Genomic DNA, 54669 nt, shown 5'->3' with positions numbered 1-54669 from the left:
CCAACTGCTGCATTTGTTATTGTATATTGGATATCAAAAGTTTTATTTTTCGTGACTGTCGAAGTAGGGCTAGTTATATCAACCGTACAAAAATTACCTTCTGACGCACAATTGTTCGAAATGTAAATTGATGAGCCTGATTGACTACCACTCACATTACTAAACCTTTCAACACCACCCGATGGAGAGCATATCTCATAGGCAGGGTTAGTAGAGGTTAAGAGCTCATTTAGCTCGTGACGAATCTCACCCGTCCACGCACCAGAAGTATAAACATCACACTGGTATTGATCGCTTGTATTGATACATATTGGTGTTGTACCCGATTGCAATTCATCACAACTTCCATCAGCCAAAACATAACATGAAGTAATTAAGCCACTAGGAAATTGGCTAGTAACTGAATTAATGGCTTCAAAATCTGACAACCCAGAGGCTAGAGCAGCTGAAGCCCCACCGATTACAGATCCAGAGATACTTATCCTGGAAGCCGATACGGAAGACTCACCGATAGATATCATTTGATCAGGGCAATTAGTTGAGCCGTCTATATCCAAACAAACAAAATCTCCCTTGTTTCCAATCAAGTTACTAAAAGCCGCTCCGCTTACATTTGCAAAAAGACTATTATAGTCTGTAGTACTGACAGCTAAAGACGATGCAGTAGATGCACTTTCAGTGCTTTCTGCAATAACAAAATCATGCCCTCCAACCCTATAAGGAATAGTTGATCCGTACCCATAAATATCGCCAGCCTCAAGACCTCTTGATACTAAAACTAAATTACCATCAGCATCTAATAACGCACCACCGTCACCAAAAGCAATAGCATATCCACGATAAAGTCTTTGATTATTAAGAGCCCAAATAGGTTCTCTATCATATATGGTTGATGCATCGCATTCAGAAGCACTATAACCCGCACTTCCGTCATCACAATTAGGGTCACCGACAACAACAGGTGACGTACTTTCACCTATAAAAACCGGAATATTTCCATACCACCCACCGCCAAAGAAACATGTATATTCAACAAAAGATCCATTTACTGATGACACCAGCGGACCTTTCGGACAAACGCCCGTATCTGACGGTTTAATGACCAGGCTCATGTCGCTAGGCAGCACACCCGATGAGTTTAGGGCATAAACTACGCCGCGAACTTCGGCAAAACCTGCTGAGTCAGTAGTTACTAGCAGCTCTTTATAAGATGTCGTGCCATCATCATTGAGCACTGAACCTAATAAGCGAATTTCGTTAGAACCCGCGGCTTGGGACACAATCACATCTTGTAGAGATAATCCCGCTGGCAAAACACCCCCAGGAGCATCGTCACCATATTCAGCATTACCAGTGGGAGGTCTAATATTCGATCCTATACCACTCAAATCAACATCAGATATAGAACCGTTTATTACAGTTGAATCGAACACATCAGAAGCCACAATCGTTGCCAGACTAACCTTGTTTTCCGATTCGCAATCAGGCTGTCCCCATGAAACATTCACAGTGCCTTGTAAAGAGCCAGTAGCATTACTAACCAACTCTCCATCAATATAGAAAGTATCAGTATCGCTATGGTAAATTTCACAGCCTTCGGACGACGGCCATGCCCAAGACGAAGATCCAATTGATGCCAGTTCAACCTGACCAGCAAACTGCCTTAATTTATCTAATCTAGATTGAGCTATACGAATCGCTTCAGACTTAGACTTAGTGTCTGTCGATTCTGAAAGAAGAGATGATGAAAAAAGTGCTATCCCAAGCAGGCCTACAGTTGAAACAACAAGCGCTATTATCGCTTCAATTAAAATGAAGCCTTTGACCGACATGTTAAATTGCGACATTACCAATCTCTCCAACTTCCCGATAAAACAGCAGCCGTTTCACTATCCCCTAGGTTACCGGTGTAGCTGGAATCAAATTCAATATTAATGCCTCCGTTACCCATATCTACTTTGCCATACACTATGAGCGAACCTTTAAATTTTGGCTCCTCAAACGAGCCGCCATTACCATTGAATTTATCAACATTACCAGTAACAAAAACTAAACCGGTTATGTCTGGCGGGTTACCAGCCGACCAATCATCATCAATAATTATTATTCTCTGTCCACCAAGAACTGTACTACTTGGTATGCTCACACCTGTGGTACCGACTCCACTTGTATTGCGCAAACAAACAACACTACCTGCTTTTTCAATCGCTTCTTGAAAGTCGGAATACCCATTAAAGGTACTGGAATCATTCTGATCTATAAAATTGTCTTCGCCTCCACAGAAACTCACCGCATCCTGCCCAAGAAACGCATCTTGAAAACCTTCTTTGCTGAGAGTGCTCAATGCTGGGTCGTTTTCTATTAAATCACTTCCTCTAACATTCTTATTAGATGACTCAATAAATGTATCAGCAACAGTTGGATGGGGTACATAAGAACTCCAACTGCCACCTCCTGAGGTATCAATATCAACACTACCTCCAGTCCAAACTGTAAAATTACCTCTATTGTTTTTAACTGTGAAATTACCCGACATAGTTGTCCCCCCAGCAGCGACAATTGGTACTTTAGGAGGATCAAGCTTTTGAAACGTAATAATTGAACGAACAGTCCTTTCAACTGTCATATCATCACTAAAACCTGTAGCAATAAGAATTAGATTTTCCCCATCTCGCTGCCCCCAATATTCCCAAGTAGCCCCTAAAGAACTGACAGCACCAGATACTTTAGCTGTAACAAGAGGTAAAGAGTTCAAAGTTCTATAAGCTATAACACCCTCTGAAAAACCAGACTGCGCTGCCTCAAACGCAGCAATTGCACGCTGCTCACTAGCAACAACCTGCTTCTCACTAACCACGGATGAAGAGACCGTAAAGACCGCAAGCGTTGTAATTATCAGCAGCACAACAACCGCAACAAGTGTGGCTATGCCCTGCTCTCTCTTATAATTTCCTAAGCCGCTAGAAATCATCTCTATTCCTCTAATACATTGTTGGGAATAAGAATTGAAACAGTTTTGGAGGAGCTAACCTGCCCCGAAGGATCCGCAGCTGAAACAGTTAGTTCAACCGTACGTGTATAAATAGTGACACCATCTGTTGCAGAAGAGACAGATAAGTTAACTCTCATACCTGCTATAGATACTGCGTCGGGGTTACTGAATGACTCCCAATTCACGGAGTCCGGTGGATCGTTACAATCACCCACAGAATTGGTTTTAACGTAGATAGCATTGTCTACTTTTCTAAAGCCTTTCCGATCACCTTCTACTTCATCACTACCCGAGTCATCATCCCCTCCATCATATGCGTAGAGAATGCATTGCTTATCTCCAGAAACAGAAAGCCCTGCAGTACTAGACGTTTGATAAAAGCTTGCACTTCCAGCCGATGAGTAACCGTGCCTTCTAATTTCTCCGCTTATAGAATCTACCAATATTCCTAATTCTCGATTCAATCTTGTTGCTGCAAGAGTCGTCTCAGCTACAGTGACAACTTGTAGGTATAGAAACAGAGCACCGGACAACACTATCAAACCAACAACCATACCGATCATTAGCTCTATGAGTGTGTAGCCCTTTTGGTTAACCAAGTTTTTATTCATATGAACCCACCGTGATCATATGATGTTCCGAAACGTAAATGTTTTTTTTAAAATCACCACTTGGACTAGTGAATTCTATCGCGCTACTTACCGATCTGATGTCCGGCATGAAAAAACCAATTGCAGCTGAGGCAACGTCTACCTCTACCCCTTCATACTTGGATTGATCCACGTATAAACTAGATTTATCACAGGCATTTGAACTAGCGGCTTGAGAACTTATATAGACACACCAGTTGCCCGCATCGGTTACTAGATTGGCATAACGATCAGCGTTATTTGAAACAGCTTCGCGCTTAGCTAATACGATCTGACTGTATACGGCTTCAACGGCACTATTTAGACGAGCTTTATCTACATGGTCCTGGTAAGAAGGTATAGCAATAGCAGCAATGATTCCTATAATTGCCACCGTCACCATCATCTCTACCATAGTGACGCCCCTCTGCAGAAAATAGCGATTCATCATCTACCCCAGCACTCTGAATCTGCATAATTAACGCCATCAAATGTATCAATGGAACCATCTCTATCCACAGCAAAGGTTCCGCAAGATAGATCTGAAAAAACGGGCTCAGCTTTAACTACAAATGAATCGGACGAATTACTAACAACAGATAACGTATAGTAATGATCATTTGAATCTAAGATTGCGCTTCCCCATAATTCAGTCGAAGTAGCGAACTCCGTGTTGTTTGCACGATACTTTTCTTGATCAATTCTTGCTTGAGCAAGGGAATTCATAGCATCAGACCTTTTCGCCTGCAGTACATAATCCTGATAAGCCGGATAAGCGATAGCCGCAAGAATTCCGATAATCGTCACTACGATCATCAATTCAATCAGAGTAAAGCCTTTTTGGTGACGCATTGAATCCCTCCGTTACATTCATTAAATATAGCAGAGGAACAGAAAATGGAGGGGGTTTTACTGAATATTCAGAACCTGAACTTCGAAAAGAATCGTTTTTCCTGCAAGAGGGTGATTGAAGTCAACTTCCACGCGCTCGTCATCAAACTCAACGATGACACCGGGCAGTTCACCACCGGGCTCTTGGAATGAGATGACTAAGCCTGGCTCTAGCTCCATATCTTTGAAGTCTGAGCGTTTCATGGTTTGGATGTTGCTTGGGTTGTGCTGACCAAAGCCGCGTTCTGGATCGATGGTTAGATCGAGATGATCGCCTACTTTAAGCCCCGTCAAAGCGGCTTCAAAGCCTTCTGGGATATTACCATCACCCACTTCAAATTCGACCGGAGCGCCTTCGAAGTTAGAGTCTACGATCTGTCCATCGGTGAGTTTGATCGCGAAGTGCATGGTCACTTTACGGCCCTGTTCAATGGTGAATTCGCTCATCTATTTACTCCGGTCTTTTGATAAAAATAGTGCATCAACAATCAATGCGATGGCGCCGAGAGTGATACCCACATCGGCGATATTAAAGGCTGGGAAGTACCAACCTGCATAGTGAAAGGATAGAAAATCCACCACATAACCGTGAACAATACGGTCAAAAAGATTGCCCAGAGCACCGCCTAAAATAGCGGCATAACCAAAGGCCTGTATCTTTTGCTGTGGCTCCGTTTGGCGTAGCCAGTGAACAATCAACCCACTCACGACAACCGCAATGGCCACAAATAGCCAGCGCTGCCACCCTGCTTCACTGGCTAAAAAGCTAAAGGCTGCGCCAGTATTATGCAGTAACCTTAGATCGAAGATGGGAAGAATAGAGATCGGCAGGTTGTAGCTCAGCATACTGGATGCCAACGCTTTACTGCCAAGATCAAGCACCACAATGGCTAGGCTGAGCCATAGCCACTGCATTGCCGAAGGGTTACGCGTAGTGACGCTGCTCACCTTCGCCCTCTACGTTATCGACACAACGTGTACACAACTCTGGGTGATCGGCGTTTTGACCGACATCTTCACGGTGGTGCCAACAACGAGCACACTTCGCCTCTTCCGAAGCCTTAACCGCAACTTTCAGGCCGTCAACCGCTGTTTCACGAGCGTCTGCTCCATTCGCTAGCGGCTCAATGCTGGCAGTCGATGTGATCAAAACGAAGCGAAGCTCATCACCTAGGCGATTCAAATCGGCTGTGATCTGCTCATCAGCATAGAGTGTCACTTCAGCGGCTAACGAAGCTTTAACTAGCTTCTCGTTACGCGCCTCTTCCAAACACTTGTTAACCGCCTGTTTAACCTGCAGCACACGCTCCCAGTACTCACGACCAAAGGCATCGTCTGCAGTCATCTCAAACAAGCCCTCGTACCAGGTCGTTAGCATGGCACTTTCAGGGTTGTTACCTGGTAGTACTTCGATGATCTCATCAGCGGTGAAGCTCAAGATCGGTGCAATCCAGCGAACCAGCGCCTGCGCAATGTGGTACAGAGCCGTCTGACATGAACGACGCGCCAAGCTATCTGGCTTAGTCGTGTACTGACGATCTTTAATGATGTCTAGGTAGAAGCCACCCAGCTCTTGTGCACAGAAGTTGTGAACTTGCTGGTAGACATCCAAGAAACGGTAGCTGTTGTAAGCATCGATCACACGCTGTTGCAGACGGTAAGCAGAATCGACTGCCCAACGATCCAGCGCCAGCATCTCTTCTGGTTTTACGCTGTGCGCTTCTGGATCAAAGCCGTTTAGGTTCGCCAGTAGGAAGCGCGATGTATTTCGGATACGACGGTAGCTGTCTGCCGTACGCTGAAGAATCTGATCCGAAACAGCCATATCACCCGAGTAGTCTGTAGAGGCAACCCACAGGCGAAGAATATCCGCACCTAGCTTGTCATTCACCTGCTGTGGTGCAATGACGTTACCCAGTGACTTAGACATCTTGTAGCCCTTCTCATCAACGGTAAAGCCGTGAGTCAGAACCTGCTTGTACGGTGCACAACCGTTAATCGCGATCGATGTTTTCAGTGACGACTGGAACCAACCACGGTGCTGATCCGACCCTTCTAGGTACATGTCAGCCGGGAAGTGCAGGCTCTCTTTGGTACGCAGAACTGAGTGGTGCGTAACACCCGAGTCGAACCAAACATCCATGGTGTCGGTCACTTTATCGTAATCTGCTGCTTCTTCACCCAACAGCTCTGCTGGATCTAGATCAAACCATGCATCGATACCGGTCTCTTCGATACGCTGCGCAACCTGCTCGATCAACTCAGTCGTGCGTGGGTGAAGTTCACCTGTCTGCTTGTGAGTGAATAGCGTAATCGGCGTACCCCAGGTACGTTGACGTGATACACACCAATCTGGGCTCTGGCCAACCATCGCTTCGATACGCGTCTGCCCCCAATCTGGGAACCACTGCACCCCTTTGATCGCATCCATCGCGTCCGCTTTCAGGTTCTCTTTCTCCATAGAGATGAACCACTGCGGCGTTGCACGGTAGATCAGTGGCGTTTTGGTACGCCAGCAGTGTGGGTAACTGTGTTGGAAACGTTTTAGGTGCACCAACTTACCTTCACGCTCTAGGGCTTCTGTCACTGGTGCATCCGCTTTGTAGACATGGATGCCAGCAAACTCACCTGCCGCGTCAGTGTAAACACCATCGGCTTGAACAAGGTTGAGAGTTTTAAGGTCGTAGCGATTACCAACAATGAAATCGTCCATACCATGATCAGGCGCCGTGTGAACCGCACCGGTACCTGCATCGGTTGTAACGTGATCACCCAAGATGACGGGCACTTCACGATCAAACACAGGGTGTTCAAGTTTAAGTAGCTCCAGCGCCGCACCATTCACGCGACCCAACACTTCATACTTATCAACACCCCAGCGCTCCATGATTGACTCAACCATCGACTCAGCTAGAACCTGGTAATCAACACCGCTCTCAAGGTGAACTTCAACCAGGGCATACTCCAACTCACCGTTAACCGATACCGCTTGGTTAGCAGGAATTGTCCAAGGTGTGGTTGTCCAGATGACCAGCGAAACCTTCTGTTTGTCGGTACCGAACAGTGCATTCACTTTGGCTTGATCGACAAAGGTGAAGCGCACATCGATTGCGGTAGAGGTTTTGTCTTGGTACTCAACCTCAGTCTCAGCCAAAGCTGATTTACCGACCACACTCCAGTAGACCGGTTTGTAACCTTTCACTAGATGGCCACGTTCTGCAATTTTGCCCAGTGCACGAACGGTATTCGCTTCGGTTTTGAAATTCATCGTTAGGTAAGGGTCATCCCAATCACCCTGAATACCTAAACGAATAAAGTCCTCTTTCTGACCGGCGATCTGCTCAGTCGCATAGGAGCGACACTTAGCACGGAAATCCGCGTAAGAGACCTTCTCGCCCGCTTTACCGATCAGTGTCTCAACCTTGTGCTCGATCGGTAGACCGTGACAGTCCCAACCTGGCGTGTAAGGCGAGTCAAAACCACTGAGAGTTTTGGATTTGATGATCATATCTTTGATGATCTTATTCACCGCGTGACCAATGTGAATGCTGCCGTTAGCGTAAGGAGGGCCATCGTGCAGAATAAATTTTGGTCGACCTGCGCTCACTTCACGAATTCGTGCGTAAAGATCCATCTCTTTCCATTTAGCAAGACGCTTAGGTTCAGCAGATGGCAGGTTACCGCGCATTGGGAACGCAGTTTCCGGCAGGTTTAGAGTCGGTTTGTAATCGGTCATCAATCCAGTCCCAGTTTAGGTATTTGCGGCAGCGAACCAAGCGCGCGCTGCAGCGATATCTTTTGCGATCTGTTCTCGCAAAGCATCCAATCCATCAAAGCGTTGCTCTGAACGCATTGGATGTAAAAATTCAACACTGAGCAGCTCACCATAGAGCTGCCCCGAAAAATCTAGCAGGTGCACTTCCAACACAGGACGCACACCATTAAGTGTCGGCCGACTGCCAACATTGCAAATCGCGTTATAGGCCTTACCCGCCAAGTGCGCCCTTACCGTGTAGACACCCCGCATAGGGCAGGCGTATTTATGCATGCGCACATTGGCTGTCGGAAAGCCGAGCTCACGACCCACTTTTTGCCCATGTTGCACACGGCCGGTGACGCGATAGCGACGCCCTAACAAACGAGCAGCTAAGGATAAGTTGTTAGCGGTAAGCGTTTCACGAACACGTGAACTGCTGACTCGCTCATCCTCTAAAATCAGTGTCGGTGTGTCAGCGACGGTAAATCCATGTGATTCACCTGCAGCCTTAAGCAGTGCGTAATCGCCACAGCGATCACAACCAAAACGAAAATCGTCACCCACCACAAAGTGCTTTACATCCAAGCCCTTCAGCAGCAGCTCATCAATAAACGCCTCAGCTGACAGTGAACGTAAACGCTCGTTGAAACTAAGACAAAGCACGCGATCAACCCCTTCAGCTTCTAACAGGCGAAGCTTCTCGCCGAAACGCGTTAGGCGAGGTGGCGCAGACTCTGGCGAAAAAAACTCACGTGGTTGCGGTTCAAACACAATCACAACAGAGGGCAACCCCAGTTGTTGCGCTTTTTCTCGCACACCTGACAGTATCATCTGATGGCCTAGGTGAACGCCGTCAAAGTTACCGATCGTCGCAACGCAGCCGCGATGATGATCGCGTAAATTGTGAAGCCCTCGAATCAGTTCCATTGCGTTATCAGTTTCACCCAAGCATCAGACAAATAATAAACGCGCGATTATAGCGCATGCAGGCCCCTCTAATTAAGACCTAAAGCGCTATGTTTGAAGGAATTTGTTGGCTTTAGCCACGCAAATGACGAATTCTGACACCGGAAAGGATCAAAGCGATGCAATAAACCAGAACAGCACCGGCCACGAGTAGGAACATCCACTCGACTCTCTGCCATAGACTAGCCGATAACCAGTCGGCAGCAGCCGGTGCAAACAGCAGAATAACCGCCGCCATCAATGCATTAGCAAACAACAACTGCATCGACCATCTTAACCAGCCAGCTTGCCACTTAAAGACACCCTGTTTAATTAAGCCATGCAACAGCCAGCCAGCATTCATGAAGGCCGACAGCGCGGTTGCTAAAGCAAGCCCTGCATGCGCCAGAGGGAAGATAAGAATCAAGTTAAACACCATATTCGCCACCATCGCTTTAACAGCGATTTTGACGGGGGTTTTGGTATCTTGGCGAGAGAAGTAGCCCGGCGCCAGCACCTTAATCAGCATAAATGCGAGCAGACCTAAGCCATAAGCACGAAGACTCATGGCGGCCATGCTGACATCTCGATCGGTCATCTCACCGTAGTGGAACAGCGTCGTTAGGAGGGGTTCCGCCAACAAAATCAGTGCGACAGCCGAAGGAATGCCAATCAAAAGCACCATGCGCACGGCCCAATCCAACATTTTGGCGAACTCTTCCCCTGACTTTTCAGCGTGCTTACGAGAGAGACTTGGCAGAATCACCGTCGCAATCGCGATACCAAACACACCCAACGGTAGCTCTGCCAGACGATCTGAGTAGTAGAGCCAAGAAACACTGCCCGTCTGCAAGAACGAGGCAAGCACGGTATCCAGTAGCAAGTTAATTTGTGCAACCGACACACCAAACAGAGCGGGCAGCATCAGCTTCAAGATGCGCCGAACCCCTTCATCCTTCCAACCGGCTTGCGGTACCGGCAATAGACGTAGTCGCGCTAAAAACGGCAACTGGAACAGCAATTGGACGGTACCGGCCATCAACACACCCCAGGCCAGCGCCATAATGGGCGGATCAAACAGGGGGCTGAGGTAGACCGCTGAACCGATTAGACAGACATTCAGCAATACGGGGGTAAACGCGGGCACCGCAAATCGCTCATAGGAGTTCAGAATGGCACCACAAAATGCGGTTAGGGATATCAGCATCAGATAGGGGAAGGTAATGCGCAGCATGTCAGCCGCAAGACCAAAGCTCTCGGAGCCTGACATATAGAACCCAGGCGCAAACAGCATCGCCAATAGTGGCGACCCCAGACTGCCCACCAGCGTGACCAGCAACAACACAGAACCCAAGCTGCCTGCTGTGCGATTTACGAGAAATTGAACCGCAGTTAGATCACGTTGCGATCGATACTCAGAGAGCACCGGTACGAAAGCCTGAGCAAAAGCCCCTTCAGCAAAAAGACGTCGTAAAAAGTTAGGAATTTTGAATGCGACAAAAAAAGCGTCGGATGCACCACTGGCACCGAAGTAACCCGCGACCACCACATCACGAATTAATCCCAGCACTCGCGAGATCATCGTCATAATGCCAACCACAGCACTTGAGCGCAGCAGACCGCCGCCAGATGTCGCTTTTTGACTCAACTTTTAACCTCAAAGTGCTGAATTAATCCGTCGATTATCGCCTACCCAAGAAGAAGGTCAACTAAAAGTGCATTTCTTCTGTGTTTAATGCTTGACAGACGGCAACGATATCGGAATAATTTCGCATCCAATTTTGAGAGACACTTGTCTCGTTTGTTTAACTCAAATTTAAGGAGCTCAGCTGTGGCAAATTCCGCAGGATCTCGTAAACGTGCTCGCCAGGCGGAAAAGCGTCGTCAACATAACGCTAGCCTGCGCTCCATGGTACGTACTTACATCAAGAAAGTACTAAAAGAAGTTGCTGGTGGTGACCAAGCTGCTGCTAACGAAGCATTCAAAGTTGCTCAGCCTATCCTAGATAGCTCAGTAAACAAAGGAATCTTCAAGAAGAGCGCTGTTGCACGCACTAAGAGCCGCCTAAACGCACGCATCAAAGCGATGGCTGCATAAGCGACTACTTAAAAGCTTTTCTAAAAACCCGCTACTTAGCGGGTTTTTTGTTGCCTGCAACCTGGAAGATGCTGACAGAGTCCATACCGGTGACTGGCTTTAGCCTGTCATCCGCTGGTAGACCTTACTGCCAATCTGGAAAACACCGATAAAGCAGATGACAGGCTGAAGCCAGTCACTGGTGCTCTTAGATAAACTCTAATAAATACCAATCGCGGCCTTTCAAGACCGCTCCAACAGTGCCTGATTCTAATCTCGTGCCAGTCGTCCACGTCCGATCGAGACGTGAGTACGATGATTTTTCACGGTTAAGAGTTCAATCGGCTGAGGCCCGGATGGCCGAAGTCTGCAACGGAGGCAGGAGCCGACTTAGTGCCATGGAAGGCATGTATTCCGTTAATGCAGGAGCAATTAACGGTTTGCAGTGTCCTATTGGACTTCAGTGAAAAATCATTGAACGGAGCGTGCCGCAGGCCGAGTGAGCGTGGTCAGTTTGATCCACAGGATGTGGTGAATACCGAAAGTGCAGGAGCACACTTTGGGTGCTGCTTACTTTTTGCTGACCAAAAAGTAAGGCTGGTCGCCTTTAGGCGAGTAGAAAGCTTTTGATCTAGATTTAAAATGATCGCGACCTCTGCGAGATCGCTCCTACAAGATAAAAATCGTGGCCTTTTCAAGACCGCTCCAACGATTTAGGCCAACGCCATATTATCGCGATGGACTAGCTCTGGATCAGTGATGTGACCGATAAGGGATTCGATCTCTTGGCTGGCGTGACCTTTGATACGGTCCGCCTCATCGAAGGCGTAGTTAACCAAGCCGCGTGCGATAACCTCACCGCCAGTATCGACCAGCTCGACCATCTCACCGCGTGAGAAATCACCCTCTACTTTGACAACGCCCGCAGGCAGCAGTGATTTGCCACCCGTTTTAAGCGCTTTAACCGCGCCAGCATCCAATACTAGACGACCACGCGCCTGTAGATGCCCAGCGATCCAGTGCTTACGCGCAGCTTGGCGACCGTGATCAGGTACTAACAACGTACCAATCTCTTCACCCGAGAAGATTCTTAACAACGCACTCTCTTCACGACCGCTAGCAATAACCGTTACAGCACCTGAACGAGCCGCAAGTCGAGCAGCACGCACTTTGGTTGCCATACCACCACGACCCAACTTACCACCGCCACCGGCGATCTGAAGGAAGTGATCATCTTCGGCACGACCTTCGGCGATTAATTCAGCATTAGGGTTAGAGCGAGGATCCGCAGTGAACAGCCCTTTCTGATCCGTCAGTAGAATGAGCGCATCAGCTTCAATCGCATTAGCCACCAACGCACCGAGCGTATCGTTATCACCAAACTGAATCTCACTGGTCACAACCGTGTCATTCTCATTAACGATGGCTACAACGCCCAGATCGATTAGAGAGCGCAACGTCGAACGTGCGTTTAGATAACGCTTACGGTTAGAGAGGTCATCATGCGTCAGAAGAACCTGAGCGGTATGAAGGTTGTGTTGCTGAAAGCTGGATTCATACGCTTGCACCAAACCCATCTGACCGACAGCGGCGGCGGCTTGCAGTTTATACATCTCGCTTGGACGTTCTGACCAGCCCAAACGATTCATCCCCTCGGCTACAGCACCCGAAGAGACAAGAACCACTTCAACACCCTGCTGCACCAGTTTAGCGATCTGCTCAACCCAGCCAACAATCGCTTGCTGATCTAGACCTTTACCATCATCCGTCAGCAGCGCACTGCCGATTTTGACGACCCAACGACCCTTTTCTGTTAACCGTTGACGTGATGCAGACATGTTACTTTACGTACTCCACTTCAACATCGTAATCGTCATCATCGAAGTCATCCCAATCATCAGCTTCGCCCGCTTCACGACGCGCACGCATTTCGGCACGCATACGCTCAAGATTTTCACGCGCTTCACGGTCAATCTGCATACGCAGCTCACGCTCTGCATCCACCAATTCTGGATTCTCTGCAAGCGCCTCTTTCTTCTCATCAAGATAGTCTTGCAACTGATGGACCAAAAGATCAGTGCCTTGCTTGTTGATAGCAGAGATACGGAATACCGGACCATCCCATTCCAACGCATCGATCACTGACTGACAACGCTCTTCAAGCTCCTCTTCTGGCACCATGTCGATCTTATTCAGCAACAACCAGCGAGGCTGATCAGCCAAGGTAGGCGAGAACTTATTCAGCTCATTAACTGCAGTGACCGCTGCTTCAGCAGGTGTCACCTCGTCCCAAGGCGCCATATCAACCAGGTGCAACAGTACACGGTTACGCGCCAAGTGTTTTAGGAAGCGAATACCAAGACCGGCACCCTCTGCGGCACCCTCAATGATTCCAGGGATATCGGCAACGACGAAGCTGCGGTGCGCTTCGGTTCGAACAACACCCAAGTTAGGTACCAAGGTAGTAAATGGGTAATTAGCCACTTTAGGCTTAGCGGCTGAGATCGAACGAATCAGCGTCGATTTACCGGCATTTGGCAGACCAAGAAGGCCGACATCAGCCAGGACACGCAACTCCAGACGAACGTTACGCAACTCACCCTCGGAACCTTTAGTCGTTTGACGAGGTGCACGGTTCACACTGCTTTTAAAACGCGTATTACCCAAACCGTGCCAACCGCCCTGAGCGATCTTTTCAACCTGACCGACAGCCGTCAGATCCGCCAACACCTCATCGGTATCCACATCCACAATGGTGGTACCGACTGGCACTTTAAGCACCAGATCTTCACCTTTGGAGCCGGTACACTGACGGCCCTGACCGCCCTCACCGTTTTGTGCTTTGTAGTGACGCGTAAAGCGGTAATCAATCAGAGTGTTAAGACCTGAATCGGCTTCGACAAAAATAGAACCACCATCACCACCGTCGCCACCATCTGGGCCACCTTTTGGAATGTACTTCTCGCGACGGAAACTCATACAACCGTTTCCGCCTTTACCGGCTTGTACGGTAATCAGTGCTTCATCAACAAACTTCATCTCTTTCTCCTAAATGGAGGAAAAATAGGGCCAGATCGTCTACCAAAACTAACGACATGATCCTATTTTCCCTCAGTGGGCTGATTTTACTCTGGTAAGAATCAACCTTACATGCTTTTTTAATCTTTATGCCTTTTGAAACCGCGTCTGGCTTCAGCCTGACACGCTGACACGGCCTAAAAAACAAAAAAACCCGCCTAAGCGGGTTTTTTACGTAACAACGAAACTTAGGCAGTTTCGATGCTAACGAATTTACGGTTGTGAGGGCCTTTAACTTCGAACTTAACAACACCGTTTGCTTTCGCAAATAGAGTGTGGTCTTTGCCGATGCCTACGTTTGTACCAGCGTGGAATTTAGTACCGCGCTGACGAACCAGGATGTTACCCGCAAGTACTTCCTGACCACCAAAACGTTTAACGCCTAAGCGTTTCGACTCCGAGTCGCGTCCGTTACGCGTTGAGCCGGCTGCCTTCTTATGAGCCATTCTCTAATCTCCTAGATTCGTTGATCAGCCGTTAATGCCAGTGATTTTAACTTCAGTGTACCACTGACGGTGGCCCTGACGCTTCATGTGGTGCTTACGACGACGGAACTTGATGATTTTCACCTTGTCACCGCGACCGTGTGATACCACTTCAGCAGAAACTTTAGCACCTTCAACAACTGGCGCGCCAACTTTAACGTCGTCGCCGTTGCTAACAAGTAGTACGCGATCGAAATCAACGTTTGAACCAGCTTCAACAGCTAGTTTTTCTACTTTAAGGGTCTGACCCTCTTGTACGCGGTACTGTTTACCACCGCTTACGATTACTGCAAACATCTGTGTTCTCCAATATTTTGCTTACCCGGCTACTAATACGAAACCTGCTCTGAAGGGCTGATGTCTTACGACACCCTCGCACAGGGAGCGTTATTTGGACAAGCTAGGGCGCAGAATAATACAGAACCCCCCACTCAAACTCAACCCTTATTTACACTAAATTGAGGCATTGGAAGGCCTATACACCAGAGTCATATTGACACCCCCGCTCTCACCCCCTAGCATCCGTCTGTCATTTATAAGTAGTAACCAAAATGCAACCACACCAACTCAACCCACTGATCGAGCCTCAATTCGATGCCGTTACGGATTACATCCTTAACAATCTTGGCTCCAATGTCCCTCTAGTAGAGAAGATTGCACATCACATTGTTGAAGGTGGCGGTAAGCGCTTGCGTCCGTTGTTGGTTCTACTGGCTGCCAATGCCGCTGGCTATAAAGGGGAACAACACATTCCACTGGCAGCGGTCATCGAATTCATTCATACGGCAACACTGCTGCATGACGATGTGGTCGACAACTCTGAGCTACGTCGCGGTAACGCCACCGCAAACGCTCAGTGGGGTAATGCGCCGAGCGTATTAGTCGGTGACTTCCTCTACTCTCGCTCATTCCAGATCATGGTTGAGATTGGCCGCATGGAGATCATGCAGGTCATTTCACACGCCACTACGATCATTGCCGAAGGCGAAGTTCTGCAGCTGCTAAACCAGCGCAACCCAGATACCAGTGAAGAGTCTTACCTTCAGGTCATTCTTGGCAAAACGGCCATGCTGTTTGAAGCAGCAACAGAGGTCGGAGCAATTCTAGCGGACAGCTCTGCAGAGAATCGTGAAGCCCTAAGACTTTATGGTCGCCACCTTGGCATCGCCTTCCAAATCGTCGATGACCTACTCGACTATCTATCTGATAGCGAAACCATGGGTAAAAACGTTGGAGACGACCTCGCCGAAGGCAAAGCCACACTGCCGCTGATTCATGCAATGCGCGTCGGCAGCGATGAAGATAGAGAGTTGATTCGCCAAGCGATCCGCAAAGGTGGACTGGATGATTTATCACCGGTACTCGAGATCGTGCAACGCAATGGATCGATAGACTACTCGCGTCAAAAAGCAGCCGAAGAGATCGATAAAGCGAAAAACGCGATCGCCTCTCTACCAGACACTTCGTTTAAAGTGACGCTGAATCAGATTGCTGATTTGGCTATCGCAAGAACCCAGTGAACACTTTGGTGACAGGCCTTCAGCCTGTCATCCGCTTTCCAATAACATAAATTATCAGGAAGACGCTGAAATAGCCGATGACAGACTGAAGTCAGTCACGATTCTTGGCCGGTGACTGGCTTTTAGCCTGTCACCTTCACTGGCTTCGACCTACCGACGCACCAACCGATAAACCACTTCACGCTGATTTTCAAAACGCCCTTCACTTAGATCAGCGCTATCAAGCTCTTCAATCTCAAACTCAGCAGAGAATAGACGTTGCACTTCATCACCTTTTACTGAAAAAGGTGGTTCGTTTCTAGGATTGTCATACTCGAGCGCAATCAACAAAATCTGATCGCCTACCACTGTGAGCCTTGCGATGTGCGCGGAGTAGTCGATTCGCATCTCGGGCGGAAGTGCTATTAGTGCCGCTCGATCGTAGATGGCTCGTGGGTGATTAAGCGCAGCGCGGGTGGTTTTAAAGACATCACCAGCCAACAGAGAGATTCCATCACGCTCACGACGGTGAAAAGCACCCTCATCAATGGCATCGATATCGACACCCTGCTCTGCAAAAAAGTCACGGCACGCCAGATCACTCAACTCAACACCGATGACCTTATGACCCTGCTCACGCAACCAAAGCATGTCGCGGCTTTTACCACAGAGCGGCACAAAGATAGACTCCTCTCCAGACAGCTCAAGTGTGGACCAATATTTCGTCAACCAAGGGTTAAAATCTGACTGGTGAAAACCGATGCGATTTTCAGACCAGCGCTCATGCCAGAAGGCGTGTTTCATAGGGGTTTTTCCTTAAAATGGGGTGATTCAGGTAATTTAACTGATCGATGTCGTGCTTAGCGAGCCCTAAAAAGGTATAATCCGGCAAATTTTTGTAATTAAGACTGTGAATTAGAACACCATGACTAGACAATCATCTTTTAACCGTGACGAACTTCTAAGCTGTGGCCACGGCGAAATGTTTGGCGAAGGCAATGCCCGCCTACCTGTTGGCAACATGCTTATGATGGACCGTATTACCAAGATCTCTGCTGAAGGTGGCGAGCACGGTAAAGGCGAAATCATCGCTGAACTAGATATTCGTCCAGATCTTTGGTTCTTCGACTGTCACTTCCCTAGCGATCCTGTTATGCCTGGCTGTCTTGGTCTAGACGCAATGTGGCAGATCGTTGGCTTCTACCTAGGCTGGAAAGGCAACCCAGGTCGCGGTCGCGCACTGGGTTCAGGTGAGGTTAAATTCACAGGTCAGATACTACCGACTGCTAAGAAGGTCACTTACAACATCCAGATGAAACGCGTGATTGAGCGTAAATTGGTTATGGGTATTGCAGACGGTTCGGTATCAGTGGATGGTCGCGAGATCTACACAGCAACGGATCTTAAAGTCGGTCTATTCACCAGCACCGAAAACTTCTAAGAGCGTTAACGCTTAGAAACACAATTAGAGAGAGAGTAAACATGCGTCGAGTAGTTGTTACCGGAATGGGTATCGTTTCTTGTCTAGGTTCTGACAAAGAGAGCGTTCTGGAATCACTAAAAGAGGGCAAGTCAGGCATTAAATTCCAGCAAGAATACGCCGATCTTGGCTTCCGTAGCCAGGTTGCAGGCAGTATTGATGATCTGGATCTTGATGAACTGATCGATCGTAAACTGCGCCGCTTCATGGGTAATGCAGCAGCTTACTCATACATCTCAATGGAACAAGCTATTAAAGATGCGGGTCTATCAGAAGATCAGGTTTCGAATGTACGTACCGGCCTGATCGCAGGCTCTGGTGGTGCTTCGTCGGCTGACATTGTTGAAACCGCTGACATCCTTCGCGATAAAGGCGTTCGTCGTGTCGGTCCATACCGCGTTACTCGCACCATGGGCTCTACCGTATCAGCCTGTCTTGCTACCCCATTCAAAATCAAAGGTGTGAACTACTCAATCACCTCTGCTTGTGCGACCAGCGCACACTGTATTGGTAACGCGATGGAGCAGATCCAACTTGGCAAACAAGACATCGTCTTTGCCGGTGGCGGTGAAGAACTACACTGGTCTTTGAGTGTCATGTTTGATGCCATGGGCGCCCTATCAAGCAAATACAACGAAACGCCAGAAAAAGCGTCTCGCGCTTACGATGCAAACCGTGACGGTTTCGTGATCGCAGGTGGCGGCGGCATGCTGGTTCTAGAAGAGCTGGAGCACGCTAAAGCACGCGGCGCTAAAATCTACGCTGAACTCGTAGGTTATGGCGCAACCTCCGATGGTTACGACATGGTTGCTCCATCCGGCGAAGGCGCTGTTCGTTGTATGCAACAGGCTATGAGCACGGTTGATGGCAAGATCGATTACATCAACTCACACGGCACTTCGACACCAGCAGGCGATATTCAAGAGCTGAAAGCGATGAAAGAGACCTTCGGTACAGAGATGCCACCGGTCAGCTCGACTAAGTCACTGGCGGGACACTCACTGGGCGCTACAGGCGTACAGGAAGCGATCTACTGTCTACTGATGCAAGAGAACAACTTCATCTGCGCCTCAGCGAACATTGAAGAGATCGACCCAGAGGCTGAAGGCCTACCTGTCGTGACTACACGCAAAGATGGCGTCGACCTACAGCGCGTTATGTCGAACAGCTTCGGCTTTGGCGGTACCAACTCGACTCTGGTGTTCGAGAAGTACAACGGCTAATCGCCACACTGCTCAATAAGAAAGCGACCCAGAGGTCGCTTTTTTTGTGCCTATCATCCAGACCAACGTCCAGAACCCTTTAATTCAACAAAAGGTGTCGAGGTATTCAAAAAAGAGAGTGGTATTGATTTTTGAGACATTAGCGGAAAAGTGCATAGATTTATAACAATCAGATGATATGTTGTGCACTACAACAATATAGAGTATCAGCAAGATCCCTAAAACAGGATCCAGAAAAGTAGTACCCAAGATCAATAAACAATAAATAGAGTACTAAATTAATGAATGCCCCAGAGCTAAAGCACTTCGCATCGCTGCGTGTCGACATTGATGCCCCTCAGGAAATTGGAGCGGCGCAATTCGGCACGCGCCGGGTGATTCCCATTACAGGCGGTACCGTTAAAGGTAACGACTGGAGTGGCCGCGTTTTACCGGGTGGTGCTGACTTTCAACGCATTGTGTCACCAAGATTGGCTGAACTTGACGCACGCTATGTACTGGAATCGGATGAGGGCGAGACCATCTATGTTCAGAATCGAGCACTGCGAGCGGCCGATCCTGAGGTAACGCAAAAGATCATTGATGGTATCCCAGTGGATCCTAGCGAAGTCTACTTCAAGTGCACCCCTATTTTTGAGACCAGCGCCGAACGTTTTCAGTGGATTACAGAGCGTCTGTTTATTGGCACGGGCGTTCGCAGACCTGACTGTGTAGAGATCGAATTTTTCGAGGTTTTATGAGTAACGAGACTACCCTTAGCCGCGCGGAGTGGCTGGATCAACACTACCCTGAGCCCGGCCCATTCAGATGGATCGCCTTTGGCTTAGAGATCATTGCGGCCAGCGGGCTGTTTTTCTTGATGATGTTGACCGTCGCGGACGTCGGCGGCCGATACATTTTTAACAACGGCGTTGATGGTGCCTTTGAGATCACCCAGCTTGGTCTTGCCATTATCATCTTCGCTGAAATGCCTGTCGTCACTTGGCGTGGGGGACATATCTTAGTGGATCTTCTTGATTCAACACTTGGCCATAAGATCGTGCGTATTCTCGCCATGTTTTCAGCACTGGCGATTTCAACCTCTTTCTACGTGATCGGGGTACGTATTTGGCAGCTGGGCGCACGTAAACTGCGCCGCGGTGAGGTAACGGAGTATCTGGAACTACCGGTCGGTTATCTAATTGAGTACATCGCCATCATGAGTTGGTTTACTGCGCTGGGCATGATCACTTATGGCATCTATCGTATTTACAAAGAGAAGCATTAAGGAATTATCACGATGACCGCAGTAATTATTGGCTTCGCGCTTCTTATATTTCTGATTCTAGTTATTCGAATGCCTATTGCGTTTGCGATGGCCATAGTAGGCTTCTTTGGCTTTGCCATTTTACAGGGCCTTACTCTCGATAACTTGTTCGATTTCCGTTGGAAAGCATCACTAACCCTAGCATCTAACCGTGTCATTGAGACCGCACAAGAGTACTCACTCTCCGTAGTTCCTCTGTTCATATTAATGGGTAACTTTGTGACACGCTCTGGCCTATCACAAGAGCTGTACAATGCTGCTTACACCTTCTTAGGGCACCGCCGTGGTGGCCTTGCGATGTCCACCGTTGTCGCTTGTGGTGGCTTTTCGGCAATCTGTGGATCGAGCCTTGCAACCTCTGCAACTATGGCGAAGGTCGCACTACCCCCGATGCGCAAGTTTGGTTATGCCGATTCTTTAGCCACCGCTTCCATTGCAGCCGGTGGCACACTGGGCATTCTGATTCCACCGTCGGTTATTCTTGTCATCTACGGCCTACTGACAGAGACCAGTATTCGTGAACTCTTTGCTGCAGGATTCATCCCAGGTCTGCTGGGTGTCATTCTCTATATGCTTGCAGTGCGCTGGGTCGTTATGCGCAACCCTAAGTCTGGCCCTGCCGGTGAGAAATTCACCTGGGCAGAACGCATGCAGGCACTTAAAGGTATCTGGGGCGTACTGGTTCTGTTTACTATCGTTATGGGTGGTATCTACCTAGGCATCTTCACCCCAACCGAAGCAGCTGGTATTGGTGCTGCAGGCGCATTCTTAATCGCTCTACTTCGTGGACAACTCAATCTGGTCAAAACTTATGAGGTTCTGTCAGATACCGTTCGTACATCCACCATGCTATTTGCTGTGATTATCGGCGCACTCATCTTCTCAGACTTCATCAACCGTGCCGGTCTGCCTGTGTGGCTACTCGAGTTTGTTCAATCGCTCGATGTCTCACCCATGGCCGTCATCATTGTCATTCTCTGCATCTACATTCTTTTGGGAATGGTCTTTGAAAGTCTATCAATGCTGCTATTGACGGTGCCGGTCTTCTACCCACTGATCGACAGCCTTGGGTTCGACCTGGTCTGGTATGGCATCGTGGTGGTGGTCGTTACAGAGATCAGTTTAATTACACCGCCTGTGGGCATGAATGTCTTTGTCCTCAGCGCAGTACTCAAAGATATTAAAACCGGTACGATCTTTAAGGGCGTAACGCCATTCTGGTGTGCTGATATTGTACGCCTAGCGCTGATCGTCGCGTTTGTACCGATTACCCTATTCTTACCGGAGCTGCTTTACCGTTAACAGTTTCGACTAAGGTGCAGTAGAAGTGGCACCCCAAATCACTTCTACTGTTTGTTTACTATAAAAATAACCGCTTAAAAAGAGAGCAATAAACATGACCAACCTAAAACTTAAAGCGATCGGCCTTGCTGTAGGCGCTGCAATTTCAATGAACGCAATGGCAGAAACCACCATGCGTGTTGCAACGTGGCTACCACCTACTCACCCACAAAACTCTGTTGCTATGCCAGAGTTCAAAAAGATGGTTGAAGAGGCAACTGAAGGCCGCGTAAAAGTGGTTATCGAAAACTTCCAAGGCCACCCAAAGACAATCTACTCTTCAGTAGAAGATGGCATCATTGATGCTTCATGGGGTGTCAACGCATACACACCTGGTCGTTTTTCGCTAACCGGTGTTGCTGAGATTCCTGGCGAGATGTCGGATGCTGAAGATGCATCTGTCGCTCTATGGAAAGTACAACAAGAGTACTTTGCAGATGCTAACGAATATGAAGGCCTAGAGCTTCTTGGTATGTGGGTACACGCACCAGGTGTTATTCACTCTAAATTCCGCATCAACAGCCTAGATGACCTGAAAGGTAAGAAGATCCGTCTTGGCGGCGGCATGGTTAACGACCTAGCAGCTCGTTTGGATGTGACACCAGTGGGTGGTTCAGCTCCAAGTTCATACGAGAAATTACAGCAGGGTGTTGTGGATGGTACTTTCCTACCAGTTGGCGAGCACAAATTCTTCAAACTGTCTGAAGTGACTGATCACCTTACTATCTTCCCAACGGCTCTATACACCACTGTATTCAGCTTCATTGCGAACCCAGAGTTCATGGAAGATCTAGATCCAAAAGATGCTGAAGCGATCCGCGCAGCAATGGGTGAAAACCTATCTCGCATGCAAGGTAAGGTTTGGCAGGATATGGATGCGATCGGCATGACACACGCTAAAGAAGTAGGCACTAACATCCACATGGTGGATAGCTACGAACAACTAGCGGCTGACATGCGTAACACCATGAAAGGTCTTGATGCAGAGTGGATTGAATCGGTTGCAGATCGTGGCGTAGATGCTAAAGCGGCTCTAGAAGCGTTCCGTAACTACCAGAAGTAATATCTACATCCTAATCAAAGGGAAGCTCAGGCTTCCCTTTTTTGTGCCTGGCGTATTATAAATAGGGTATTCAAAGGAGTTAATGATGAATAACTTTGTACTAAGCACACCGACAAGAATACGTTTTGGTGAAGGGCAGGTAAAAAGCCTAACGAAAGAGATACCAAGCAACGCCAAGATACTTCTAACCCTAGGGGGTGGAAGCGTTAAAAAGAACGGCATTTTAAACGCTGTTATTAATAGCCTAGAAGATTACAAGATCACGGTTTTTGAAGGCATTGAGGCAAATCCAGAGTTCGAAACATTAAACAGAGCCATTGAGCTGGGAAAAACTGAAGCCGTTGATTACGTTCTTGCAGTGGGTGGTGGCAGCGTATTAGATGGTTCAAAATTAATTGCCGCTGGCATCGCAAACCCAACCATTGAGCCATGGGAAATAGTCACAAGCGGAGGACGAGCCGCCAAAAAAGCACTGCCTTTAGGAACAATCTTAACCCTACCCGCAACTGGATCAGAATCTAATGGCAATGCGGTAATAAGCCGCAGAGCTACCGGCGATAAGCTAGGAATAGCATCACCCCTTTTCTATCCACAATTTTCAATACTCGATCCAACCTACACCTATACCCTTAATGATCGACAGGTAGCGAACGGTGTCGTGGATGCCTTTGTACATACTATGGAGCAATACCTGACCTACCCGGTTAACGCAAAGATACAGGATCGTTTTGCTGAAGGCATTTTAAGCACATTGATTGAAGAGGGCCCTAAAGCACTCCAAGAGCCAGATAACTACGATGTAAGGGCAAACCTTATGTGGTCAGCAACTATGGCTCTAAACGGCCTGATAGGTGCCGGAGTACCACAAGACTGGGCAACGCACATGATAGGCCATGAAATCACAGCGATACACGGGCTAGACCATGCACAGACACTTGCGATTGTATTACCGAATCTAATGACCCATCAGAAAGAGGCCAAACGAGAAAAGCTTTTACAGTATGCTGAGCGAGTGTGGGCTCTAGACCCCTGTGAAGAGGAATCCATAGATCGAGCTATTCTACTGACACGCGACTTCTTTGAACGAATGGGAACACCCACTAGCTTCAATGGCTATGGGATCGATGAACCCAACATCAACCAGATCATCAACAAACTCGAAGAGCATGGAATGACTGCTCTTGGTGAGCATGGCAATATCGACCTTGAGGCAAGCCGAGAGATACTAGAAGCGGCGCGCTAGAAACAAAAAACCCGGCACAAGCCGGGTTTTTTATGGATCAACACAGTGCTTAGTCTTCAGAAGACTCAGCAACTGGACGATCAACTAGTTCTACGTAAGCCATTGGAGCCGAATCACCAGCACGGAAACCGCACTTGAGGATACGAACATAGCCGCCTGGGCGAGTAGCGTAACGCTGACCCAGTTCGTTGAATAGTTTACCTACTGCTGCATCGCTACGTGTACGGGCAAAAGCCAGACGACGGTTAGCAACAGAGTCGTTTTTCGCCAATGTGATTAGTGGCTCAACAACAGAACGAAGTTCTTTAGCTTTTGGCAGAGTTGTTTTGATCAATTCGTGCTCGATCAAAGAAACTGCCATGTTCTTGAACATCGCTTTGCGGTGTGAGCTGGTACGATTCAAATGACGACCAGATTTACGATGACGCATCTTATCTATCCTTTAAAACTTAGCTAAGTCGACTTAAGAAGCCACTTTGTCGTCGCCTTTAAGAGAAGCTGGTGGCCAGTTCTCAAGACGCATACCTAGTGACAGACCTTTAGACGCAAGAACGTCTTTGATCTCTGTAAGTGACTTTTTACCCAAGTTCGGAGTTTTTAGCAGTTCAACCTCGGTACGCTGAATTAGGTCACCGATGTAGTAGATCTGCTCAGCCTTCAAACAGTTCGCGGAACGCACAGTTAGCTCAAGATCATCAACAGGACGAAGAAGTACTGGATCGATCTCTGGCTCTGCTGGCTCAGACTTCGCTTGTTCGCTTGCATCTTCAAGGTCAACAAATACTGCTAGCTGTTGCTGCAGAATCGTTGCCGCACGACGGATGCACTCTTCTGGATCGATTGTGCCGTTAGACTCAATATCGATAACCAGTTTGTCTAGGTCTGTACGCTGTTCAACACGCGCAGCTTCAACTGCGTAAGAAACACGTAGTACTGGGCTGTAGCTAGCGTCTAGCTGCAGACGGCCAATAGCACGTGTCTCATCGTCTTCGCTAGTACGAGCATCAGCAGGTACGTAGCCGCGACCGCGGGAAACAGTTAGGCGCATGTTCAGACTGCCAGCGCTAGTTAGCGTAGCAATCACGTGTTCCGGATTAGCGATTTCAACGTCTTGGTTTAGCTGGATATCTGCAGCTGTAACTGCACCAGGACCCGACTTGTTGATTGTCAGCACCGCTTCGTCGCCGTTGTGCATGATGATCGCAACACCTTTAAGGTTCAGGAGGATCTCAATGACATCTTCCTGAACACCTTCGATGCTGCTGTACTCATGCAGAACACCGTCGATTTCTACTTCTGTAATTGCACAACCTGGCATAGAAGATAGAAGGATACGGCGCAGCGCATTACCCAAGGTGTGACCGAAGCCACGCTCTAGAGGTTCCAATGTAACCTTAGCGCGAGTCTTGCTAATCTCCTGTACGTCGATGTGACGTGGGCTTAGAAACTCATTTACTGAACTCTGCATAGTTCCACCGTTTAATTAAAAATTACTTAGAGTAAAGTTCGACGATCAACTGTTCGTTGATCTCAGCTGGTAGTTCTGCGCGTTCTGGCATGGCTTTAAAAGTGCCTTCCATTTTTGCAGAGTCAACTTCAACCCACTCTACCGGTGCACGCTGTGCAGCCAGTTCCAACGCCGCTTTGATACGTAGTTGGTTTTTAGCTTTTTCACGTACTGCAACCACATCGCCCGCTGCTACTTGGTAAGAAGCAACGTTTACTACTTCACCGTTAACAGTGATTGAGCGGTGAGAAACGATCTGACGTGCTTCAGCACGTGTAGAGCCGTAACCCATGCGGAATACAACGTTATCCAAACGGCTTTCAAGAAGTTGCAGAAGGTTTTCACCTGTTGCGCCTTTACGACGTGCTGCTTCTTTGTAGTAGCCGCGGAATTGCTTTTCTAGTACGCCGTAAATACGACGAACTTTCTGTTTTTCACGAAGCTGTAGACCGTAGTCTGACAAACGACCGCGACGAGCGCCGTGTACGCCAGGTACAGTTTCAGCCTTGCACTTGCTGTCTAGTGCGCGAACACCACTCTTAAGAAAGAGATCAGTGCCTTCGCGGCGAGACAACTTGCACTTAGGTCCAATATAACGAGCCATAATTACTTACCGTCTCCAGATTAAACGCGACGTTTCTTCGGAGGGCGACAACCATTGTGTGGAATAGGTGTCACATCCGTGATGTTTGCGATTTTGTAGCCACAAGCGTTCAGTGCGCGCACTGCAGACTCACGACCTGGTCCAGGACCCTTCACAAACACGTCTAGGTTTTTCAAGCCGTACTCTAGTGCAGCTTGACCAGCACGTTCAGCAGCAACCTGTGCAGCGAACGGCGTGCTCTTACGAGAACCACGGAAGCCAGAGCCTCCAGAAGTTGCCCAAGAAAGAGCATTACCTTGACGATCGGTAATAGTAATAATGGTGTTGTTAAAAGAAGCGTGGATGTGCGCAAGGCCATCCGCAACTTGCTTTTTAACTTTTTTACGTGTGCGATTACTCGGCTTAGCCATAGTTAGTAATTCCTATCGCTTACTTACGGATCGGTTTACGTGGGCCCTTACGGGTACGTGCGTTAGTTTTAGAACGCTGTCCGCGCACCGGTAGATTACGACGGTGACGGATACCACGGAAACAACCAAGGTCCATAAGACGCTTAATATTCATGTTGACTTCACGACGAAGGTCGCCTTCAACAGTCAACTTAGTAACTTCACCACGAACATTGTCGAGTAGCTCTTCAGAAAGATCGCCAACTTTAGTCGTTGGATCGATACCTACTGTGTCACAAATCTGCTGTGCAGTTGTGCGGCCGACTCCATAAATGTAAGTCAGTGAAATTACCGCGTGCTTGTTGTCAGGAATATTGACGCCAGCTATACGGGCCATTCAATGTACTCCATTAGTTAATTATTCGCTTCCAGCAAGAACTGGGTACGAAATTACATTCAGTTCGTGGAAGGCGCGCAATTATACGGGTTGATTATTATTAAATCAACCCATGCACCCTTCCGCCTCGTTTACAGCTTAGGATTAACCCTGACGCTGCTTGTGACGAGGTTCAACCTTACAGATCACGCGAACGGAACCGTTACGACGTACGATCTTACAGTTACGGCAAATTTTCTTAACAGATGCGCGTACTTTCATAATTCACCTCAATGGTTTAACGCAGTAGACCTGCGCCACCCTTTAGATTCGACTTCTTCATCAATGATTCATACTGGTGTGACATTAGGTGCGATTGCACTTGTGCCATGAAGTCCATTACCACCACTACAACGATCAGTAACGAAGTACCACCGAAGTAGAAAGGTACGTTCCATGCAACTACCATCGCCTGTGGCATCAGAGATACCGCAGTGATGTAAAGAGCACCAAACAGAGTAAGGCGGCTCAATACTGAGTCGATGTAACGAGCAGACTGTTCACCTGGACGAATACCTGGGATGAAAGCACCCGATTTCTTCAGGTTATCTGCCACTTCACGAGGATTGAACATAATCGCCGTGTAGAAGTAACAGAAAAATATAATTGCTGCCGAGAACAACAGAATGTACAACGGCTGGCCTGGGCCTAGAGCCAATGCAACATCCTGAAGCCAATCCATACCCTCACTCTGACCAAACCATTGGCCTAGAGATGCAGGGAATAGCAGAATAGAGCTTGCGAAGATCGGTGGGATAACACCCGCCATGTTGACCTTCAAAGGCAAGTGACTGGTTTGGCCCGCATAAACGCGGTTACCCTGCTGACGTTTTGCGTAGTTAATGGTGATACGACGTTGTGCGCGTTCCATGAACACGACAAAACCAACCGTCGCTACCGCTAACACTGCAATTGCTAGCAGCGCCAGGATGTTAAGATCACCCTGACGAGCCGATTCAAAGGACTGACCGATCGCACCAGGAAGACCCGCTACGATACCAGCAAAGATCAGAATCGAGATACCGTTACCGATACCACGTTCAGTGATCTGCTCACCAAGCCACATTAGGAATACTGCACCAGCGACCAGTGTAATAACAGCTACAAAGTAGAAGTTAAACGCTGTGCTGAATGCCACACCCTGATTAGCTAGACCAACGGTCATACCCAAGCCCTGAACCGTTGCTAGTGCAACCGTACCGTAACGTGTGTATTGGTTGATCTTACGGCGACCAGCTTCACCCTCTTTCTTCAACTGTTCAAGCTGAGGGCTAACCGCTGTCATCAACTGCATGATAATCGATGCAGAGATGTACGGCATGATACCTAGAGCCAAGATCGACATGCGCTCGAGTGCACCACCCGAGAACATATTGAATAGGCTTAGGATCGTACCCTGGTTCTGATCAAACAGAGCAGCAAGACGATCTGGGTTAATACCCGGAACCGGAATATGCGCGCCAATACGATACACAATGATCGCAATCGCAACGTAACGTAGACGAGCCCAAAGCTCACCTAGTCCGCTTGTATTTCCTGCTGGTACTTGTCCTTTAGTTGCCATTACGCTTCTACCTTACCACCGGCAGCTTCGATTGCAGCTAGAGCGCCTTTAGTCACTTTAAGACCTTTAACGGTAACTGCTTTAGTAATTTCACCAGACAGAATTACACGTGCAGAGGTGATCTCTTCACGGATAATGTCAGCCTGTTTAAGCGCTGCGAGGTCAACTACGTCAACACCGCAAGCAGCCAATTCGTTTAGACGAATTTCAGCTACGTAACGCGCTTGGCGAGATGTGAAACCAAATTTTGGCAGACGACGCTGCAAAGGCATTTGACCGCCTTCAAAACCTGGCTTAACACTACCGCCTGAGCGAGATTTAAGACCCTTGTGACCACGACCACCAGTCTTACCTAGGCCGGAGCCGATACCACGTCCAACACGCTTAGGAGCGTGCTTAGAACCGGCACCCGGGCGAAGAGTATTCAAACGCATTTGGGTGACTCCTCTATTAGTCTTCTACACGAAGCATGTAGTTGACTTTGTTAATCATGCCACGAACTGCAGGAGTGTCTTCCAACTCAACAGTGTGGTTCATGCGACGTAGACCAAGACCTGTTAGGGTAGCTTTATGCTTCGGAATGATACCGATTGGGCTGCGTACCAAAGTGATTTTAACTGTATTAGCCATCGATTAGTTCCCCAGGATCTCTTCGACTGACTTACCGCGCTTAGCTGCAACATCTTCAGGAGACGCCATAGACGCAAGACCTTTAACAGTCGCGCGAACAACGTTCACTGGGTTAGTTGAGCCGTAGCACTTAGCCAATACGTTTTCTACACCAGCCAGTTCAAGAACTGCACGCATCGCGCCACCGGCGATAACACCAGTACCTTCAGATGCAGGCTGCATGTAGACCATTGAAGCACCGTGACGTGCTTTGATTGGGTACTGCAACGTGTGACCGTTTAGAGAAACGCTCACCATGTTACGACGTGCTTGTTCCATTGCCTTTTGAATTGCAACAGGTACTTCGCGCGCTTTACCGCGACCAAAACCAACACGGCCATTGCCGTCACCAACTACAGTAAGAGCTGTAAAGCCGAAGATACGACCACCCTTAACTACTTTGGCTACACGGTTTACCTGAACAAGCTTCTCTTGCAGTTCACCGTCTTTCTGTTCGTGATTTGCCATAATAGAAACCTTTAGAATTCCAAACCGCCTTCACGTGCAGCGTCTGCTAGAGCAGCTACACGACCGTGGTATTTAAAACCAGAGCGGTCAAACGCTACCTGGCTAACACCTGCTTCTTTTGCACGGCTAGCGATCAGAGTACCGACCTTTTTAGCCGCTTCGATGTTACCAGTTGCGCTTTCACGCATATCTTTTTCAACTGTAGAAGCTGCAGCAAGAACTGTAGCGCCATCTGCAGTTACGATTTGCGCGTAGATATGGCGCGGTGTGCGGTTAACACACAGACGTGCAGTACCGATCTCACGCATTTTAGCGCGTGAACGACGAGCACGACGTAAACGAGATTCTTTTTTAACGTTCATAACCCTGCCTTACTTCTTCTTAGCTTCTTTACGGCGAACAAATTCGTCGCTGTAACGAACACCTTTACCTTTGTATGGCTCAGGTGGGCGGAAACCACGAACTTCAGCAGCAACCTGGCCTACAACTTGTTTGTCGGCACCAGAGATGACAACAGTCGTTTGGTTAGGTACTTCTGCCTTGATACCTTCAGGCAGTGCGTACTCTACTGGGTGTGAGAAACCCAGAGTCAGGTTTAGAGTGCTTCCAGAAACCGCAGCACGGTAACCAACACCGATCAGTGTTAGCTCTTTTTTGAAGCCTTCGCTAACACCAGTAACCATGTTGTTAACGATAGAACGAGTTGTGCCAGCCAGTGCAACAGATTGTTTAGCACCGTCACGAGTACCGAAGTTCAATGCACCTTCAGCCTGTTCAACAGTAACTGATGGGTGTACTTCGTGTGATAGCTGACCATTTTTGCCTTTAGCGCTGATCGTCTGGCCAGAGATTGAGATCTCTACACCAGCAGGCACAGCAACAGGCGCTTTAGCGATACGTGACATCGTAAATCCCCTTAGAATACTGTGCAGATCACTTCACCGCCGATACCAGCAGCGCGCGCAGCGCGATCGGTCATTACACCTTTGCTAGTAGAAACGATTGCGCAACCTAGGCCATCTGATACTTTTGGAAGATCAGATGCAGATTTGTAGATACGTAGAGATGGCTTAGATACTCGCTTGATCTCTTCGATAACTGGCTTGCCTTCGAAGTATTTCAGTTCGATAGACAGCACAGGCTTAACGTCACCTTCAACTGAGTAACCGTTGATGTAACCTTCTTCTTGAAGAACAGCTGCGATAGCAACTTTCTGCTTTGAAGATGGCATAGCAACAGCAACTTTCTCAGCCATGTGACCGTTGCGGATGCGTGTGAACATATCCGCGAGCGTGTCTTGCATGCTCATGCTTTTACTTCCTCTCTTGTGCAGCGTAGTGCGGTAGCCCCGTCATCACTGACGTGGCCCTGACCACTACGCTTACCGTTAACTAACCGGTGGATTACCAGCTAGCTTTCTTAAGGCCTGGCACGTCGCCGCGCATTGCAGCTTCGCGTAGCTGGTTACGGCAAAGACCGAACTTGCGGTAAACCGCATGTGGACGACCTGTTACCTGACAGCGACGCTGTTTACGTACTGGGCTAGCGTCACGTGGCAGTTTCTGCAACGCAACTTGTGCTTCCCACACTTCATCTTCAGAAGAAGCTGGTGAAGCGATGATAGCTTTCAGAGAAGCGCGTTTCTCAGCGAACTTAGCCGCTAGTTTTTCGCGCTTAACTTCACGCTCCCACATAGATACCTTAGCCATATCTTATCCCTTCCTTATTTCTTGAACGGGAACTGCAGTGCAGTCAAAAGAGCACGACCTTCGTCGTTTGTCTTCGCAGTTGTCGTGATAGTGATATCAAGACCACGGATCGCGTCTACTTTGTCGTAGTCGATCTCTGGGAAGATGATCTGCTCTTTAACACCCATGCTGTAGTTACCACGGCCGTCAAATGACTTAGGGTTAAGACCACGGAAGTCACGGATACGAGGAACCGCAACGTCAACTAGACGGTCTAGGAATTCCCACATACGCTCGCCGCGTAGAGTAACCTTACAACCGATTGGCCAACCTTCACGAACTTTAAAGCCCGCTACAGATTTACGAGCCAACGTAACAACAGGCTTCTGACCAGCGATTGCAGTCATATCATTTACTGCATTCTCTAGAAGCTTCTTGTCTGCCAGTGCTTCACCAACACCCATGTTAAGTGTGATTTTAGTAACACGTGGAACAGCCATTACGTTTGGCGAATTCAATTCTTCTTTAAGACTCTGTTTGATCTGAGTCTCGTAAAGCGCTTTCAATCTAGACATCTGTTCTACTCCTCTTACTCAACGATTTCGCCAGTTGATTTGTAGAAGCGAACTTTAGTGCCGTCTTCAAGAGTCTTGAAGCCTACACGATCGCCTTTACCAGTCGCAGCGTTAAAGATAGCAACGTTAGAAGTCGCGATAGCCGCTTCCTTCTCAATGATGCCACCTGGTTGCTGAAGCATAGGGTTTGGCTTCTGGTGTTTTTTCACCATGTTGATGCCAGACACGATCAAACGATCGTTTTCAAGTACGCGAGAAACTTTGCCACGCTTACCTTTGTCTTTACCTGCGATAACTATGACTTCGTCGTCACGTTTAATCTTGCGCATTTTAATTTACCTTCGTTTCCTACTACCTTCCTCATGCTGAAAAACGCCAAACTCGTTAGAGCTTGACGTTTTCCTTAAAAACTTCGAATTTTTCGAGGTTTTATAGCACTTCAGGCGCCAGGGAAATGATCTTCATGAACTTCTCAGAGCGAAGCTCACGCGTTACTGGGCCGAAGATACGAGTTCCGATTGGAGCGTCGTTCGCGTTCAAAAGAACCGCTGAGTTAACATCAAAACGGATCAATGAACCATCGGGACGACGAACACCTTTACGGGTACGTACTACGACAGCTTTAAGTACTTGGCCTTTTTTAACTTTGCCACGAGGAATCGCTTCTTTAACCGATACCTTGATAACATCGCCAACGTTAGCGTAACGACGGTGTGAACCGCCTAGTACTTTAATACACTGCACTCGCTTAGCGCCGCTGTTATCAGCGACATCAAGCATCGTTTCAGTTTGAATCATGGTTTACTCCACAATCTCTAGTGCCTCATTCGACCCTCAATCGACCGTCGAATAAGGCGGCTAGTGAAGCAAAGGTGCAATAGTTTACACCTTTGCTCCACGTTCTTCAATGCGTACCAATGACCAAGACTTAGTCTTAGACAGAGGGCGACTTTCCGCGATTGTCACTAGGTCACCCGCTTGGCATTCATTCTTCTCATCGTGTGCGTGCAACTTAGTTGAACGCTTCATGAATTTACCGTAGATCGGGTGCTTTTCCTTGCGCTCAACCAACACAGTGATGGTCTTATCCATCTTGTCACTGATAACTTTACCAGTAACGGTACGAGTACGTTTTTCAGCGCTCATTTAGTCACCTGCTTTTTGGTTAAGTACTGTCTTAACGCGAGCGATGTCGCGACGAACCTGACCCAACATGTGAGTCTGTGCCAACTGGCCAGTAGCCTTTTGCATACGCAAGTTAAACTGATCCTTTAGGAGAGTCAGCAATGTTTGCTGAAGCTCTTCTACGGATTGATCACGTAGTTCAGTAGCTTTCATTACATCACCGTCCGTTTAACTACAGTTGTTGAAAGCGGAAGCTTAGCTGCCGCTAGTTCAAAGGCTTCTTTCGCGAGTTGTTCAGGTACGCCTGCCATTTCAAACAGCACTTTACCTGGTTGGATCTGAGCGACCCAGTACTCAACGTTACCCTTACCTTTACCCATACGTACTTCTAGTGGCTTACCTGTGATCGGCTTGTCTGGGAAGACACGGATCCAGATTTTACCACCACGTTTTACGTGACGAGTCATGGTACGACGAGCTGCTTCGATCTGACGCGCTGTGATGCGACCACGTTCGGTCGATTTCAGTGCGAATTCACCAAAGCTAACGCTGCTGCCGCGTTGAGCCAAACCGCGGTTGCGGCCTTTCATTACCTTACGGAATTTTAGACGCTTAGGTTGCAACATGTTCCGCTACCTCACTTCGCTTTCTTCGCAGGTGCATTTTTCTCAGCGCGTACCTGTTCGATACCACCAAGAACTTCACCTTTGAAGATCCAAGTTTTGATGCCGATCACACCGTAAGTAGTGTGGGCTTCGTATGTAGCGTAGTCGATATCTGCACGTAGAGTGTGTAGAGGTACACGACCTTCACGGTACCACTCAGTACGCGCGATCTCAGCACCACCTAGACGGCCTGCAAGAGAGATCTTGATACCTTTTGCACCAGCACGCATGGTGTTCTGTACGGCGCGCTTCATAGCACGACGGAACATAACACGACGCTCTAGCTGACCTGCAATGTTCTGCGCAACTAGCTTCGCATCCATATCTGGCTTGCGAATCTCTTCGATGTTGATGTGAACTGGCACACCCATCATCTTAGAAACAGTTGAACGTAGAACTTCTACGTCTTCACCTTTTTTACCAATCACGATGCCTGGACGCGCCGTGTGGATGGTGATTTTCGCATTCTGTGCAGGACGCTCGATTTCGATACGGCTTACAGATGCTTTTTCTAGCTGTTTCTCAAGGTACTTACGTACTTCAAGGTCATTCAACAGCTTCTTCGCGTAATCGGCTTTGTCCGCATACCACACAGAAGTATGGTCTTTTACGACACCAAGTCGAATACCGGTTGGGTTAACTTTTTGACCCATGATTAAATCTCCTAGTACTCAGCTCTTAGTCTGCGACCTTAACAGTGATATGACACGAGCGTTTCAAAATACGATCAGCTCGTCCCTTAGCACGCGGACGGATACGTTTCATGGTCATGCCTTCATCAACGAAGATAGTCGCAACGCGAAGTTCGTCAATGTCAGCACCTTCATTGTGCTCTGCGTTAGCAATAGCAGACTCAAGCACTTTCTTAACCAGGTGTGCACCTTTCTTGGTGCTGAACGCCAAAATATTCAGAGCTTCGCCAACAGATTTGCCGCGGATCTGGTCAGCAACCAGACGAGCTTTCTGAGCGGAGATGCGGGCGCCGTTATGCTTTGCAATAGCTTCCATCATCAACTCCTATTACTTCTTAGCCTTCTTGTCTGCAACGTGGCCTTTAAAGGCACGAGTCACTGCAAACTCACCCAGCTTATGACCGACCATATCTTCAGTAATGAATACTGGGACATGCTGACGGCCGTTATGTACCGCAATCGTCAAACCGACAAAGTTCGGAAAGATTGTAGAACGGCGAGACCAAGTTTTAATTGGCTTACGATCGCTGTTCTCGATTGCAGCTTCTACCTTTTTCAACAAGTGAAGGTCGATAAATGGACCTTTCTTAAGTGAACGTGGCACAGCTGATTCCTCTTACTTAGCCTGACGACGACGTACGATAAGCTTATCAGTACGCTTGTTCTTACGGGTCTTGTGGCCCTTAGTCGGAACACCCCATGGAGTCACTGGGTGACGACCACCTGATGTACGACCTTCACCACCACCGTGTGGGTGATCGACTGGGTTCATCGCCACACCGCGGACGGTAGGACGAACACCACGCCAGCGCGTAGCACCAGCTTTACCCAAGCGACGTAGGCTATGTTCACCATTACCTACTTCACCAAGAGTCGCACGACACTCAGACAACACTTTGCGCATTTCGCCAGAACGTAGACGTAGAGTCGCGTACTGACCTTCACGAGCAACTAGCTGAGCTGATGTACCCGCAGAGCGAGCCATCTGTGCACCCTTACCAGGCTTCAATTCAACACAGTGAACAGTCGAACCTACAGGTACGTTGCGCAAAGGCATACAGTTACCTGGTTTAAAGTCAGCCTGTTCGCCAGACATCAGAGCAGCACCTGCTTCAACGCCCTTAGGAGCGATGATGTAGCGACGCTCACCATCTGCGTACTTCAACAGAGCGATGTTCGCAGAACGGTTTGGATCATATTCCAGACGCTCAACGACAGCAGGAATGCCATCTTTGTTGCGACGGAAGTCGATTACACGGTAAGCCTGCTTGTGACCACCACCAATGTGACGCGTAGTGATGCGACCATTGTGGTTACGACCACCAGACTTAGATTTCTTTTCAACCAACGCTGCAAAAGGCTTACCTTTGTGAAGGTTTTGGCCTTTAACAGAAACGACGTGACGACGTCCTGCAGAGGTTGGCTTAGCTTTAACAGTTGCCATTTCTTAACCCCTCCTTATTCGCCAGCAGCCAGAAAATCGATTTCTGAACCGTCAGCTAGACGAACGTATGCTTTGCGAACATCGTTGCGCTTACCCATGCCACGCATAGTACGCTTCGTTTTACCTTTCGCATTAAGCACGTTCACGTTTGCAACAGTCACGTTGAACAGCTGTTCAACAGCAGCCTTGATTTCAGGCTTAGTTGCATCGTTAGCGACACGGAATACTACTTGTTGAGTATCTTCCGCTACGATCGTTGCTTTCTCAGAGATGTGTGGTCCGAGTAGCACTTTGTAGATGCGTTCCGGGTTCATGCAAACACCTCCTCGATCTTCTTAAGAGCTGGGACAGTCACAACCACTTTATCGAAACCGATTAGGCTCACTGGATCGATACCTGCTGCATCACGTACGTCAACGTGTGGCACGTTACGAGCAGCAAGGAATAGGTTTAGATCAACCTCTTCAGTGATAACCAAAGCGTTGCTTAGGTCAAACTCTTTCATTTTTGCTAAGAACTGCTTAGTTTTTGGAGCTTCGACAGCGAAGTCTTCAACAACAACTAGACGCTCTTGGCGGACCAACTCAGACAAGATAGAACGCATCGCAGCGCGGTACATCTTCTTGTTAACTTTCTGAGAGTGGTCACGTGGAGTAGCAGCGAATGTTACGCCACCAGTACGCCAGATAGGAGAACGAGTAGTACCCTGACGAGCACGACCTGTACCTTTTTGACGGAATGGCTTAGCACCACCACCAGCTACAGCTGAACGGTTTTTCTGAGCTTTAGTACCCTGACGTGCGCCTGCCATGTAAGCAGTGACAACCTGGTGTACTAGAGCTTCATTAAACTCTTTGCCAAACGCAGTATCGGCTACTTCAACCGAACCCTTGGCACCAGTTAGATTCAAATTCATGACAATCTCCCTTAGCCGCGCGCTTTAACAGCTGGTTTAACGATGACGTCACCACCAGGAGCACCAGGTACGGCACCCTTGATTAGCAGCAGGCCGCGCTCAGCATCTACGCGTACAACCTCGAGGCTCTGTACGGTAGAACGCTCTGCACCCATGTGCCCAGCCATCTTTTTACCTTTAAAAACGCGACCCGGAGTTTGGCACTGACCAATTGAACCCGGAGCACGGTGAGAAAGTGAGTTACCGTGAGTCATATCCTGAGTACGGAAGTTGTGACGCTTAACGCCACCCTGGAAGCCCTTACCCTTAGATTGACCAGTTACATCTACTTTTTCGCCTGCTTGGAAGCGCTCAACAGTAAGTGCATCACCTACGTTGATTTCCTCATCACCCTTCGCGCGAAACTCCCACAAACCTGCACCTGCTTCAACGCCTGCTTTAGCAAAATGACCAGCTTCTGGTTTAGAAAGGCGGTTAGCCTTCTTAGTACCAGTAGTCACTTGTACAGCAGCGTAACCGTCAGTTTCGACAGTTTTAACGCAAGTCACTCGGTTCGGTTCCACCTCGATGACGGTGACTGGCACGGACACGCCGTCTTCAGTGAAGACACGGGTCATGCCCGCTTTACGTCCGATAAGTCCTAATGACATTTTATATACCTCTTGCCAGTTGTGTACGGGGCTGTTACCCACTACGGCTACCCTTTTCAGGGGTATTCCACAAATAGCGCTTCATTAATAAAAAATTAATAAATCTGCGCGTGCTATTAGCCTAGGCTGATCTGCACTTCTACACCCGCTGCGAGATCTAGCTTCATTAGAGCATCAACTGTTTTTTCAGTTGGCTCAACGATGTCTAGAACACGCTTGTGCGTACGAATTTCGTACTGATCACGCGCGTCTTTGTTGACGTGCGGAGAGACCAATACGGTGTAACGCTCTTTGCGAGTAGGAAGTGGGATCGGACCACGGACCTGAGCACCAGTACGCTTTGCAGTTTCAACGATCTCCTGAGCCGAAGTATCGATCAGACGATGGTCAAAAGCCTTCAAGCGGATTCTGATTTTTTGGTTCTGCATTTTGATCACGCATTTCCTAAAATATTAAATAAACGGCAATAGCCGACCTCCCCTCAAATGAAGGGACGCAAATTCTACTTGAGTTTTGGGCTGTAGGTCAACTAAAGATTTGCCAAATGATTGGTGCGTAATTAGACAGCGGATGACAGGCTGAAAGCCAGTCACCGGAGCACCTAACCACCTACGTAGTGTCGGTGACTGGCTTCAGCCTGTCACCCGCTTTACCAGCAACCACCCAACTCAGTTTTGGTGACTGGCTTCAGCCAATCATCCGCCTTCCCAGCGCGCATTTTTTCCCATTTACGGTGACTGGCTTCAGCCTGTCACCCGCTTTACCAGCAACCACCCAACCCCAAACCGTGGACACAAAAAAACCCGCTCGAGAGCGGGTTTTTTTAGAAGATTATCGACAATTAATCGATGATCTTAGATACAACACCTGCACCTACAGTACGGCCACCTTCGCGAACTGCGAAACGTAGACCTTCATCCATAGCGATTGGGTTGATTAGTGTAACGTTCATCTTAACGTTATCACCAGGCATTACCATTTCAACACCTTCTGGAAGCTCTACAGCACCAGTGATGTCAGTTGTACGGAAGTAGAACTGTGGACGGTAGCCTTTGAAGAATGGAGTGTGACGACCACCTTCATCTTTGTTTAGTACGTATACTTCACCTTCGAACTGAGTGTGAGGAGTTGTAGTACCAGGAGCACATAGAACCTGACCACGCTCAACTTCGTCACGCTTAGTACCACGAAGAAGGATACCACAGTTCTCGCCTGCACGACCTTCGTCAAGAAGCTTACGGAACATCTCAACACCAGTACAAGTAGTCTTAGAAGACTCACGGATACCAACGATATCGATCTCTTCACCAACTTTGATGATACCACGCTCGATACGACCAGTTACTACAGTACCACGACCAGAGATCGAGAATACGTCCTCGATTGGCATTAAGAATGGCATGTCTACTAGACGCTGTGGTTCTGGGATGTAAGAGTCTAGTGCTTCAACTAGTTTCTTAACCGCAGTAGTACCTAGTTCGTTGTCGTCCTGACCGTTTAGAGCCATTAGAGCAGAACCAGCGATGATTGGAGTGTCATCACCTGGGAAGTCGTAAGTGTCTAGAAGTTCAACGATTTCCATTTGAACTAGCTCTAGCATCTCGTCGTATTCTTCAGTACCAACGCCGCCACAGTCTTCAGCAAGAAGGTCAGCTTTGTTTAGGAATACTACGATGTAAGGTACGCCAACCTGGCGAGAAAGAAGGATGTGCTCACGAGTCTGTGGCATTGGACCATCAGTCGCACCACAAACTAGGATAGCGCCGTCCATCTGTGCAGCACCAGTGATCATGTTCTTAACGTAGTCGGCGTGCCCTGGGCAGTCAACGTGCGCGTAGTGACGGATGTTTGAATCGTACTCAACGTGAGAAGTGTTGATCGTGATGCCACGCTCACGCTCTTCAGGAGCTTTATCGATACCGTCGAATGCGACAGCTTCACCACCGAAAACTTCTGCACATACACGAGTAAGTGCTGCAGTTAGAGTTGTTTTACCGTGGTCAACGTGGCCGATAGTACCAACGTTAACGTGGGGCTTGGAACGTTCAAATGCTTGCTTAGCCACGAGCTTAATTCCTGTGTTAGGTTTAAAAAAATAAGAAGACTGCCAATTCGAGTTAGCAATCCTACTGGGCGCGAAATTTTAACGTCATTGCCTATATAGTCAAGCAATGTGATCAATTTTCTTTAAAAAAGATCTCTCCAACCGGTTTAAGGCAAATAATAAGCCTGTTCGTTTTTACTTATACATATATATGTCACATCTTTTTGGTTACATTTCGATCAGCTATTCCATCGAGGCTTATACAAGCGTATAATCTCGCGACTTTTTAAAACGTCCATGAATTCGAGTGAGAACATGACTGATCTAAACAAATACCGAAATATAGGCATCTTCGCCCACGTTGATGCGGGTAAAACCACAACTACTGAGCGTATCCTGAAACTAACAGGTAAGATCCACAAAACTGGTGAAGTACACGAAGGTGCTGCTACTACCGACTTCATGGAACAGGAGCAGGAGCGTGGTATTACTATCCAGTCTGCAGCAACGACCTGTTTCTGGAAGGACCACCGTTTCAACATCATCGATACTCCTGGGCACGTTGACTTCACTGTAGAAGTTTACCGTTCTCTTAAAGTACTTGATGGTGGTGTTGGTGTATTCTGTGGTTCAGGCGGTGTAGAACCTCAGTCTGAAACTAACTGGCGCTACGCGAACGAGTCAGAAGTTGCACGTGTTATCTTCGTCAACAAACTTGACCGTATGGGTGCTGACTTCTACCGCGTTGTAGACCAGATCAAAAACGTACTAGGTGCAAACCCACTTGTATGTACTCTTCCTATCGGTACTGAAGATCAGTTCGTGGGTGTTGTAGACGTTCTGACTAAGAAAGCTTACGTATGGGATGATTCTGGCCAGCCAGAAAACTACGAAATCCAAGACGTTCCTGCTGACATGGTTGACGACGTGGAGATGTACCACGAGCAACTAATCGAAACAGCGGTTGAACAAGACGACGATCTAATGATGGCTTACATGGAAGGCGAAATGCCATCTATCGAAGACATCAAGCGCTGTATCCGTAAAGGTACTATCGCTCTAGACTTCTTCCCAACATTCTGTGGTTCTGCATTCAAGAACAAGGGTGTTCAGCTAGTACTAGACGCAGTGGTTGACTACCTACCAAGCCCAACTGAAGTTGATCCACAGGATCTAACAGACGAAGAAGGTAACGCAACTGGCGAGAAAGCGATCGTATCACCAGACGAGCCTCTACGTGCGCTAGCATTCAAGATCATGGATGACCGCTTCGGTGCTCTAACCTTCGTACGTATCTACTCTGGCGTACTGAACAAAGGTGACACAATCCTTAACTCTGCAACAGGTAAGACTGAGCGTATCGGCCGCATGGTTGAGATGCACGCAGACGAGCGTAACGAACTATCTTCTGCAACGGCGGGTGACATCATCGCGATCGTTGGTATGAAGAACGTACAGACTGGTCACACTCTATGTGATCAGAAGCACCCATGTACTCTTGAAGCCATGGTCTTCCCAGAGCCAGTAATCTCGATCGCTGTTGCACCTAAAGATAAAGGCGGCTCTGAGAAAATGGGTATCGCAATCGGTAAGATGGTTGCAGAAGATCCATCATTCCGCGTTGAAACTGACGAAGATTCAGGCGAAACCATCCTTAAAGGCATGGGTGAGCTTCACCTAGACGTTAAAGTCGACATCCTTAAGCGTACATACGGCGTTGAGCTAAACGTAGGTAAACCACAGGTTGCTTACCGTGAGTCGATCACTATCCCAGTTGAAGATAGCTACACGCACAAGAAACAGTCGGGTGGTTCAGGTCAGTTCGGTAAGATCGACTACCGCATGAAGCCAGGTGAGCCAGGTTCTGGTTTCACATTCAGCTCTTCAGTTGTTGGTGGTAACGTTCCTAAGGAATTCTGGCCAGCTGTTGAGAAAGGCTTCGCGTCTATGATGCAAGAAGGTACGGTTGCAGGCTTCCCGGTTGTGGACGTTGAAATCGAACTGTTCGACGGTGGCTTCCACGCAGTCGACTCTTCTGCTATCGCATTCGAAATCGCAGCGAAAGGCGGCTTCCGTCAATCTATGCCAAAAGCGGGTCCACAGCTTCTTGAGCCTGTGATGAAAGTTGACGTCTTCACTCCTGAAGATCACGTTGGTGATGTTATCGGTGACCTTAACCGTCGTCGCGGCATGATCAAAGACCAGGAAGCTGGCGTAACGGGCGTTCGCATCAAAGCAGACGTACCTCTATCAGAGATGTTCGGCTACATCGGTCACCTACGTACTATGACATCGGGTCGTGGTCAGTTCTCTATGGAGTTCAGCCACTACTCACAGTGTCCAGCTAACGTAGCAGAGACTGTTATCGCTGAAGCGAAAGAGCGTAAAGCGAACAAGTAATTCGCCCAACGCAAAAAACCCCGCCATCGCAAGATGCCGGGGTTTTTTAATGCTCACTTTTCAATTAATCGCGGCCTTTTTAAGACCACTCCAACAAGCAATGAGTGTTGGAGCTTTATCGCAGATGAAGCGATAAGCTAATTGCATCACCATCACCAAGTGGTACACTATATGGTACATAAATGGAGGGCATTATGATTACTCTAAACGCAACCGAAGCACGCAAATCTTTCTTCGACATCATTAAACGAACCAATCAGCAGCATGAAATCGTTGAGGTTCAACATAAAAACGGCAAGTCCGTGATCATGTCGTCCGAAGAGTATGAAAGCCTACAAGAAACGCTCCACCTCCTATCACAAGAGGGTTTTACCAAGGCGTTTAAAGAGTCTGTTGAAGAAGCAAACAGCGGCAAGACGGATAGCTTTGATGCTGTTTTCGGTGAGCCATTGTGACTGACAGACATTACGACATAGAGCTAACCAAACAAGCCCAAAAAGACATTAAGAAACTATCACCAAAGCTGAAAGAGAAACTTAAAGACATACTAAGGAACAAGATTGCAGTGGATCCGTTGTCCGGAAAAGCACTGCTAGGCGACTTAGCCGGTTATTACTCGGTAAGACTCACCTTTCAGGACAGAATTGTCTATCGAATCGAAGATGGACGCTGTGTGGTGATTATTATTCGGGCTAAGACACACTATGGTGATTAGATCGCGGCCTTCTTAAGACCGCTCCAACTGGCGCTGAGTGTTGGAGCTTTATCGAAGATGAAGCGATCGATTAACTCGTCAACAGCGAGCAAAACGGAATAAAGTCGTAACGCTCACCCGCTTTAATCTCAACATCCGCTGGTAAATGCAGCAAACCATCCGCATTCAACGCTGAGGATAGAACGCCTGAACTCTGATTCACCACACGTTGTGCGACACCGGCATGCAGCTCAACACGCATATACTCATCGCGCGACTGAGCAGAGCGTGCCACTGACGTCTCAACCGGAATTCGTAACGCCGGCTTATACACAGCCCCCTGAAGATGCATTAAACAAGGACGCGCCAGCAGTGAGAAGGTCACCAAGGCTGACATTGGGTTACCCGGCAGACCAAAAATAGGGGTCTGCCCTACCCGACCCGCGGCAAAGGGCTTACCCGGACGAATACGAATACGCCACAAGTTGAGCGAACCCAACTCATCGATCGCATTCTTAACATGGTCCTCTTCACCTACTGAGACACCGCCCATAGTCAGAATCGCATCCGCCTGTTCTGAAGCTGTAATAAATGCATCACGAGTCGCCTGATGATTATCAGCCACCTGGCCCATATCCACCACGTCAAAATCCGCTTGGCGAAGCAGCTCAACCAACATAGGTCGATTGGAGTTGTAGATCTGTCCAGGTTGCAGAGCAACACCGGGCTCTACAAGCTCATCACCCGTTGAAAGCAGTGCTACCTTTAATGGCTTGAAGACCTTTACATGAGTAATACCAGTTGAGGCACAGATACCTAGAGCCGGCGCCGTGAGTCGCGCCCCCGCCTCTAAAATCACTTCTCCGGCTGTAATATCCAAACCGGCCGCTCGAACATTCTCGGACGCTTTAGCGGTTTGTAGAATACGCACACCCATGTCACAGGCTTCGGTGTTCTCTTGCATCACCACACAATCCGCACCATCTGGAAGCTCGGCACCGGTAAAGATTCGCGCCGCAGTACTGCTGACTAATGGCGTAGTGACTGCGCCAGCAGGAATGCGTTGTGAAATGGCCAGTTCGGCACCCGCAACCGCATCTTTAGCGGCTAACGCATACCCATCCATCGCGGAGTTCGCTTTAGGCGGTACATTAATCGTAGCGACCACCGATTCTGCTAAAATCCGGCCTGCTGCATCATTCAGCGACACAGACTCAACATCTGCAATAACCGAGAGCTGATCAAACAGCGCTTGGCGCGCATCATCCAATGGAATCAACGGCTTCATAGCCGACATTACTCTGCCGCCTCGATAGCCAGACGCTGCTCTTTTACCTGCTCAAGCAGCGCCACAAAGTTACAAGGGCGGTGGCGGTTATCGAGCTGTGACTCAATGATGCTCCAGCCTGTACGGCAAGCACCAGTTGAACCTGGCATACAGACGATCAAGGTTCCGTTAGCCAGACCGGCAAACACGCGTGACTGTATCGTCGAGGTACCGATCTCATCCCAAGAGACCTTGCGGAACATCTCACCAAAGCCTTCGACCTCTTTATCGAATAGCACCTTAAGTGCTTCAGGCGTTGAATCGCGCAATGCAAAGCCAGTACCACCGGTACTCAACACAACCTGCACTTCAGGATCTGCAATCCAGTGCGAGACCTGTGCGCGCAACAGATAGACATCATCCGGCAACAGTGCGCGATCGATCAGGGTATGCCCTGCTTCAACGGCTGCATTCGCTAGAAAGTCACCCGAGGTGTCATTCGACTCGTTACGAGTGTCTGATACGGTCAATACTGCAATATTCAGACTGACAAACTCTTTACCGTTACTGCTCATTGTCTCTCCAAGCTCATACAGAGGGTTAATTTAAGGGATATTATTACGAACTTTACCGGCAGACGCACTGATGCGCATCAACCACCGGTGGCATTCATAAAACGGAGTATTTGCGGTTCGTTCGCTAGATCGAAGTGGTGTTTTTCAGGCTTAAGATCCATAGAGTTGATGATCGCCTGTTCTAGCTTAGCAGCACGTAATTCAGGATCCGCTTCTGAGCGCAACAGATCACGCAGATCCATAGAGTGTTCGTTACCCAAACAGAGCAACAAACGCCCTTCAACAGTGACACGCACACGATTACATTCCGAACAGAAGTTATGCGAGTGCGGCGAGATAAAACCGATGCGCGTATTCGAATCCACCATGCGGTAGTAGGTAGAAGGGCCCGCAGTCTGCTCTTGCGTCTTCTCCAGTGGGTAGACTTGCTCAATTAACTGACGCACATCATCGCTAGAGCAGTAGGCCTCTTCGCGATCATGCTCAGTAATAGCACCTAAGGGCATCTCTTCGATAAAACTGATGTCCATGTCACGATCACGCGCAAAATTGACCAGATCGACCACTTCATCATCATTACGGCCTTTTAAGATCACCGCATTTAACTTAACGCGTTTAAACCCTGCAGCACAGGCGGCATCGATACCGGCAATGACCTGATCAAACTTATCCTTGCGCGTCAGCTCTTTAAAACGATCCGCCTTCAGCGTATCCAAAGAGACGTTGATGCGCTTTACACCGGCTTCAACTAGATCGTTCGCCATGGTCGGTAGTTGCGAGCCATTAGTCGTTAATACCAACTCAATGTCCAACTCACCCAACTTGCGGATCAGCGTCAAAATATCACGACGTACCAATGGCTCACCGCCAGTCAAACGCAGCTTATTGACACCCAGACGCACAAACGCAGCACCCACCTCATAGATCTCCTCCAGAGTCAGCACCTGCTCGCGAGGAAGAAAGGTCATCTCCTCGGCCATGCAGTAGACGCAACGGAAGTCACAACGATCCGTCACCGAGATGCGCACATAGTCGATGTGGCGACCAAACTTATCGATCAGTTTCAAAGGTGTATTCATGGGCTCAAGTATAACGACTCGTGTAACAGTTTTTTAGCAATTCTTTGCGAAACTTTACGCTCTAGATCAATGCTTTTGATCAGTTAACAGCCTATTATTAGATCATTCTAATTTAACTCCCTTAAAAAGGACCTCCCATGGATACCAAAGCAAAACTGAGCCACACCAGCGTTGCGCTGCACTGGATAGTCGCCCTACTGATGATCGGCTCAATGATCATTGGCCTGACACTAGAAGAGATGGAGCGCAGCCCAGAGAAGTTCGACCTACTGAAACTCCACATGACGGCCGGCGCCGTTGTATTTGGCTTTGCCGTATGGCGCTTAATGGTGCGAGTGAAAAATGGGTTCCCTGAGTCACTGAGTGATGTACCAGCAATGCAGAAAAAGATCTCCATCATCGTGATGAGCTTCCTGATTGCAGCGACACTGTTCATGCCTATCTCTGGTGTACTGATGCAGGTTGGCGAAGGTCACGCCGTAATTATCTTTGGAATGGAAGTGATCGCACGCAGCAACACAGAGATCGAATGGTTAGAAAAGCTCGGCCACATCGGACACGGCCTAGGCAGCAAACTACTTATGCTCGCCTTCTTCCTACACGTCGCCGCCAGCTTCAAACATATGCTGTTTGCAAAAGACGGCACCATGGCTCGTATCTTAGGGAGAAGGGTATAAAGAGCTCCAACGCGGTGTCTGATATTTCAATCTGACACCGTCCTCTCAAAATTTAAACTAGCGAGTAATTGCACTAGCTCTAGTTTCACCTGAGAAGATCAACATTTGGGCTATTAGGTACAAACCCATTTACTGCTTCAATCAAGATCTCTCGAGCAGAGGCACTATCATTTGCCTCATCTACTTGCTTAATCCGTAATAAGATCGAATTAAGTACTTTGCCGCTAAGCACGTCTTCATGTGCAGTCATAATTTTAGGGTGTACCGTTGAAGACGGATTATCTCCAATGAGTAATTCTTCAAACAACTTTTCACCTGGCCTCAAACCAGAGTACGAGATGGCAATTTCACCTTCAGGATTCTCATCATCTTGGATGGAGTGTCCACTCAACTTGATAACGTTTTTAGCAAGATTGATAATTTTGACTGGTTCTCCCATATCCAAAAGAAATACATCTCCACCTTTAGCCAGAGAACCTGCCTGCACAACCAAGAGCGCCGCCTCTGGAATAGTCATAAAATAGCGTGTTATCTCCGGGTGCGTAACAGTCACCGGCCCACCAGATTCAATTTGTCGTTTAAATAATGGGACAACAGAGCCTGAGGAACCTAATACATTACCAAAACGCACCATACACATAATGGTATTGTTCTGGTTAACAGCAAGATGCTGAACGTAGAGTTCTGCTAAGCGCTTAGTAGCCCCCATTACATTTGTAGGCCTAACCGCTTTATCAGTAGATATGAGAACAAATCGCTCAACTTTAGCTTCAATAGCAGCCCTTGCTGCAGACTCAGTTCCTAGGACATTATTTCGCAATCCCTGAAGGATATTATGTTCGACAATAGGAACATGCTTGTATGCAGCAGCGTGATATAGGGTATTAATTTGGTACTTTTCTAATGACGCCTTGAGTCTATTAAAATCCAAGACACTACCTAGTAACGGAATTACTGATAAATCTGGATGAGATAAACGAAGTTCACGATCAATTTCATACAATGCGAGCTCCGACAATTCATATAAAACTACTAATGCAGCACCATTATTAGCTGCCTGACGGGCCAGCTCTGAGCCTATTGATCCACCTGCTCCAGTTATACAAACATTATTTCCCTTGAGGCTAGCATCAATCAACTCATCAATTGGAGGAACTACGTCACGCCCTAACAAGTCGTCAACGTTCATATCTCTTAATTGGTCTGCTGCCCTCCCAGATAGAATCTCCTTTATCGAAGGCATAGTTTTAACTCGAACGGGCTGAACACTTAACCTATCCATAACTTGTTGTATCTCAACTGAGGAAGCGCTAGGGAGGGCAAGCAAAACTAGTTCAACATCAAACTCATCAATTAATTTTTTTAGTGTATCGGGCGAGTGAACCTTTAAATTACCTACGTACCCATTCCAAAGTGATGGATTATCATCTACAAAAGCAACAGGCTTGTATTCACCACCATTTGGGAGCATCAGAGCAAGCTGTGAACCTGCACTTCCAGCACCATAAATTATTGCCGATGGTGTTTGATGATATTTAGCAACAATCCAGTGATAGTAATTACGGAAAATAAGTCTACTTCCACCAAGATATAGCCAAGCAACCAGACCAAATATAATTGGAATTGATCGTGGAAAATTACTGATAAAAAACAATTGGGCAAGGGCATAGACAAGAACAACCAAAATAGCTGTGCCAATTGCTACAGTTTTAAGCGCCTTTAAGCCTAGATAACGCAAGACTGCTCTATATAGACCAAGGCGTATAAAAACAAACACACCGACAAAGGGAACTGTTAAAAAAAGCGGGACTGCTGATTCAAGGTACTGACTAGGCCACCACTCTGACAAGCGAAGCGCATAAGCTGAATACAAAGCTAATATAAGCGCCGCAACATCAAGAATAACAAGAACAAACCTCCGAAAATTGCGCGAGGTTGAGTTTATTAATAGATCAACAACTTTAAGCATCGACTTTCTTTCAAAAAATCCTAAGAAAAAACATTCTACATTCGCTCATCATACTAAACCAATGCTTTAAAAGACTGAATCTAAAGCATAACTGCAACTTATCGCACCCTACCTCATTAAAACTGGTGTCTGGCCTTCAGCCTGACACCATTGTTGCGACCAGTTCGTTTTGCAAAATCACCCTTAAATGCGAATGATAACTATTAAATAAAACCCGTCCTGCATATCTGTAAACGCATTATGTTGCTTTTTAAGTTTGCAACATAATTAACATTGACCACCCATTTGCATTTGGCATACTGGATAAAAGAACAGTTTATTTAATGGTGATCACATGACAGCAAAAGGCGGACCAAAAACAAAAGAGGGTAAAGAAATTTCAGCCCAGAATTCATTAAAGCATGGATTAACAGCCAAAGGATTCATTAACGAATTAGAGAATGCAAATCATAACTCTCTAGTTCAAAAATTAAATGATGAATATGCACCGAAAGGAACGATTGAATCTATTCTTATCGAAGATCTTGCAATGATTCGTGTTCAACTCGCTCGTTTCAAGGACGTAGAGGCCGCACTATTTTTGAACAGCCAAGGGCAAGCTGAATTTGCTAGCTCACTGGTTGACTCCCTACAGCTAAGCGATGAGAGAACCAGGCAAGATTTAATCAATGCCATCAATACTGAAAAGAGTTTCATTGATGCCAAACACCAACGAGTAGCTAAGTGGTTATCAACTCTTGATGAATCGAATATAAATGAAGCAGAGCTATCAGAAGAGATTAAGACCCTAATAAAAAATGAGCTGAGAACGGATTGTATTGAAAGAGACATAAGGCCGCTTGAATTGATTGAGCATCTAGAGAAAATGAATACAGACCCTAATGCTCCTTTGTGTATTATTAGGTTGATGGGTGTTACTCCAAATGCGATTAAACTAGAAAAAGCTGAGAGGGATACTCAGTTGAAACAAATCAATGAACTCCAAATGCGTGATTACGTTACTGCAAAAAAAGTAGAGAGCTCACAAAACATAACAAAACAAAAATTACTTGATAGGGCTTTGGCACAAAAAAGGGCTTTAGTAGATGCAGCGTTGCCAGCCCCAGGAGAAATCGACCGCCTCTACCGATACCGCACCACACTTGAAAAACAGTTCTCAAACAAACTTAGTCAATTAATACAGTTACAAGAAATGCGAGAGCGAAAAGAGCGTCAAAAGGGTGGAGGTAGCTAAAAGATTGCTGTAGGAGGAACTTTGAGCGAAGCGACAAATTCGACTGGATCGAATTTGAACAGCAAATGCTGGCCCAAAGGGTGAGGACAGTCCGAATAAAATCTGCCCCGACCAATTACCCTACAATTTCAAATGCAACATAACCCCAGGATTCACCAAAGGGTCTCCAAGAAACTCCACACCCGCTTCTTCAAAAGTGCTTTTAATCGCCTGTAGCGTTTTAACGTTTGCATTAGGTATGCCACTCCCCATTTCATAGCGGCGTAGTGTAGTAGCACCCACACCACTCTTCTCAGCCAAATCAGCAGCACTCCACCCAAGAATCGCTCTTGCAGATTTTATTTGACAAACGCTTAACAATTATTATCCTTATATGGATTATATTATTCCATTTATAGGTGGTTAATCATGATCAACAAAATACTAGCATCATTCGATGGAGCTTTCGCGGAAAATACTATCCGCGCCTATCGATCAGATTTCAACCACTACGAAAAGTGGTGCAAATCACACAATTTCAAACCCATCCCTTCAACCGCAGACAACCTAGCTCTATACGTAGTAGAGATGTCTGATAACTATAAAAGCGCCACAATCCGCAGACGCTTAAACTCCCTGAGCTCTATCTTCCACCTATCTCGGAATCCAAACCCAACTCGCGATCCGGAAGTGCTACTAGCGCTAAAACGCATGCACCGTAAAATCGGCCGCGCTCAAAAACAGGCCTCTCCTATTACACGTGAATACTTAGCTCAAATGATGAAGAAGTGCGACAACTCCGTAATCGGTCTTAGAAACAAAGTCCTTCTTCAACTCGGCTATGAAAGCATGCGCCGAAGAAGCGAGATTTGCCAATTCAGATTTGAAGATCTTAAGAAAATACCCAACAACAAATACGCATTGCTTCTACGCCATTCAAAAACAGATCAACTAGGTAATGGGCGATTGATCCCCATATCAGAAAAATTGGCCAACCTGATTACAAAATGGCAAAAGCGAATCGATATCAACAAAGGAGTGATTCTAAGGAGCATTCGTAAAAACGGCGCTGTAAATGGACCACTCTCACCAGCTGCCATGACGAACATCCTAGTCGACCTGCAATACCGATCTCGACTACGCCACCTACCCCACTTCAGTGGCCATTCATTTAGAGTAGGCTCCGCGCTAGATCTTCTAGAAAGGGGAGTCCCACTAGAAAAGATTATGTTACGAGGCGGGTGGTCGTCTAAATCAACAGCGCTTAAGTACCTAGCTAGTTGGGTAGGGAGTGACTTAGATGTATTCGAAGAATACTAACTTTGGACTCTATCACCAGAACCCTTTCCAGCAATGGTTAGGAAGATATATTTGAAATAGTTTGAGACGGACATCTCGGCAATCATTTTCGCATCAGACTCAGCCAATAATTCAGGCGTAGACATATCAATTTCATTAACCTGCGAAAGCCCAGTAATACCTGGAGGAACCGAGAATACTCCGTAACGATCACGTGCTTCAGTAAGCTCTTCTTGATTAAACAACCCAGGACGCGGTCCAACAAGGCTCATTTCACCTTTCAAAACATTCCAGAGCTGCGGCAACTCATCCAACTTAGTACGACGCAAAAAATGCCCAAAGGGTGTAATAGATGAGGAACTAGCTAGGTGACTTGCAACTGAGGCAGTATCAACCTTCATAGTACGGAACTTAAGTAATATAAAAGGTTTCTTCGCTCTTCCAACACGCTCTTGCCTAAAAATAGGCGACCCAGTACCAAACAAACCAATAATCACCAGCAGAACAAAGATAGGCGTACCCAGCACCAGCCCAAGAAGCGCAAATACAAAATCAAACAGACGGATCAATTGAAAACCTCTATTACCTTTCCCGAGACTCGAAACACCGACGCAATCCTTCCTCGACAGAAATGGGAGGTTTCCAACCGAGTAGATTGCGTGCTTTAGATATATCCACTTGCAACGACCCCAACAACTTTTGCGCGACTATCCTTTTGCCAAAAAACGTAGCACCGAAGATCAACCAAGAAGACGGTACACGGAACAATCTAGAGGGCTTATCCATCGCTTTAGCAACACCTTGCAAAAGCTCGGTAGTGGAGAGGTCTTGTCCATCGCCAGCCAGAAAGACTTGATTAGCCGCTGCAGGATGATCAATACAATTAATAATTAGATCAACCAAGTTATCAACCGCCACCAAGGAGCGACTGTTATAAATCGCGCCCAATGGAAGAGGCACGCCCTGTGCTACTCGCTTCACTAGGCTGCCGAAATTACCCGGGGCGTTCGGACCATACACCAGAGGAGGGCGGATAATTACAACTTCAATACCAGTTTGACGTTGAACCTCCCATAATCCCTGTTCAGCTTCCCATTTAGACTGTGCATACAACCCACAGGGATTTGGTTCATCGTCTTCAGTAAACGGCGTTGAGTTAATGTTGCCATTAACACCTATGGAGCTTACAAAGAGGAAACGGCTTACCCCAGCTTCTGCAGCCTGTCGCGCCAGATTTAGCGTACCGTCGACATTTACTCGCCGATACTCCGCGAGAGGATCGACACCATTGTCTTTAATCACATGAGCGCGCGCAGCTGTATGGATAACTAGATGCGTGCCATACAACGCATCTGACCAATCTGTCATAGCACTCACGTCTGCCACTCGGACAATTTGAACATTTGGAACCGAAACAGCTCCGCGCAATGAAGCGACAACAGCAATATCTGGTTTCGACGCCAGAGCCTTTGCTATATGACTACCTAGAAAGCCGGATGCCCCTGTAAGAAGAACTTTCATAGCTCTACCAAATAAATATTGCAGCTCACATTTTCTTTAGCAGAACGCGAGAATAAAATGCCCCAACAAGGTGAGTAAAGGTATATAGATATGAAGCTAAGGAAGGTACCGCCGACCTATTCCGATGAACCATTAACACTTTTTTAGCCATCTGCCATTTTGAGCCCGATATCTGACCTTGTATTTTACGATACATCACTAGTGATGCCTTAACTTTAATACACTTCGCTCCAGATTCCAGCATCCTCAGCCAAGAATCATAATCTTCCACCGCTCTGTAGGATCTAGCCTCATTGAACGGAAACCTCCTTGAAAGCGTGGTTCTAACGATTACACTGGAGGTGGGAATCTGGTTGCGGAAACGTTCTGAAAAATATGAGATTTGTTTGGCACCAGTGTGTACTAAATCCTCGTATTGGATACCGGACTCAAGATAAAAATCCGAAACAGTCGAACACACGAGATCAAAGTTTCCCTCTCTAAACAACTTAACTTGAATTTCCAGCTTCCGGGGATGCCAGATATCGTCAGCATCAAGGAAGGCAACTAGGTTGTAATTTGCTAATGCAACCCCGACATTTCGCGGACCAGCAGGCCCTCCGAAATTGCGTTCTAGTTTCACTAAACTAATCCGAGAGTCGAGCTTTACGAAGCTATCAACTACATCGGTAGTACCATCGTTGGAACAATCATCAACTACAATTAATTCCCAGCCCAAGTATGATTGATTTAACACCGATCTAATTGTACTAGATATGACTTCCACCGCATTATAGCTTGGCATGACTATTGAAACATTAACCGAACTGGAAGAGTACAAAGTTACCTATCTCCACGTTTAAATTTTTTCTAAAAGCATCTATCCACCTGAACAAGAAACGCCTCATTATTCGTAGTACTGCATCACCACCAGTTCAGTTTACACTTTCCCATCGCATACCAGATTGCCGCTCGGACTCAACAGGCGAAAGTAAATCATTCGCCGATATTGCCCTACCGAATTATAAACATTTCTATGCAGCTAAAAAATCGCCATGCATCTTCGCGTGTCGAGTAGGTTTTACTTTTTTATCCGTTCGCGTTTCAGTAGCTGGAATAAGCTCTCAGCGACTACATAATCGTGGCAGTTTCCTCTGAGGCTCAAACTGCCCCCAAGCCGGTGAGCAAGCAGAAAGTCGCTTAAGCACACTACGCTGTTCAAGTTGCTCTAGCCATTCATACTGAAGCTATCCGTTCTCATCCAGACTAAGCCACGTTTGTAGCTGACGGTTTTACACGTTTTCTCTACGCTTAATTTTATCCGCTATTCCCTCTAACTTGTTAAGGCGCGTGGTTTCTTTAGTAGTCAGTTCGTGACATGGATTGACTTTGTTAATGTGCTTAAGTAACTAATTCCTTAACTTGCCACTTGGTTTTTTTGATCGTTAAACCATTCGCTCATTTGGACAGATTAAGCATGCAAAAAGCATAAGCAGTGGTAGAGCCCTCGCTCAAAAGTGTTTGGTTTTCGTAGATATTTTAGATGACTACCAATTTCCGCGTTATTCCAATGTGCAAATCGTGGACCTCTGAGTAAACGGTGCAGAAGGTTGTGATCAACATCGATTCTAACGAATGGCTCCGATAAATCTTTTGTAACTTCAATTTCTTCGGCTTGACCATTTGTGTTTAGCTGAAAAGCAAACTTGTCGCTTCTAATAACTAGATTAGTTTTTGATATGAAGTTAATTTCTTCTGCTTTAGCCATAAACCTTTTATAGGCTGCGGCTATGAGATCTCCTAATTCGCCATCGTCCCAGTAGTCATTGTCGTAATCGAGAGGTCTTTTCGAGATTTCACTAACATATTCATCACGAGTTAATGCAAACTTATCTTCACTCTTTTTGAGTGATTGTGCTTCACAGTCATACGTGTCAAATCTTTCCAAGTAAATACCATTTGAGATAGATGAAACTGCATTATTAAGATATGTAGTTGCGTCGAGTACAGATGGCACTCCCCTGAACTTTGTTAGTGATGAAAGACGTGAGCCAAGCATATAAGTGCCAGCAAATGGAGCAAAAGAAGTTGGTTTTATAAGCTCAATATATTTTATTGCCTGATTGATAAACTGTTGTTCTTTTCCATTAGCAGCGATTAACTTTTCTTCTTCAGTATCGAACTCAAAACATTGTGGGTATGGTCCAGCCCCTGCATAACCTACTAATAAAAGATCTATATTAAGCTCGTGAAGGTGGTTTGCCATAATCGTATGAGATGCAAGCTCGAAGGGGCAATCGTTAGTGTTAAGGACTCGATTTCCACCTATCTGAAATAATGCTAATGTATCAATTTGAGTGCTACCAAATTTCTTTTCGACGATACCGCAACCCATGAATTTTCCACAAATTTCTGGATTACAATTGACCTTTCCCCTTAGTTAGTACCACTTCTTCGATGAGATTTTGCTAAGCAGCACGCTTAGCGAATTCCTCTGGTGGCACATAGCCAAGTGCACTATGTGGTCTTACTTTATTGTAATGATCTCGCC

Annotated in this window: 69 protein-coding genes and 1 pseudogene (1 of these 70 only partly in view); 15 read left to right on the top strand and 55 right to left on the bottom strand. The window is 47.3% G+C overall.

All coding sequences use genetic code 11. The features are described 5' to 3' along the window. From XMD564_RS00345 to murJ, 10 genes are all read right to left on the bottom strand, one after another. Positions 1–1847, bottom strand: partial view of a hypothetical protein gene (locus tag XMD564_RS00345; RefSeq protein ID WP_173507617.1) — the 5' portion only. The gene continues 175 nt to the left of window position 1, outside the view; the window shows 1847 of its 2022 coding nt (coding positions 1–1847); its start codon is at positions 1845–1847; its stop codon lies beyond the left edge, outside the window. Continuing rightward, a complete protein-coding gene (locus XMD564_RS00340) occupies positions 1847–2971 on the bottom strand; it encodes a hypothetical protein (protein WP_173507616.1) in 1125 nt (374 codons plus the stop codon). Before XMD564_RS00340 ends, XMD564_RS00345 begins: the two co-directional genes overlap by 1 nt. A 2-nt stretch (positions 2972–2973) precedes the next feature. Beyond that, positions 2974–3603, bottom strand: coding sequence for a PilW family protein (locus XMD564_RS00335; RefSeq protein ID WP_173507615.1), 630 nt, complete (start codon positions 3601–3603; stop codon positions 2974–2976). Then, the gene (locus XMD564_RS11305; protein ID WP_256415743.1) at positions 3596–4069 is read right to left on the bottom strand and encodes a Tfp pilus assembly protein FimT/FimU; all 474 of its coding nucleotides are present in this window, start codon (positions 4067–4069) and stop codon (positions 3596–3598) included. The genes XMD564_RS00335 and XMD564_RS11305 overlap by 8 nt, the downstream gene beginning before the upstream one ends. Further along, complete coding sequence (locus XMD564_RS00325; protein WP_173507614.1) at positions 4069–4473, bottom strand: type IV pilin protein; 405 nt, start codon at positions 4471–4473, stop codon at positions 4069–4071. Before XMD564_RS00325 ends, XMD564_RS11305 begins: the two co-directional genes overlap by 1 nt. Before the next feature lie 57 nt (positions 4474–4530). Then, positions 4531–4959 (bottom strand): peptidylprolyl isomerase, encoded by a 429-nt coding sequence (locus tag XMD564_RS00320; RefSeq protein WP_173507613.1) that lies wholly within the window; start codon positions 4957–4959, stop codon positions 4531–4533. Continuing rightward, complete coding sequence (lspA, locus tag XMD564_RS00315) at positions 4960–5427, bottom strand: signal peptidase II (protein ID WP_173507727.1); 468 nt, start codon at positions 5425–5427, stop codon at positions 4960–4962. A gap of 10 nt (positions 5428–5437) precedes the next feature. Continuing rightward, positions 5438–8248, bottom strand: a complete 2811-nt coding sequence (gene ileS, locus XMD564_RS00310) for an isoleucine--tRNA ligase (RefSeq protein ID WP_173507612.1) — start codon at positions 8246–8248, stop codon at positions 5438–5440. 15 nt (positions 8249–8263) lie between these two features. Then, on the bottom strand, positions 8264–9196 hold the full coding sequence (ribF, locus tag XMD564_RS00305) for a bifunctional riboflavin kinase/FAD synthetase (RefSeq protein ID WP_173507611.1): 933 nt from the start codon (positions 9194–9196) through the stop codon (positions 8264–8266). 112 nt (positions 9197–9308) lie between these two features. Further along, positions 9309–10802, bottom strand: coding sequence for a murein biosynthesis integral membrane protein MurJ (gene murJ / locus XMD564_RS00300; RefSeq protein WP_173507726.1), 1494 nt, complete (start codon positions 10800–10802; stop codon positions 9309–9311). A gap of 243 nt (positions 10803–11045) precedes the next feature. Here murJ and rpsT point away from each other — a divergent pair, with 243 nt between their 5' ends. Beyond that, positions 11046–11312, top strand: coding sequence for a 30S ribosomal protein S20 (gene rpsT / locus XMD564_RS00295; RefSeq protein WP_173480367.1), 267 nt, complete (start codon positions 11046–11048; stop codon positions 11310–11312). Between the two features lie 692 nt (positions 11313–12004). Here the strand turns inward: rpsT and proB are convergent. From proB to rplU, 4 genes are all read right to left on the bottom strand, one after another. After that, positions 12005–13129 carry a glutamate 5-kinase gene (gene proB, locus XMD564_RS00290; RefSeq protein ID WP_173480366.1) on the bottom strand — a complete coding sequence of 375 codons (1125 nt, stop codon included), beginning with the start codon at positions 13127–13129 and terminating at the stop codon, positions 12005–12007. 1 nt (position 13130) lies between these two features. Further along, positions 13131–14330, bottom strand: coding sequence for an Obg family GTPase CgtA (gene cgtA / locus XMD564_RS00285; protein WP_173480365.1), 1200 nt, complete (start codon positions 14328–14330; stop codon positions 13131–13133). A 227-nt stretch (positions 14331–14557) separates the two neighbouring features. Then, entirely contained in the window at positions 14558–14815 is a 258-nt protein-coding gene (rpmA, locus tag XMD564_RS00280; RefSeq protein ID WP_173480364.1) for a 50S ribosomal protein L27, read from the bottom strand. Positions 14816–14839: 24 nt separating this feature from the next. Further along, positions 14840–15151 (bottom strand): 50S ribosomal protein L21, encoded by a 312-nt coding sequence (gene rplU, locus XMD564_RS00275; protein ID WP_173480363.1) that lies wholly within the window; start codon positions 15149–15151, stop codon positions 14840–14842. A 254-nt stretch (positions 15152–15405) separates the two neighbouring features. On the opposite strand from rplU, the gene XMD564_RS00270 reads away from it, so the two are divergent. Further along, positions 15406–16374: a polyprenyl synthetase family protein gene (locus tag XMD564_RS00270; protein ID WP_173483847.1), complete on the top strand. Its 969-nt coding sequence runs from the start codon at positions 15406–15408 to the stop codon at positions 16372–16374. Between the two features lie 150 nt (positions 16375–16524). Here the strand turns inward: XMD564_RS00270 and tmpT are convergent, their stop codons facing one another. After that, on the bottom strand, positions 16525–17157 hold the full coding sequence (gene tmpT, locus XMD564_RS00265) for a thiopurine S-methyltransferase (protein WP_173507610.1): 633 nt from the start codon (positions 17155–17157) through the stop codon (positions 16525–16527). A gap of 121 nt (positions 17158–17278) precedes the next feature. On the opposite strand from tmpT, the gene fabA reads away from it, so the two are divergent. The 7 genes from fabA to XMD564_RS00230 all read left to right on the top strand — a co-directional run bounded on the left by fabA (position 17279) and on the right by XMD564_RS00230 (position 24009). Continuing rightward, complete coding sequence (fabA, locus tag XMD564_RS00260; RefSeq protein ID WP_173480360.1) at positions 17279–17794, top strand: 3-hydroxyacyl-[acyl-carrier-protein] dehydratase FabA; 516 nt, start codon at positions 17279–17281, stop codon at positions 17792–17794. 41 nt (positions 17795–17835) lie between these two features. Beyond that, complete coding sequence (gene fabB / locus XMD564_RS00255) at positions 17836–19056, top strand: beta-ketoacyl-ACP synthase I (RefSeq protein ID WP_173488504.1); 1221 nt, start codon at positions 17836–17838, stop codon at positions 19054–19056. A 281-nt stretch (positions 19057–19337) separates the two neighbouring features. After that, the gene (locus XMD564_RS00250) at positions 19338–19796 is read left to right on the top strand and encodes a DUF3237 domain-containing protein (RefSeq protein WP_173507609.1); all 459 of its coding nucleotides are present in this window, start codon (positions 19338–19340) and stop codon (positions 19794–19796) included. After that, positions 19793–20323: a TRAP transporter small permease gene (locus XMD564_RS00245; RefSeq protein WP_173507608.1), complete on the top strand. Its 531-nt coding sequence runs from the start codon at positions 19793–19795 to the stop codon at positions 20321–20323. Before XMD564_RS00250 ends, XMD564_RS00245 begins: the two co-directional genes overlap by 4 nt. A 12-nt stretch (positions 20324–20335) precedes the next feature. Further along, positions 20336–21664: a TRAP transporter large permease gene (locus tag XMD564_RS00240; protein ID WP_173507607.1), complete on the top strand. Its 1329-nt coding sequence runs from the start codon at positions 20336–20338 to the stop codon at positions 21662–21664. Between the two features lie 94 nt (positions 21665–21758). Continuing rightward, positions 21759–22766, top strand: a complete 1008-nt coding sequence (locus tag XMD564_RS00235) for a TRAP transporter substrate-binding protein (RefSeq protein WP_173507606.1) — start codon at positions 21759–21761, stop codon at positions 22764–22766. An 85-nt stretch (positions 22767–22851) separates the two neighbouring features. After that, positions 22852–24009 (top strand): iron-containing alcohol dehydrogenase, encoded by a 1158-nt coding sequence (locus tag XMD564_RS00230; RefSeq protein ID WP_173507605.1) that lies wholly within the window; start codon positions 22852–22854, stop codon positions 24007–24009. Positions 24010–24058: 49 nt separating this feature from the next. On the opposite strand, the gene rplQ is transcribed toward XMD564_RS00230, so the two are convergent. The 29 genes from rplQ to tuf all read right to left on the bottom strand — a co-directional run bounded on the left by rplQ (position 24059) and on the right by tuf (position 39466). Further along, positions 24059–24439 (bottom strand): 50S ribosomal protein L17, encoded by a 381-nt coding sequence (gene rplQ / locus XMD564_RS00225; RefSeq protein WP_173480333.1) that lies wholly within the window; start codon positions 24437–24439, stop codon positions 24059–24061. A gap of 33 nt (positions 24440–24472) precedes the next feature. After that, positions 24473–25477: a DNA-directed RNA polymerase subunit alpha gene (gene rpoA, locus XMD564_RS00220; RefSeq protein ID WP_173480332.1), complete on the bottom strand. Its 1005-nt coding sequence runs from the start codon at positions 25475–25477 to the stop codon at positions 24473–24475. A 22-nt stretch (positions 25478–25499) separates the two neighbouring features. After that, complete coding sequence (rpsD, locus tag XMD564_RS00215) at positions 25500–26120, bottom strand: 30S ribosomal protein S4 (RefSeq protein ID WP_173480331.1); 621 nt, start codon at positions 26118–26120, stop codon at positions 25500–25502. 20 nt (positions 26121–26140) lie between these two features. Further along, complete coding sequence (gene rpsK / locus XMD564_RS00210) at positions 26141–26530, bottom strand: 30S ribosomal protein S11 (RefSeq protein ID WP_173480330.1); 390 nt, start codon at positions 26528–26530, stop codon at positions 26141–26143. A 19-nt stretch (positions 26531–26549) separates the two neighbouring features. Further along, complete coding sequence (gene rpsM, locus XMD564_RS00205; RefSeq protein ID WP_173480329.1) at positions 26550–26906, bottom strand: 30S ribosomal protein S13; 357 nt, start codon at positions 26904–26906, stop codon at positions 26550–26552. Positions 26907–27050: 144 nt separating this feature from the next. Further along, a complete protein-coding gene (gene rpmJ, locus XMD564_RS00200) occupies positions 27051–27167 on the bottom strand; it encodes a 50S ribosomal protein L36 (RefSeq protein WP_007021200.1) in 117 nt (38 codons plus the stop codon). A gap of 16 nt (positions 27168–27183) precedes the next feature. Next, positions 27184–28509, bottom strand: a complete 1326-nt coding sequence (secY, locus tag XMD564_RS00195) for a preprotein translocase subunit SecY (protein WP_173507604.1) — start codon at positions 28507–28509, stop codon at positions 27184–27186. Then, positions 28509–28943, bottom strand: coding sequence for a 50S ribosomal protein L15 (gene rplO / locus XMD564_RS00190; RefSeq protein ID WP_173480327.1), 435 nt, complete (start codon positions 28941–28943; stop codon positions 28509–28511). Before rplO ends, secY begins: the two co-directional genes overlap by 1 nt. Before the next feature lie 16 nt (positions 28944–28959). After that, positions 28960–29139: a 50S ribosomal protein L30 gene (gene rpmD, locus XMD564_RS00185; protein WP_173480326.1), complete on the bottom strand. Its 180-nt coding sequence runs from the start codon at positions 29137–29139 to the stop codon at positions 28960–28962. A gap of 3 nt (positions 29140–29142) precedes the next feature. Further along, positions 29143–29646, bottom strand: a complete 504-nt coding sequence (gene rpsE / locus XMD564_RS00180; RefSeq protein WP_173480325.1) for a 30S ribosomal protein S5 — start codon at positions 29644–29646, stop codon at positions 29143–29145. An 11-nt stretch (positions 29647–29657) separates the two neighbouring features. Continuing rightward, positions 29658–30008 carry a 50S ribosomal protein L18 gene (gene rplR, locus XMD564_RS00175; protein ID WP_173480324.1) on the bottom strand — a complete coding sequence of 117 codons (351 nt, stop codon included), beginning with the start codon at positions 30006–30008 and terminating at the stop codon, positions 29658–29660. 9 nt (positions 30009–30017) lie between these two features. Then, positions 30018–30551, bottom strand: coding sequence for a 50S ribosomal protein L6 (gene rplF / locus XMD564_RS00170; protein ID WP_173480323.1), 534 nt, complete (start codon positions 30549–30551; stop codon positions 30018–30020). 11 nt (positions 30552–30562) lie between these two features. Next, on the bottom strand, positions 30563–30955 hold the full coding sequence (gene rpsH, locus XMD564_RS00165; protein WP_173480322.1) for a 30S ribosomal protein S8: 393 nt from the start codon (positions 30953–30955) through the stop codon (positions 30563–30565). A gap of 94 nt (positions 30956–31049) precedes the next feature. Further along, complete coding sequence (gene rpsN, locus XMD564_RS00160; RefSeq protein WP_173480321.1) at positions 31050–31355, bottom strand: 30S ribosomal protein S14; 306 nt, start codon at positions 31353–31355, stop codon at positions 31050–31052. Between the two features lie 14 nt (positions 31356–31369). Continuing rightward, positions 31370–31909, bottom strand: coding sequence for a 50S ribosomal protein L5 (rplE, locus tag XMD564_RS00155; RefSeq protein WP_173488491.1), 540 nt, complete (start codon positions 31907–31909; stop codon positions 31370–31372). 14 nt (positions 31910–31923) lie between these two features. After that, positions 31924–32238: a 50S ribosomal protein L24 gene (gene rplX, locus XMD564_RS00150; RefSeq protein ID WP_173480319.1), complete on the bottom strand. Its 315-nt coding sequence runs from the start codon at positions 32236–32238 to the stop codon at positions 31924–31926. A gap of 100 nt (positions 32239–32338) precedes the next feature. Further along, a complete protein-coding gene (gene rplN / locus XMD564_RS00145; RefSeq protein WP_173480318.1) occupies positions 32339–32707 on the bottom strand; it encodes a 50S ribosomal protein L14 in 369 nt (122 codons plus the stop codon). An 84-nt stretch (positions 32708–32791) separates the two neighbouring features. Next, positions 32792–33055: a 30S ribosomal protein S17 gene (rpsQ, locus tag XMD564_RS00140; protein ID WP_173480317.1), complete on the bottom strand. Its 264-nt coding sequence runs from the start codon at positions 33053–33055 to the stop codon at positions 32792–32794. Next, complete coding sequence (gene rpmC, locus XMD564_RS00135; RefSeq protein ID WP_173480316.1) at positions 33056–33247, bottom strand: 50S ribosomal protein L29; 192 nt, start codon at positions 33245–33247, stop codon at positions 33056–33058. Beyond that, on the bottom strand, positions 33247–33660 hold the full coding sequence (gene rplP / locus XMD564_RS00130; RefSeq protein ID WP_173480315.1) for a 50S ribosomal protein L16: 414 nt from the start codon (positions 33658–33660) through the stop codon (positions 33247–33249). The genes rpmC and rplP overlap by 1 nt, the downstream gene beginning before the upstream one ends. Positions 33661–33671: 11 nt before the next feature. Further along, positions 33672–34352, bottom strand: coding sequence for a 30S ribosomal protein S3 (gene rpsC, locus XMD564_RS00125; RefSeq protein ID WP_173480314.1), 681 nt, complete (start codon positions 34350–34352; stop codon positions 33672–33674). Between the two features lie 25 nt (positions 34353–34377). Next, positions 34378–34707 (bottom strand): 50S ribosomal protein L22, encoded by a 330-nt coding sequence (gene rplV, locus XMD564_RS00120; RefSeq protein ID WP_173480313.1) that lies wholly within the window; start codon positions 34705–34707, stop codon positions 34378–34380. Positions 34708–34719: 12 nt separating this feature from the next. After that, a complete protein-coding gene (gene rpsS / locus XMD564_RS00115) occupies positions 34720–34995 on the bottom strand; it encodes a 30S ribosomal protein S19 (RefSeq protein WP_173480312.1) in 276 nt (91 codons plus the stop codon). A gap of 12 nt (positions 34996–35007) precedes the next feature. Continuing rightward, the gene (rplB, locus tag XMD564_RS00110) at positions 35008–35835 is read right to left on the bottom strand and encodes a 50S ribosomal protein L2 (RefSeq protein ID WP_173480311.1); all 828 of its coding nucleotides are present in this window, start codon (positions 35833–35835) and stop codon (positions 35008–35010) included. A gap of 14 nt (positions 35836–35849) precedes the next feature. After that, entirely contained in the window at positions 35850–36149 is a 300-nt protein-coding gene (rplW, locus tag XMD564_RS00105) for a 50S ribosomal protein L23 (protein ID WP_173480310.1), read from the bottom strand. Next, positions 36146–36751, bottom strand: a complete 606-nt coding sequence (gene rplD / locus XMD564_RS00100) for a 50S ribosomal protein L4 (RefSeq protein WP_173480309.1) — start codon at positions 36749–36751, stop codon at positions 36146–36148. The genes rplW and rplD overlap by 4 nt, the downstream gene beginning before the upstream one ends. A gap of 11 nt (positions 36752–36762) precedes the next feature. Then, positions 36763–37401, bottom strand: coding sequence for a 50S ribosomal protein L3 (gene rplC / locus XMD564_RS00095; RefSeq protein WP_173480308.1), 639 nt, complete (start codon positions 37399–37401; stop codon positions 36763–36765). Between the two features lie 116 nt (positions 37402–37517). After that, positions 37518–37829, bottom strand: coding sequence for a 30S ribosomal protein S10 (gene rpsJ / locus XMD564_RS00090; RefSeq protein ID WP_173480307.1), 312 nt, complete (start codon positions 37827–37829; stop codon positions 37518–37520). A 413-nt stretch (positions 37830–38242) separates the two neighbouring features. After that, positions 38243–39466 (bottom strand): elongation factor Tu, encoded by a 1224-nt coding sequence (gene tuf / locus XMD564_RS00085; protein ID WP_173482923.1) that lies wholly within the window; start codon positions 39464–39466, stop codon positions 38243–38245. 294 nt (positions 39467–39760) lie between these two features. On the opposite strand from tuf, the gene fusA reads away from it, so the two are divergent. From fusA to XMD564_RS00070, 3 genes are all read left to right on the top strand, one after another. Continuing rightward, positions 39761–41845, top strand: coding sequence for an elongation factor G (fusA, locus tag XMD564_RS00080; RefSeq protein WP_173480305.1), 2085 nt, complete (start codon positions 39761–39763; stop codon positions 41843–41845). Positions 41846–42039: 194 nt separating this feature from the next. Then, entirely contained in the window at positions 42040–42300 is a 261-nt protein-coding gene (locus tag XMD564_RS00075; protein WP_173495174.1) for a type II toxin-antitoxin system Phd/YefM family antitoxin, read from the top strand. Beyond that, complete coding sequence (locus XMD564_RS00070; RefSeq protein WP_173495173.1) at positions 42297–42560, top strand: type II toxin-antitoxin system RelE/ParE family toxin; 264 nt, start codon at positions 42297–42299, stop codon at positions 42558–42560. Before XMD564_RS00075 ends, XMD564_RS00070 begins: the two co-directional genes overlap by 4 nt. Before the next feature lie 70 nt (positions 42561–42630). Here XMD564_RS00070 and glp read toward each other — a convergent pair whose 3' ends face one another. The 3 genes from glp to moaA all read right to left on the bottom strand — a co-directional run bounded on the left by glp (position 42631) and on the right by moaA (position 45460). Then, complete coding sequence (gene glp / locus XMD564_RS00065) at positions 42631–43836, bottom strand: gephyrin-like molybdotransferase Glp (protein ID WP_173507603.1); 1206 nt, start codon at positions 43834–43836, stop codon at positions 42631–42633. Beyond that, positions 43836–44381: a molybdenum cofactor biosynthesis protein B gene (gene moaB, locus XMD564_RS00060; RefSeq protein WP_173507602.1), complete on the bottom strand. Its 546-nt coding sequence runs from the start codon at positions 44379–44381 to the stop codon at positions 43836–43838. Before moaB ends, glp begins: the two co-directional genes overlap by 1 nt. A gap of 77 nt (positions 44382–44458) precedes the next feature. Further along, positions 44459–45460, bottom strand: coding sequence for a GTP 3',8-cyclase MoaA (moaA, locus tag XMD564_RS00055; protein ID WP_173482927.1), 1002 nt, complete (start codon positions 45458–45460; stop codon positions 44459–44461). Between the two features lie 137 nt (positions 45461–45597). On the opposite strand from moaA, the gene XMD564_RS00050 reads away from it, so the two are divergent. Beyond that, entirely contained in the window at positions 45598–46137 is a 540-nt protein-coding gene (locus tag XMD564_RS00050) for a cytochrome b (protein WP_173507601.1), read from the top strand. 85 nt (positions 46138–46222) lie between these two features. Here the strand turns inward: XMD564_RS00050 and XMD564_RS00045 are convergent, their stop codons facing one another. Further along, positions 46223–48106, bottom strand: coding sequence for a nucleoside-diphosphate sugar epimerase/dehydratase (locus XMD564_RS00045; RefSeq protein WP_173507600.1), 1884 nt, complete (start codon positions 48104–48106; stop codon positions 46223–46225). Positions 48107–48440: 334 nt separating this feature from the next. Between XMD564_RS00045 and XMD564_RS00040 the strand changes: the two genes are divergently transcribed. Then, positions 48441–49340, top strand: coding sequence for a hypothetical protein (locus XMD564_RS00040; protein WP_173507599.1), 900 nt, complete (start codon positions 48441–48443; stop codon positions 49338–49340). A 120-nt stretch (positions 49341–49460) separates the two neighbouring features. Here the strand turns inward: XMD564_RS00040 and XMD564_RS00035 are convergent, their stop codons facing one another. After that, the gene (locus XMD564_RS00035) at positions 49461–49700 is read right to left on the bottom strand and encodes a helix-turn-helix transcriptional regulator (protein ID WP_173507598.1); all 240 of its coding nucleotides are present in this window, start codon (positions 49698–49700) and stop codon (positions 49461–49463) included. A gap of 48 nt (positions 49701–49748) precedes the next feature. On the opposite strand from XMD564_RS00035, the gene XMD564_RS00030 reads away from it, so the two are divergent. Further along, the gene (locus XMD564_RS00030; protein WP_173507597.1) at positions 49749–50639 is read left to right on the top strand and encodes a tyrosine-type recombinase/integrase; all 891 of its coding nucleotides are present in this window, start codon (positions 49749–49751) and stop codon (positions 50637–50639) included. Here XMD564_RS00030 and XMD564_RS00025 read toward each other — a convergent pair. From XMD564_RS00025 to XMD564_RS11530, 6 genes and pseudogenes are all read right to left on the bottom strand, one after another. Beyond that, the gene (locus tag XMD564_RS00025) at positions 50636–51187 is read right to left on the bottom strand and encodes a sugar transferase (RefSeq protein WP_173507596.1); all 552 of its coding nucleotides are present in this window, start codon (positions 51185–51187) and stop codon (positions 50636–50638) included. The two genes, XMD564_RS00030 and XMD564_RS00025, sit on opposite strands and share 4 nt — an antisense overlap. 13 nt (positions 51188–51200) lie before the next feature. Continuing rightward, a complete protein-coding gene (locus tag XMD564_RS00020; RefSeq protein ID WP_173507595.1) occupies positions 51201–52139 on the bottom strand; it encodes an SDR family oxidoreductase in 939 nt (312 codons plus the stop codon). A gap of 25 nt (positions 52140–52164) precedes the next feature. Then, entirely contained in the window at positions 52165–52923 is a 759-nt protein-coding gene (locus XMD564_RS00015; RefSeq protein WP_173507594.1) for a glycosyltransferase family 2 protein, read from the bottom strand. Between the two features lie 130 nt (positions 52924–53053). Then, a pseudogene (locus XMD564_RS11350) lies at positions 53054–53319 on the bottom strand (IS3 family transposase); the annotation flags it as partial. Positions 53320–53589: 270 nt separating this feature from the next. Then, positions 53590–54513: a hypothetical protein gene (locus XMD564_RS00010; protein WP_173507593.1), complete on the bottom strand. Its 924-nt coding sequence runs from the start codon at positions 54511–54513 to the stop codon at positions 53590–53592. 73 nt (positions 54514–54586) lie between these two features. Next, positions 54587–54669, bottom strand: an 83-nt coding sequence (locus tag XMD564_RS11530) for an integrase core domain-containing protein (RefSeq protein WP_173489325.1), incomplete at its 5' end; no start/stop codon positions are given.

Source organism: Marinobacterium sp. xm-d-564 (assembly GCF_013283345.1).
Taxonomy (GTDB): Bacteria; Pseudomonadota; Gammaproteobacteria; order Pseudomonadales; family Balneatricaceae; genus Marinobacterium_E.
Note: the sequence above shows the minus strand (reverse complement) of the source record. Positions and strands in the feature narration are given on the sequence as shown.

Excerpts from the sequence above, each read along its gene's own strand:
- XMD564_RS11305 (WP_256415743.1), bottom strand. The coding sequence starts at position 4,069 with ATGAATCGCTATTTTCTGCAGAGGGGCGTCACTATGGTAGAGATGATG.
- rplX (WP_173480319.1), bottom strand. The coding sequence starts at position 32,238 with ATGCGCAAGATTAAACGTGACGACGAAGTCATAGTTATCGCAGGTAAA.
- XMD564_RS00015 (WP_173507594.1), bottom strand. The coding sequence starts at position 52,923 with ATGCCAAGCTATAATGCGGTGGAAGTCATATCTAGTACAATTAGATCG.
- murJ (WP_173507726.1), bottom strand. The coding sequence starts at position 10,802 with ATGACGATGATCTCGCGAGTGCTGGGATTAATTCGTGATGTGGTGGTC.
- fabA (WP_173480360.1), top strand. The coding sequence starts at position 17,279 with ATGACTAGACAATCATCTTTTAACCGTGACGAACTTCTAAGCTGTGGC.
- XMD564_RS00045 (WP_173507600.1), bottom strand. The coding sequence starts at position 48,106 with ATGCTTAAAGTTGTTGATCTATTAATAAACTCAACCTCGCGCAATTTT.
- ribF (WP_173507611.1), bottom strand. The coding sequence starts at position 9,196 with ATGGAACTGATTCGAGGGCTTCACAATTTACGCGATCATCATCGCGGC.
- rplV (WP_173480313.1), bottom strand. The coding sequence starts at position 34,707 with ATGGAAGCTATTGCAAAGCATAACGGCGCCCGCATCTCCGCTCAGAAA.
- proB (WP_173480366.1), bottom strand. The coding sequence starts at position 13,129 with ATGTCTGCATCACGTCAACGGTTAACAGAAAAGGGTCGTTGGGTCGTC.
- cgtA (WP_173480365.1), bottom strand. The coding sequence starts at position 14,330 with ATGAAGTTTGTTGATGAAGCACTGATTACCGTACAAGCCGGTAAAGGC.
- rplC (WP_173480308.1), bottom strand. The coding sequence starts at position 37,401 with ATGTCATTAGGACTTATCGGACGTAAAGCGGGCATGACCCGTGTCTTC.
- fabB (WP_173488504.1), top strand. The coding sequence starts at position 17,836 with ATGCGTCGAGTAGTTGTTACCGGAATGGGTATCGTTTCTTGTCTAGGT.
- rplF (WP_173480323.1), bottom strand. The coding sequence starts at position 30,551 with ATGTCACGTATCGCTAAAGCGCCTGTTGCTGTGCCTGCTGGTGTAGAG.
- rplW (WP_173480310.1), bottom strand. The coding sequence starts at position 36,149 with ATGAACCCGGAACGCATCTACAAAGTGCTACTCGGACCACACATCTCT.
- XMD564_RS00240 (WP_173507607.1), top strand. The coding sequence starts at position 20,336 with ATGACCGCAGTAATTATTGGCTTCGCGCTTCTTATATTTCTGATTCTA.
- rpsJ (WP_173480307.1), bottom strand. The coding sequence starts at position 37,829 with ATGCAGAACCAAAAAATCAGAATCCGCTTGAAGGCTTTTGACCATCGT.
- rpsK (WP_173480330.1), bottom strand. The coding sequence starts at position 26,530 with ATGGCTAAGCCGAGTAATCGCACACGTAAAAAAGTTAAAAAGCAAGTT.
- rpsH (WP_173480322.1), bottom strand. The coding sequence starts at position 30,955 with ATGAGCATGCAAGACACGCTCGCGGATATGTTCACACGCATCCGCAAC.
- secY (WP_173507604.1), bottom strand. The coding sequence starts at position 28,509 with ATGGCAACTAAAGGACAAGTACCAGCAGGAAATACAAGCGGACTAGGT.
- rplO (WP_173480327.1), bottom strand. The coding sequence starts at position 28,943 with ATGCGTTTGAATACTCTTCGCCCGGGTGCCGGTTCTAAGCACGCTCCT.
- XMD564_RS00325 (WP_173507614.1), bottom strand. The coding sequence starts at position 4,473 with ATGCGTCACCAAAAAGGCTTTACTCTGATTGAATTGATGATCGTAGTG.
- rpmD (WP_173480326.1), bottom strand. The coding sequence starts at position 29,139 with ATGGCTAATACAGTTAAAATCACTTTGGTACGCAGCCCAATCGGTATC.
- fusA (WP_173480305.1), top strand. The coding sequence starts at position 39,761 with ATGACTGATCTAAACAAATACCGAAATATAGGCATCTTCGCCCACGTT.
- lspA (WP_173507727.1), bottom strand. The coding sequence starts at position 5,427 with ATGCAGTGGCTATGGCTCAGCCTAGCCATTGTGGTGCTTGATCTTGGC.
- XMD564_RS00050 (WP_173507601.1), top strand. The coding sequence starts at position 45,598 with ATGGATACCAAAGCAAAACTGAGCCACACCAGCGTTGCGCTGCACTGG.
- glp (WP_173507603.1), bottom strand. The coding sequence starts at position 43,836 with ATGTCGGCTATGAAGCCGTTGATTCCATTGGATGATGCGCGCCAAGCG.
- moaB (WP_173507602.1), bottom strand. The coding sequence starts at position 44,381 with ATGAGCAGTAACGGTAAAGAGTTTGTCAGTCTGAATATTGCAGTATTG.
- rplD (WP_173480309.1), bottom strand. The coding sequence starts at position 36,751 with ATGAATTTGAATCTAACTGGTGCCAAGGGTTCGGTTGAAGTAGCCGAT.
- rpoA (WP_173480332.1), bottom strand. The coding sequence starts at position 25,477 with ATGCAGAGTTCAGTAAATGAGTTTCTAAGCCCACGTCACATCGACGTA.
- ileS (WP_173507612.1), bottom strand. The coding sequence starts at position 8,248 with ATGACCGATTACAAACCGACTCTAAACCTGCCGGAAACTGCGTTCCCA.
- rplN (WP_173480318.1), bottom strand. The coding sequence starts at position 32,707 with ATGATTCAAACTGAAACGATGCTTGATGTCGCTGATAACAGCGGCGCT.
- XMD564_RS00010 (WP_173507593.1), bottom strand. The coding sequence starts at position 54,513 with ATGGGTTGCGGTATCGTCGAAAAGAAATTTGGTAGCACTCAAATTGAT.
- XMD564_RS00335 (WP_173507615.1), bottom strand. The coding sequence starts at position 3,603 with ATGAATAAAAACTTGGTTAACCAAAAGGGCTACACACTCATAGAGCTA.
- rpmA (WP_173480364.1), bottom strand. The coding sequence starts at position 14,815 with ATGGCTCATAAGAAGGCAGCCGGCTCAACGCGTAACGGACGCGACTCG.
- rpsM (WP_173480329.1), bottom strand. The coding sequence starts at position 26,906 with ATGGCCCGTATAGCTGGCGTCAATATTCCTGACAACAAGCACGCGGTA.
- rpsN (WP_173480321.1), bottom strand. The coding sequence starts at position 31,355 with ATGGCTAAGGTATCTATGTGGGAGCGTGAAGTTAAGCGCGAAAAACTA.
- rplB (WP_173480311.1), bottom strand. The coding sequence starts at position 35,835 with ATGGCAACTGTTAAAGCTAAGCCAACCTCTGCAGGACGTCGTCACGTC.
- XMD564_RS00040 (WP_173507599.1), top strand. The coding sequence starts at position 48,441 with ATGACAGCAAAAGGCGGACCAAAAACAAAAGAGGGTAAAGAAATTTCA.
- rplU (WP_173480363.1), bottom strand. The coding sequence starts at position 15,151 with ATGTTTGCAGTAATCGTAAGCGGTGGTAAACAGTACCGCGTACAAGAG.
- XMD564_RS00230 (WP_173507605.1), top strand. The coding sequence starts at position 22,852 with ATGAATAACTTTGTACTAAGCACACCGACAAGAATACGTTTTGGTGAA.
- XMD564_RS00320 (WP_173507613.1), bottom strand. The coding sequence starts at position 4,959 with ATGAGCGAATTCACCATTGAACAGGGCCGTAAAGTGACCATGCACTTC.
- XMD564_RS00340 (WP_173507616.1), bottom strand. The coding sequence starts at position 2,971 with ATGATTTCTAGCGGCTTAGGAAATTATAAGAGAGAGCAGGGCATAGCC.
- rpmC (WP_173480316.1), bottom strand. The coding sequence starts at position 33,247 with ATGAAAGCTACTGAACTACGTGATCAATCCGTAGAAGAGCTTCAGCAA.
- rpmJ (WP_007021200.1), bottom strand. The coding sequence starts at position 27,167 with ATGAAAGTACGCGCATCTGTTAAGAAAATTTGCCGTAACTGTAAGATC.
- rplR (WP_173480324.1), bottom strand. The coding sequence starts at position 30,008 with ATGAACGTTAAAAAAGAATCTCGTTTACGTCGTGCTCGTCGTTCACGC.
- moaA (WP_173482927.1), bottom strand. The coding sequence starts at position 45,460 with ATGAATACACCTTTGAAACTGATCGATAAGTTTGGTCGCCACATCGAC.
- rpsC (WP_173480314.1), bottom strand. The coding sequence starts at position 34,352 with ATGGGTCAAAAAGTTAACCCAACCGGTATTCGACTTGGTGTCGTAAAA.
- rpsE (WP_173480325.1), bottom strand. The coding sequence starts at position 29,646 with ATGGCAAATCACGAACAGAAAGACGGTGAACTGCAAGAGAAGCTTGTT.
- tmpT (WP_173507610.1), bottom strand. The coding sequence starts at position 17,157 with ATGAAACACGCCTTCTGGCATGAGCGCTGGTCTGAAAATCGCATCGGT.
- rpsQ (WP_173480317.1), bottom strand. The coding sequence starts at position 33,055 with ATGAGCGCTGAAAAACGTACTCGTACCGTTACTGGTAAAGTTATCAGT.
- XMD564_RS00270 (WP_173483847.1), top strand. The coding sequence starts at position 15,406 with ATGCAACCACACCAACTCAACCCACTGATCGAGCCTCAATTCGATGCC.
- XMD564_RS00075 (WP_173495174.1), top strand. The coding sequence starts at position 42,040 with ATGATTACTCTAAACGCAACCGAAGCACGCAAATCTTTCTTCGACATC.
- rplP (WP_173480315.1), bottom strand. The coding sequence starts at position 33,660 with ATGTTGCAACCTAAGCGTCTAAAATTCCGTAAGGTAATGAAAGGCCGC.
- rplE (WP_173488491.1), bottom strand. The coding sequence starts at position 31,909 with ATGTCTAGATTGAAAGCGCTTTACGAGACTCAGATCAAACAGAGTCTT.
- XMD564_RS00245 (WP_173507608.1), top strand. The coding sequence starts at position 19,793 with ATGAGTAACGAGACTACCCTTAGCCGCGCGGAGTGGCTGGATCAACAC.
- rpsD (WP_173480331.1), bottom strand. The coding sequence starts at position 26,120 with ATGGCTCGTTATATTGGACCTAAGTGCAAGTTGTCTCGCCGCGAAGGC.
- XMD564_RS00020 (WP_173507595.1), bottom strand. The coding sequence starts at position 52,139 with ATGAAAGTTCTTCTTACAGGGGCATCCGGCTTTCTAGGTAGTCATATA.
- XMD564_RS00235 (WP_173507606.1), top strand. The coding sequence starts at position 21,759 with ATGACCAACCTAAAACTTAAAGCGATCGGCCTTGCTGTAGGCGCTGCA.
- rplQ (WP_173480333.1), bottom strand. The coding sequence starts at position 24,439 with ATGCGTCATCGTAAATCTGGTCGTCATTTGAATCGTACCAGCTCACAC.
- XMD564_RS00030 (WP_173507597.1), top strand. The coding sequence starts at position 49,749 with ATGATCAACAAAATACTAGCATCATTCGATGGAGCTTTCGCGGAAAAT.
- XMD564_RS00250 (WP_173507609.1), top strand. The coding sequence starts at position 19,338 with ATGAATGCCCCAGAGCTAAAGCACTTCGCATCGCTGCGTGTCGACATT.